Source organism: Pseudaquabacterium rugosum, assembly GCF_038066575.1.
In the GTDB taxonomy this organism is placed as follows: Bacteria; Pseudomonadota; Gammaproteobacteria; order Burkholderiales; family Burkholderiaceae_C; genus Pseudaquabacterium; species Pseudaquabacterium rugosum.
Map to the genome: position 1 here is coordinate 56,736 of NZ_JBBUTF010000016.1, position 55,800 is coordinate 112,535.

The 55,800-nt window shown below is 71.6% G+C and carries 49 protein-coding genes (1 of these 49 cut by a window edge); 32 read left to right on the forward strand and 17 right to left on the reverse strand.

The window, feature by feature from the left end:
* On the reverse strand, positions 1-353 hold the 5' end (the start) of the coding sequence (locus AACH11_RS17205) for a lipoprotein N-acyltransferase Lnb domain-containing protein (protein WP_341375487.1). It extends 1,441 nt beyond the left edge of the window; 353 of the gene's 1,794 nt are visible here — the first part of the coding sequence; its start codon is at positions 351-353; its stop codon lies beyond the left edge, outside the window.
* A gap of 119 nt (positions 354-472) precedes the next feature.
* A complete protein-coding gene (locus AACH11_RS17210) occupies positions 473-841 on the reverse strand; it encodes a hypothetical protein (protein WP_341375488.1) in 369 nt (122 codons plus the stop codon).
* A 294-nt stretch (positions 842-1,135) separates the two neighbouring features.
* On the opposite strand from AACH11_RS17210, the gene AACH11_RS17215 reads away from it, so the two are divergent.
* Positions 1,136-2,779: an MFS transporter gene (locus AACH11_RS17215; RefSeq protein ID WP_341375489.1), complete on the forward strand. Its 1,644-nt coding sequence runs from the start codon at positions 1,136-1,138 to the stop codon at positions 2,777-2,779.
* 33 nt (positions 2,780-2,812) lie between these two features.
* Here AACH11_RS17215 and AACH11_RS17220 read toward each other — a convergent pair whose 3' ends face one another.
* Both AACH11_RS17220 and AACH11_RS17225 read right to left on the reverse strand, forming a co-directional pair.
* Positions 2,813-8,605 (reverse strand): hypothetical protein, encoded by a 5,793-nt coding sequence (locus AACH11_RS17220; protein WP_341375490.1) that lies wholly within the window; start codon positions 8,603-8,605, stop codon positions 2,813-2,815.
* 137 nt (positions 8,606-8,742) lie between these two features.
* The gene (locus AACH11_RS17225; RefSeq protein ID WP_341375491.1) at positions 8,743-9,738 is read right to left on the reverse strand and encodes a DUF3047 domain-containing protein; all 996 of its coding nucleotides are present in this window, start codon (positions 9,736-9,738) and stop codon (positions 8,743-8,745) included.
* 284 nt (positions 9,739-10,022) lie between these two features.
* Between AACH11_RS17225 and AACH11_RS17230 the strand changes: the two genes are divergently transcribed.
* The 8 genes from AACH11_RS17230 to AACH11_RS17265 all read left to right on the forward strand — a co-directional run bounded on the left by AACH11_RS17230 (position 10,023) and on the right by AACH11_RS17265 (position 19,017).
* The gene (locus AACH11_RS17230; protein ID WP_341375492.1) at positions 10,023-11,018 is read left to right on the forward strand and encodes a transporter substrate-binding domain-containing protein; all 996 of its coding nucleotides are present in this window, start codon (positions 10,023-10,025) and stop codon (positions 11,016-11,018) included.
* 99 nt (positions 11,019-11,117) lie between these two features.
* Positions 11,118-12,209, forward strand: coding sequence for an asparaginase (locus tag AACH11_RS17235; RefSeq protein WP_341375493.1), 1,092 nt, complete (start codon positions 11,118-11,120; stop codon positions 12,207-12,209).
* Between the two features lie 112 nt (positions 12,210-12,321).
* On the forward strand, positions 12,322-13,227 hold the full coding sequence (locus AACH11_RS17240; RefSeq protein ID WP_341375494.1) for an amino acid ABC transporter substrate-binding protein: 906 nt from the start codon (positions 12,322-12,324) through the stop codon (positions 13,225-13,227).
* An 81-nt stretch (positions 13,228-13,308) separates the two neighbouring features.
* Positions 13,309-14,073 carry an amino acid ABC transporter permease gene (locus AACH11_RS17245; RefSeq protein ID WP_341375495.1) on the forward strand — a complete coding sequence of 255 codons (765 nt, stop codon included), beginning with the start codon at positions 13,309-13,311 and terminating at the stop codon, positions 14,071-14,073.
* The gene (locus AACH11_RS17250; RefSeq protein ID WP_341375496.1) at positions 14,073-14,738 is read left to right on the forward strand and encodes an amino acid ABC transporter permease; all 666 of its coding nucleotides are present in this window, start codon (positions 14,073-14,075) and stop codon (positions 14,736-14,738) included. Before AACH11_RS17245 ends, AACH11_RS17250 begins: the two co-directional genes overlap by 1 nt.
* A 13-nt stretch (positions 14,739-14,751) precedes the next feature.
* Entirely contained in the window at positions 14,752-15,486 is a 735-nt protein-coding gene (locus AACH11_RS17255; RefSeq protein ID WP_341375497.1) for an amino acid ABC transporter ATP-binding protein, read from the forward strand.
* A gap of 74 nt (positions 15,487-15,560) precedes the next feature.
* On the forward strand, positions 15,561-17,630 hold the full coding sequence (locus AACH11_RS17260) for a sensor histidine kinase (protein WP_341375498.1): 2,070 nt from the start codon (positions 15,561-15,563) through the stop codon (positions 17,628-17,630).
* A complete protein-coding gene (locus AACH11_RS17265) occupies positions 17,620-19,017 on the forward strand; it encodes a sigma-54-dependent transcriptional regulator (protein ID WP_341375499.1) in 1,398 nt (465 codons plus the stop codon). The genes AACH11_RS17260 and AACH11_RS17265 overlap by 11 nt, the downstream gene beginning before the upstream one ends.
* Before the next feature lie 116 nt (positions 19,018-19,133).
* Here the strand turns inward: AACH11_RS17265 and AACH11_RS17270 are convergent, their stop codons facing one another.
* Positions 19,134-19,754 (reverse strand): septal ring lytic transglycosylase RlpA family protein, encoded by a 621-nt coding sequence (locus AACH11_RS17270; protein WP_341375500.1) that lies wholly within the window; start codon positions 19,752-19,754, stop codon positions 19,134-19,136.
* Between the two features lie 145 nt (positions 19,755-19,899).
* Here AACH11_RS17270 and AACH11_RS17275 point away from each other — a divergent pair, with 145 nt between their 5' ends.
* Complete coding sequence (locus AACH11_RS17275) at positions 19,900-20,949, forward strand: adenosine deaminase (protein WP_341375501.1); 1,050 nt, start codon at positions 19,900-19,902, stop codon at positions 20,947-20,949.
* A 63-nt stretch (positions 20,950-21,012) separates the two neighbouring features.
* Here AACH11_RS17275 and rocF read toward each other — a convergent pair whose 3' ends face one another.
* Both rocF and AACH11_RS17285 read right to left on the reverse strand, forming a co-directional pair.
* A complete protein-coding gene (gene rocF / locus AACH11_RS17280) occupies positions 21,013-21,930 on the reverse strand; it encodes an arginase (RefSeq protein ID WP_341375502.1) in 918 nt (305 codons plus the stop codon).
* Positions 21,931-21,966: 36 nt separating this feature from the next.
* Positions 21,967-22,920, reverse strand: a complete 954-nt coding sequence (locus tag AACH11_RS17285; RefSeq protein WP_341375503.1) for an LOG family protein — start codon at positions 22,918-22,920, stop codon at positions 21,967-21,969.
* Positions 22,921-22,966: 46 nt separating this feature from the next.
* Between AACH11_RS17285 and AACH11_RS17290 the strand changes: the two genes are divergently transcribed.
* The 3 genes from AACH11_RS17290 (at position 22,967) to AACH11_RS17300 (ending at position 26,181) form a co-directional block, all read left to right on the forward strand.
* Positions 22,967-23,698: an HAD family hydrolase gene (locus AACH11_RS17290; protein ID WP_341375504.1), complete on the forward strand. Its 732-nt coding sequence runs from the start codon at positions 22,967-22,969 to the stop codon at positions 23,696-23,698.
* A gap of 188 nt (positions 23,699-23,886) precedes the next feature.
* Positions 23,887-25,362 carry a S41 family peptidase gene (locus tag AACH11_RS17295; RefSeq protein ID WP_341375505.1) on the forward strand — a complete coding sequence of 492 codons (1,476 nt, stop codon included), beginning with the start codon at positions 23,887-23,889 and terminating at the stop codon, positions 25,360-25,362.
* Positions 25,363-25,425: 63 nt separating this feature from the next.
* Positions 25,426-26,181, forward strand: a complete 756-nt coding sequence (locus tag AACH11_RS17300; RefSeq protein WP_341375506.1) for a HesA/MoeB/ThiF family protein — start codon at positions 25,426-25,428, stop codon at positions 26,179-26,181.
* A 52-nt stretch (positions 26,182-26,233) separates the two neighbouring features.
* Here AACH11_RS17300 and AACH11_RS17305 read toward each other — a convergent pair whose 3' ends face one another.
* Entirely contained in the window at positions 26,234-26,497 is a 264-nt protein-coding gene (locus AACH11_RS17305; protein ID WP_341375507.1) for a hypothetical protein, read from the reverse strand.
* Positions 26,498-26,661: 164 nt separating this feature from the next.
* Here AACH11_RS17305 and AACH11_RS17310 point away from each other — a divergent pair, with 164 nt between their 5' ends.
* The gene (locus AACH11_RS17310) at positions 26,662-27,912 is read left to right on the forward strand and encodes a GGDEF domain-containing protein (protein ID WP_341375508.1); all 1,251 of its coding nucleotides are present in this window, start codon (positions 26,662-26,664) and stop codon (positions 27,910-27,912) included.
* 55 nt (positions 27,913-27,967) lie between these two features.
* On the opposite strand, the gene AACH11_RS17315 is transcribed toward AACH11_RS17310, so the two are convergent.
* Positions 27,968-29,173 (reverse strand): tryptophan--tRNA ligase, encoded by a 1,206-nt coding sequence (locus AACH11_RS17315; RefSeq protein ID WP_341375509.1) that lies wholly within the window; start codon positions 29,171-29,173, stop codon positions 27,968-27,970.
* A 184-nt stretch (positions 29,174-29,357) separates the two neighbouring features.
* Here AACH11_RS17315 and purN point away from each other — a divergent pair, with 184 nt between their 5' ends.
* From purN to AACH11_RS17330, 3 genes are all read left to right on the forward strand, one after another.
* Positions 29,358-29,993, forward strand: a complete 636-nt coding sequence (purN, locus tag AACH11_RS17320) for a phosphoribosylglycinamide formyltransferase (RefSeq protein WP_341375510.1) — start codon at positions 29,358-29,360, stop codon at positions 29,991-29,993.
* Positions 29,994-30,042: 49 nt separating this feature from the next.
* Positions 30,043-31,302, forward strand: coding sequence for an RsmB/NOP family class I SAM-dependent RNA methyltransferase (locus AACH11_RS17325; RefSeq protein WP_341375511.1), 1,260 nt, complete (start codon positions 30,043-30,045; stop codon positions 31,300-31,302).
* 168 nt (positions 31,303-31,470) lie between these two features.
* The gene (locus AACH11_RS17330; protein WP_341375512.1) at positions 31,471-32,697 is read left to right on the forward strand and encodes a DesA family fatty acid desaturase; all 1,227 of its coding nucleotides are present in this window, start codon (positions 31,471-31,473) and stop codon (positions 32,695-32,697) included.
* 351 nt (positions 32,698-33,048) lie between these two features.
* Here AACH11_RS17330 and rpmG read toward each other — a convergent pair whose 3' ends face one another.
* From rpmG to trxB, 3 genes are all read right to left on the reverse strand, one after another.
* Entirely contained in the window at positions 33,049-33,219 is a 171-nt protein-coding gene (rpmG, locus tag AACH11_RS17335; RefSeq protein WP_341375513.1) for a 50S ribosomal protein L33, read from the reverse strand.
* Positions 33,220-33,263: 44 nt separating this feature from the next.
* A complete protein-coding gene (gene rpmB / locus AACH11_RS17340; protein WP_341375514.1) occupies positions 33,264-33,497 on the reverse strand; it encodes a 50S ribosomal protein L28 in 234 nt (77 codons plus the stop codon).
* 323 nt (positions 33,498-33,820) lie between these two features.
* Positions 33,821-34,777, reverse strand: a complete 957-nt coding sequence (gene trxB, locus AACH11_RS17345) for a thioredoxin-disulfide reductase (protein ID WP_341375515.1) — start codon at positions 34,775-34,777, stop codon at positions 33,821-33,823.
* A gap of 282 nt (positions 34,778-35,059) precedes the next feature.
* Here trxB and AACH11_RS17350 point away from each other — a divergent pair, with 282 nt between their 5' ends.
* The 4 genes from AACH11_RS17350 (at position 35,060) to AACH11_RS17365 (ending at position 40,184) form a co-directional block, all read left to right on the forward strand.
* Positions 35,060-35,731, forward strand: coding sequence for a Crp/Fnr family transcriptional regulator (locus AACH11_RS17350; protein ID WP_341375516.1), 672 nt, complete (start codon positions 35,060-35,062; stop codon positions 35,729-35,731).
* 93 nt (positions 35,732-35,824) lie between these two features.
* The gene (locus tag AACH11_RS17355) at positions 35,825-38,422 is read left to right on the forward strand and encodes a DNA translocase FtsK (protein ID WP_341375517.1); all 2,598 of its coding nucleotides are present in this window, start codon (positions 35,825-35,827) and stop codon (positions 38,420-38,422) included.
* A gap of 104 nt (positions 38,423-38,526) precedes the next feature.
* A complete protein-coding gene (lolA, locus tag AACH11_RS17360; protein WP_341375575.1) occupies positions 38,527-39,162 on the forward strand; it encodes an outer membrane lipoprotein periplasmic chaperone LolA in 636 nt (211 codons plus the stop codon).
* On the forward strand, positions 39,159-40,184 hold the full coding sequence (locus tag AACH11_RS17365; protein WP_341375518.1) for an ATP-grasp domain-containing protein: 1,026 nt from the start codon (positions 39,159-39,161) through the stop codon (positions 40,182-40,184). The genes lolA and AACH11_RS17365 overlap by 4 nt, the downstream gene beginning before the upstream one ends.
* A 24-nt stretch (positions 40,185-40,208) precedes the next feature.
* Here AACH11_RS17365 and AACH11_RS17370 read toward each other — a convergent pair whose 3' ends face one another.
* The gene (locus AACH11_RS17370; RefSeq protein ID WP_341375519.1) at positions 40,209-40,739 is read right to left on the reverse strand and encodes a chemotaxis protein CheW; all 531 of its coding nucleotides are present in this window, start codon (positions 40,737-40,739) and stop codon (positions 40,209-40,211) included.
* A 178-nt stretch (positions 40,740-40,917) separates the two neighbouring features.
* On the opposite strand from AACH11_RS17370, the gene AACH11_RS17375 reads away from it, so the two are divergent.
* The 11 genes from AACH11_RS17375 (at position 40,918) to ypfJ (ending at position 52,335) form a co-directional block, all read left to right on the forward strand.
* Positions 40,918-42,489: a replication-associated recombination protein A gene (locus AACH11_RS17375; RefSeq protein WP_341375520.1), complete on the forward strand. Its 1,572-nt coding sequence runs from the start codon at positions 40,918-40,920 to the stop codon at positions 42,487-42,489.
* Positions 42,490-42,925: 436 nt separating this feature from the next.
* Entirely contained in the window at positions 42,926-43,849 is a 924-nt protein-coding gene (locus tag AACH11_RS17380) for a branched-chain amino acid ABC transporter permease (protein ID WP_341375521.1), read from the forward strand.
* A 37-nt stretch (positions 43,850-43,886) separates the two neighbouring features.
* A complete protein-coding gene (locus AACH11_RS17385) occupies positions 43,887-44,969 on the forward strand; it encodes a branched-chain amino acid ABC transporter permease (protein WP_341375522.1) in 1,083 nt (360 codons plus the stop codon).
* A gap of 37 nt (positions 44,970-45,006) precedes the next feature.
* The gene (locus tag AACH11_RS17390; protein ID WP_341375523.1) at positions 45,007-45,786 is read left to right on the forward strand and encodes an ABC transporter ATP-binding protein; all 780 of its coding nucleotides are present in this window, start codon (positions 45,007-45,009) and stop codon (positions 45,784-45,786) included.
* A 19-nt stretch (positions 45,787-45,805) separates the two neighbouring features.
* A complete protein-coding gene (locus AACH11_RS17395; protein WP_341375524.1) occupies positions 45,806-46,528 on the forward strand; it encodes an ABC transporter ATP-binding protein in 723 nt (240 codons plus the stop codon).
* A 285-nt stretch (positions 46,529-46,813) separates the two neighbouring features.
* Positions 46,814-48,556, forward strand: coding sequence for a cation:proton antiporter domain-containing protein (locus AACH11_RS17400; protein WP_341375525.1), 1,743 nt, complete (start codon positions 46,814-46,816; stop codon positions 48,554-48,556).
* Positions 48,557-48,696: 140 nt separating this feature from the next.
* Complete coding sequence (locus AACH11_RS17405; protein WP_341375526.1) at positions 48,697-49,272, forward strand: DJ-1/PfpI family protein; 576 nt, start codon at positions 48,697-48,699, stop codon at positions 49,270-49,272.
* 114 nt (positions 49,273-49,386) lie between these two features.
* Positions 49,387-49,818, forward strand: a complete 432-nt coding sequence (locus AACH11_RS17410) for a ribbon-helix-helix domain-containing protein (RefSeq protein ID WP_341375527.1) — start codon at positions 49,387-49,389, stop codon at positions 49,816-49,818.
* A complete protein-coding gene (locus tag AACH11_RS17415; RefSeq protein ID WP_341375528.1) occupies positions 49,767-50,624 on the forward strand; it encodes a 23S rRNA (adenine(2030)-N(6))-methyltransferase RlmJ in 858 nt (285 codons plus the stop codon). The genes AACH11_RS17410 and AACH11_RS17415 overlap by 52 nt, the downstream gene beginning before the upstream one ends.
* Before the next feature lie 103 nt (positions 50,625-50,727).
* Complete coding sequence (gene dcd, locus AACH11_RS17420) at positions 50,728-51,297, forward strand: dCTP deaminase (protein ID WP_341375529.1); 570 nt, start codon at positions 50,728-50,730, stop codon at positions 51,295-51,297.
* Positions 51,298-51,414: 117 nt separating this feature from the next.
* Positions 51,415-52,335 (forward strand): KPN_02809 family neutral zinc metallopeptidase, encoded by a 921-nt coding sequence (gene ypfJ / locus AACH11_RS17425; protein ID WP_341375530.1) that lies wholly within the window; start codon positions 51,415-51,417, stop codon positions 52,333-52,335.
* A gap of 55 nt (positions 52,336-52,390) precedes the next feature.
* Here the strand turns inward: ypfJ and AACH11_RS17430 are convergent, their stop codons facing one another.
* The 4 genes from AACH11_RS17430 to AACH11_RS17445 form a co-directional block, all read right to left on the reverse strand.
* The gene (locus tag AACH11_RS17430; RefSeq protein ID WP_341375531.1) at positions 52,391-52,663 is read right to left on the reverse strand and encodes a hypothetical protein; all 273 of its coding nucleotides are present in this window, start codon (positions 52,661-52,663) and stop codon (positions 52,391-52,393) included.
* Positions 52,664-52,864: 201 nt separating this feature from the next.
* Entirely contained in the window at positions 52,865-54,025 is a 1,161-nt protein-coding gene (locus tag AACH11_RS17435; protein ID WP_341375532.1) for an alpha-hydroxy acid oxidase, read from the reverse strand.
* A 49-nt stretch (positions 54,026-54,074) separates the two neighbouring features.
* Positions 54,075-55,148, reverse strand: coding sequence for a LysR family transcriptional regulator (locus AACH11_RS17440; protein WP_341375533.1), 1,074 nt, complete (start codon positions 55,146-55,148; stop codon positions 54,075-54,077).
* 37 nt (positions 55,149-55,185) lie between these two features.
* Positions 55,186-55,731, reverse strand: coding sequence for a hemerythrin domain-containing protein (locus tag AACH11_RS17445; RefSeq protein WP_341375534.1), 546 nt, complete (start codon positions 55,729-55,731; stop codon positions 55,186-55,188).
* Positions 55,732-55,800 lie beyond the last annotated feature (69 nt).

The window sequence follows — 55,800 nt, forward strand, 5'->3', positions numbered from 1 at the left end:
GGCTGCGCCGGGTTCTCGGAGGCGAAGACCAGGCTGATGCGGCTGGCCGGCGCGCGGCCGCTGAAGTCCTGCCAGTCGGCGCAGCGTGACAGCGGCAGCTCGCCGACCACGCCCTGGGCCCGCAGCCACAGGTAGCGGGCCGGCATCCGGCAGACCTCCGCCTCGGCGTCCGGACCGCTCAGGGCCGCCCGTGTGGCCTGCCACTCCGCCTCGGCCGAGAAGTCCGGTGCGCTGCGCAGAAAGGCCGGATCGTCGATCTGTGGCTGCCCGTCGTGCAGGTGCAGCAGGGCCTGCCAGACCGGATGGGCGGCCATCGACGTGAGGTCGGCCGAGGTGCCGGCATGGGCGGCCACCCCGGTGCCGCCCGACAGGGCGGTCAGCAGAGCCAGTAGCAGCGCGACGGGCGGACGCCAAAAAAAAGCGGCCCGAAGGCCGCTGGTCCGCACCCCGTCGCGACGGGGTACGCGCCGCATCACGGGTTGCTGCAGGGGATGGAGACGTTGTCCGCGTACTTCCACATCTTGTCGGTGGAGTAGTCGGTGGTCGAGCCGAGCCCGCCGCCGATCAGGATGTTGCCGAAGAACTTGACGTCGACGTCACTGTTGACCGTGGTCTGCTTGGCGCAGCCCGGCGCGTCGACGTTGAACACCTTCGGACTGCGGGTGCGCAGCACCTGCACGGCGCCCGGCGTCTCGAAGGGCTTGCCGTCGACCGTGCCGGAGACCTTCTGGCCGTTGGACGAGGTGACGTTGACGGTCTGGTTGGCCTCGTTGAAGACGGTGGCGCAGCCCGACAGCAGGGCGCTGGCCGCGACGGCCGCGGCGATGAGACTCTTGTTCATTCTGGATATCGTTGTGGCATTCGCGTGATGGCTGGACGCACCTGGATGGATGGCGTTCGGCTACCTCCCCTGGTCACGCAGGCCCAGGACGCCCTGTGACCGGGCGCGGGCGGCATTCTAGGTGCGCGTGAAGAAATGTTGCCGTGCCGCCAGCCCCTTGATCGTGGCGTCAGGCACATCGCGGATCCGGCCGGCCCTGGCCCTGCGCGGCCGATCCGGCGCTGCGTCCGTCTCGGCTCCATGCACCGTCCGTCTGCATCGCTGCGGCGGCGCCTGCGCGATGATCCGTCGGCCATGAGCCACGACGCCCTGCCGCCTGCCGACGCCCACGCCACCGCCCGCCGCCGTCTGCCCGGGGCGCTCGCGCCGCTGGACGGGCCGGTCTTCCGCAACCTGTGGATCACCTGGGCGGCGGCCAACCTGACGATGTGGATGCACGACGTCGCGGCGGCCTGGCTGATGACGGAGCTGACGACCAGCCCGGTGATGGTGGCGCTGGTGCAGACGGCCTCGACCCTGCCGGTCTTCCTGCTGGGCCTGCCCAGCGGCGCGCTGGCCGACATCCTGGACCGGCGGCGCTACTACGCGGCCACCCAGTTGTGGGTCTCGCTGGTGGCGCTGGTGCTGGCGCTGACGGCGCTCGTCGGCGGGCTGAACGCGCCGCTGCTGCTGGCGCTGACCTTCGCCAACGGCATCGGCCTGGCGCTGCGCTGGCCGGTGTTCTCGGCCATCGTGCCCTCGGTCGTGCCGCGGTCGGACCTGCCGGCGGCGCTGGCGCTCAACGGCATCTCGATGAACCTGGCGCGGGTGCTGGGGCCGACGATCGCCGGTGCGCTGCTGGCGGCCGCCGGCGCCACCGCGGTGTTCGCGTTGAACGCGGTGCTGGCGGTGATGTCGGCGGTGCTGATCCTGCGCTGGAAGGCCCAGGCCCAGCCGTCCGCGCTGCCGGGCGAGCGCTTTCTCGGCGCGATGCGGGTCGGCATCCAGCACGTGACGCAGAGCCCGCGCATGCGCGTGGTGCTGGTGCGCATCTTCGCCTTCTTCCTGCAGTCCTCGGCGCTGATGGCGCTGCTGCCGCTGGTCGCGCTGCGGCTGCCGGGTGCGGGGGCCGGCACCTTCACGCTGATGCTGTCGTCGATCGGCGCCGGGGCCATCGGTGCGGCGCTGGCCTTTCCGGCGCTGCGCGCCCGCTTCGGCCGCGACACCTTCGTGCGCGTGGCCACGGTGGTCCATGCGGCGGCCTCGGTGGCGGTGGTGCTGTCGCCCACGCCGTGGTTGAGCGTGCCGCTGCTGATGGTGCTGGGTGCGGCCTGGATCTCGACGGCCAACACGCTGTCGGTGGCCGCGCAGATGGCGCTGCCGGACTGGGTGCGCGCGCGCGGCATGTCGGCCTACCAGATGGCGCTGATGGGCGGCTCGGCGGCCGGCTCGCTGCTGTGGGGCCAGGTGGCGGCCTTCAGCAGCATCGATGCGGCGGTGATCGTGGCCTCGGTGCTCGGCCCGCTGTTCCTGCTGGCCACCCGGCACTGGACGGTGGACGGCGGCGAGGAGGTCGACCACACGCCGGTCGAGGTGCCGGCCACCATCGCCGAGCCGGCGCAGGCGGTCGATGGCGACGAGGGGCCGGTGATGGTCTCGGTCGAGTACTGGATCGACCCGGCCCGGGCCGAGGACTTCGCCCGCGTGATGCAGGCCACGCGCCAGGCGCGGCTGCGCCAGGGCGTGCTGAGCTGGAGCCTGTTCCGCGATGCGGCGGTGCCCGGCCGTTATGTCGAGGTCTTCGTCGACGAGAACTGGATCGAGCACCAGCGCCGCCTCGCGCGCTTCAGTGCCGCCGATGCCGGGCTGCGCGAGCAGCGTCTGGCCTTCCACGTGCGCCCGGAGCTGCCGCGGGTGCAGCGCCATGTGGCCGAGGGGCGGGGCGGGCTGCCGCGCTGAGTGCGCCGGCCCGCCCGGGCCTGAGCCGTCTGCTCAGACCAGCCGCCAGGCCTGCTGGGCCAGCAGTTCGGTGTCCAGGTCGGTGCTGCCGCGCACCGGGGCGATCAGGGCGGTGGTGGGCGCCGCGTCCGTCGGGGTGCCGTCGGGCGTGCCGCTCGCCTGTGCGGTGCTGGCCGAGGCCGTGTCGCCGTCGGCCCCGGCCGCCGGTCCGGCCAGCGCCGCCAGCGCGGCTTGTGCGGCCTGTGCGCTCTGTGCGCTCTGTGCAGTCTGCGCGGTCTGCGCCAGCGCGCCGGCGCCGTCGGTCAGCAGCTCCGACACCGTCGGCAGCGCGGCGTTGTTCTCGGCCGCCGTCGCCTTGCTGAACCACACGTCGGCCATCTGCCGGCTCTGGCCGTCGGCCGTGGTGTAGCTGGAGACCAGGCCCAGCCAGTTGCCGGCGTGGGTGGTGCTGCCGGCGGCGGCCGCGAGATCCAGCGAGACGATGCCCAGCTCGGCCAGGCCGTGCAACTCGCCGGCATCGGTCTGGCCGTCGCCGTCGGCATCGGCCCAGACCTGCAGCTGGCTGAAGACGGCGTCGCTGGCGTCCAGCTTCAGGTCACCGTTGTCGTCCACGTCGGCCAGCGCCTGGTAGCCGTTGGTGGCCCGGCGGCCGTCGGCCAGCCGGGTGCCGGAGCCGAACAGCTCGCTGCCGTCGTCGACGATGCCGTCGCCGTCGCGGTCGAGCACCAGCAGGCCGCTGCCCTGGCCGATCCAGCCGTGCTGCGTCTGGCTGCCGGTGGCGTTGAGGTCGAAGGCCGTGCCGTCGGCGGCGGCCACGGTCTGGATGCCGCTGCCCGTCAGGTCCAGCACGATGGGCGTGGCCATCAGCAGCGCGTCGAGCTGCTTGTCGGTCAGCGCGGCCAGGTCCTCGTCGCTCAGCGCGGCCTGCTGGGTCGTGGTGAAGGCCGACAGCGCGGTGGTCGACAGCGCGCTGACCTGCTCGGGGTCGAGTGCGGCGATCTGGGCCGCGCTCAGGCTGCGGATCTGCGTCGTCGTCAGGGCGGCGAAGGTCTCGGGATCGAGGGCGGCGATCTGCGCGGTGCCCAGGGTGGCCAGCTGCGAGGCGCTGAGCCCGCTGACCACCAGCTGGTAGGGCGTCAGCGCGCCGAGGGCCTGGGTGCTCAGGCCGGCCAGCTGCACGCTGTCGAGCAGGCCGAAGGCATCGGCGCCGATGGCCACCAGCTGCATCGCGCTGAAGGCCGCCAGCTGCTGCGAGCTCAGCGCCATCACCTCGCCATAACTGAGCGATTGCAGGGCATCCTCGCCCAGGCCGGCGATGGCCGCGGTGCCGAGGGCGGCGAAGGTCTCGGGCCGCATCGCGGCGACCTGGTCGGCATCGAGCGCGGCCACCTGCAGGCGGTTGAGCGCGGCGGCCTGCTGCGGGCTCAGCGCATAGACCGCGTCCTCGTTGAGGGCGGCCACCTGCACCTGCGACAGCACGGCGATCTGTGCGGTGCTCAGCGCGGCCACCGCCGCGTGGTCGAGCGCGGCCACGGCGTAGGCGCTCAGTCCGGCCAGGGCCTGGGCGCTGAGCGCGGCGACCTGATGCGGCTCCAGCGCGGCGGCCTGGGTGGCGCTCAGACCGGCGGTCTGCGGCCGGGTCAGCTGGGCCAGCACCGGCTCGCTCAGGCCGGCCACCGTCTCGGCCGACAGCGCGCCGAGCTGGGCCGAGCCGAAGGCGGCAATCTGCGTGCTGCCCAGGGCGTTGAGCTGGTCCTCGTCGAGCACGGCCATCTGGCTGCGGCTCAGGCGGGCGATCTGGGCACTGCTGAACTCGGCGAAGTCGGCCGCGCCGAGCGCGTGCAGGGCGGTGGTCGTCAGACCGGTGACGGCCGCGGCCGCCAGCGCCTGGACCTGCGTCGCCGCCAGCGCGGCCAGCTCGCCGACTGCCAGCCCGGCCAGCTGGGCCGAGCCGAGGGCCGACAGCGCGGCGGTGTTCAGCGCCGCGAACTGTGCCGCGTCGAGTGCGGCCAGCTGCACCGCGCTCAGCCCCGGTGCGGCGGCCGCGCCGAGGGCGGCCAGCTGCGCCGTGCTGAACGATTCCAGCAGGTTGCTGCCGAGGGCGGCCAGCTGCTGGCTGCCGAGCGCGCTGATCTGCAGCGTGCCCAGGCTGGCCAGCTGGCCCAGGCTGAGGGCGCCGAGGGCCTGGGTCGACAGCGCGGCGATGTCTTCGGTGCCGAGGACCGCCAGCTGGCCTTCGCCCAGGCTGGCCAGCTGGCCGCTGGTCAGCGCCGCGACCTGGTGTGTGGTCAACGCGGCCAGCGGCGCACTGCCGAGCGCGGCCAGCAGCGTGGTCGACAGCGCCGGCAGCGCCGCGGTGCCCAGCGCCGCCCACTGCCGCGCGCCGAGCCCGGCGAGCTGGCTGCCGTCGAGCGCGGCCAGCTGGGCCGAGCCGAGGGCGGCCACGTCCTCGCTGGCCAGCGCCTGGATCTGGGCGTTGGACAGCCCGCGCAACGCGACCGTGGCCAGCGCCGCCACCTGCTGGGTGTTCAGCGCCTCGATCTGGGCGCTGGCCAGCCAGCCGAGCTGGGTCGAGCCGAGCGCGGCGATCTGGGCCGTGCCGAGCGCGGCCAGATCGGTGGCATCGAGCGAGCGCAGCTGGGCGCTGCTGAGGCCGCGCAGGGCCAGGGTCGACAAGGCCGACAGGTCCTCGGCATCGAGGGCCTGCAGCTGCTGCGTGTTCAGGGCCGCCAGCTGGGCCGAGTTCAGTGCATGCACCTGCACCGTGGTCAGCGCGGCCAGCGAGACGGTCTGCAGCGCGGCCAGCTGCTGCGAGCCCAGCGCGCCGATCTGCGACGAGGACAGCGCCGCCAGATCGGCGGTGGCCAGGCCGTTGAGCTGGGCCGAGCCCAGGCCGGCCAGGCCGCGCGCGCTGAGCGCCACCAGATTGGCCGTGCCCAGGCTGTGCAGGCTGTCCAGGCTCATGGCCGCGACCTGGGTCGAGGTCAGTGCGGCCACCTGCGTGCTGCTGAGCACGCCGGCCTCGTGCTCGACCAGCGCCATCATCTGCCGCGTGGTCAGCGCGGCCATGGCGCTCGGACTGAGGGCCATAAGCGCCGTGCTGTCGAGCGCCAGCAGCTGGGCGGTGTCGAGCGCGCGCAGCTGGGCCGAGTTCAGGCCGATGGTCTGCGCGCTGCCCAGCAGGCCGAGCCGCTCCAGGCTCAGGCCGGCCAGCTGGGCGGTGGTCAGCGCGCCCATCTGGGTCGAGCTGAAGGTGCGCAGCTGTTCGGCATCCAGCCGGGCCAGCTGGGCGCTGCCCAGGCCGACCAGGGCGCTGGCCGACAGCGCGGTGATCTCCTCGTCATCGAGGGCGGCCAGCGCCTGCGTCGACAGCGCGCGCAGCTGGGCCGAGCCCAGCGCCTGCAGCTGCACGGTGGTCAGGGTGTCGATGGCCGTGGCGTCGAGCTGGGCGATCTGCTGGGTGGTCAGCGCCCGCACGGCGGCGGTCGACAGCGCGGCCAGCGCGTCGTCGTGCAGGCCGGCGATCTGGGCGCTGCCCAGTGCGATGACCTGGGCGGTGGTCAGCGCCGCCACCTGCTGGCTGCTGAACTCGGCCAGCACCTCCACCGGCAGCCGCGACAGCTGGTTGGAGGCCAGTGCCGCCACCTGGGCGGTGCTCAGCGCCTGCAGCTGCTCGGGCGTGAAGGCGACCAGCTGGGTGGTGGTCAGCGCCCGCACGGTGGCCGTGGGCAGGGCCGACAGCGCATCGACCGACAGCGTGGCCAGTTGCTGCGCGGTCAGCGCACCGAGCTGGCGCGAGCTCAGCGCCAGCAGCTGCTGGCTGCCGAAGGAGGCCAGGGCGTCGCTGGCCAGGCCGGCCAGCTGCTCGGGGGCCAGCGCGGCGAGCTGGCGGCTGCCGAGCGCGGCCAGATCCTCGCCGTCGAGCGCGGCCAGCTGGGCGCTGCTGAGCGCGCGGATGGCGGCCGTGCTGAGGGCGGCGACGGCACCGGCCGACAGCGCGGCCAGCTGCGCCGTCGACAGCGCCTGCACCTGGCCCGCGCCGAGCGCGCCGAGCTGGCGCTCGCTCAGGTGCTCCAGCGCCTCGGCGCCGAGGGCACCGAGCTGGGCCGTCGACAGCGCGGCGATCTGGCGTGTGCTGAACGGGCCGTTGCCGCTGGCCAGCAGGGTGTCGATCAGCCGGGTGTCGAGCGCGCGCACGGCGGCGGTGCTGAGCGCGGCCATGCCGTTGCTGCCCAGCGCCGCCAGCTGCTCGGCCTCCAGGCTGGCGACCTGGGTGGTGGTCAGGGCGGCGATCTGGCGGGTGGTCAGCGCGGCGATGTCGTCGGCGTCCAGCACGTCGAGCTGGCGTGCGCTCAGGCTGCGCAGCGCCAGCGTGGACAGCGCGGCGAAGTCGGCGGCCTCCAGTGCGTCGAGCTGGGCGGTGGTCAGCGCGGCCAGCTGCACGCTGGACAGGCCGGCGAGCTGGGCCGTGCCCATCTGCAGCAGCGTGCCACCGGCCAGCGCCGCGATCTGCTGCGTGCCCAGGCTGGCGATCTGGGCGGTGGTCAGGGCGCCGATGGCCGCGCGGTCGGCCAGGCCGTCCAGCGCATCGACGCTGAGGGCGCGCAGCGCCTGGGTGGCGATCGCGGCCAGCGCGGCGGTCGACAGCGCGGCCAGCTGCTCGCCGTCGAGCGCGACGACCTGGCGGCTGGTCAGCGCGGCGGCCTGGCGGGCGCTGAGCGCGGCCATGTCCTCGCCGCTGAAGCTGGCGAGCTGGGCGCTGTCGAGCGCCCGCAGCGTGGTGGTGGACAGGCCGCCGACGGCCTCGGCCGACCAGGCCTCGACCTGGGCGCTGGACAGCGCGCTGACCTGGCGCGAACTGAGCGCGGCCGCCTGGGTGCTGGTCAGCTGGCCCCAGGCCTCGGCGCTGAGGGCGGCGAGCTGGGCGCTGCTCATGGCCTGCAGCTGGCGGCTGCTCAGCAGGTGCAGGCTGTCGCCGTCGATGGACTGCAGCTGCTGCGTGCTCAGCCCGGCGACGGCGGCCGTGCTCAGGCCGGCCAGTGCGCCCTGGGCGGCCAGGGCCTGCACCTGGGTGCTGGCCAGCGCGCCCACCTGGCTGCTGACCAGCCCGGCCAGCGCGCTGCTGCCGATGGCGCGCAGCGTGTCCTCGTCCATCTGGCTGATCTGCTGCGTGGCCAGCTGGCCGATCTGGCGCGCGCTCAGGCCCAGATCGCCGTCGGCCGCCAGCGCGGCCAGGTCCTGTTGATCCAGCACCCGCACGGCCGACGAGACCAGGCGGGAGAGGGCGGCGCTGCTCAGGCTGGTCAGCTGGCCGAGGTCGAGCGCATCGACCTGGCTGGCGGCCAGCACGGCGGCCTGGGTCGCGCTCAGGCCGCCGATGGCCTCGTCGCTGAGGCTGGCCAACTGGTCCGCGTCCAGCACGCGCACGGCCGCCGTGCTCAGCGCCGCCAGCTGGGCGCCCGACAGCACGGCCACCTGTTCGGCGTCCAGCACGTCGACCTGGCGGCTGCCCAGCCCGACCAGCTGCCGGGTGGTCAGCGCGCTGATCTGCGGGGTCTCCAGCGCCTGGGCCTGGGCGGTGGTCAGCGCGCCCAGCACGCTGGCCGTCAGCCCGGTGATGGCGCCCGCGTCGATGGCGGCGAAGGCGGTCGGGTGGATGGCCGCGGCCTGCGCGGTCGACAGCAGGGCCAGCTGGCTGGCCGCGAAGGCGCCCATCTGCAGCGCGCTGAAGGCGCCGAAATCGGTGGCGGTCAGCGCCTTGATCTGCGTGGCACTCAACGCCGCGATCTGATCGGTGGTCAGGGCGGCGATATCGGCGGAGGACATGGGCAAGACGGGCCTGGTTTCGAGGACCGGGCCAGTCTAGAAACCGCCAGTGCGGCCGATGTCGGCAGTAAGGGGGCGTCCACCGGCCTGTTCACCGGCTGGACACGTTCGACCGTGCGGATCGCACGGCCGGGGCCTCAATCGTGCCGGTCGGGGGTGGCCGGGTCCTGCGTCTGCAGGTGCACCTCGCCGTACCAGGCCTGGGCCTGGGTGCCCGTGTTGTCGGCGTCGGTCATCAGCGCGACCGAGCGCAGCGCGCCCGGCGCCTCACCGAAGGCCCGCCGGAAGTCGGCGGCCAGATCGCGCCGGTGGTCACGCCAGCGGCCCAGGCCGGCGGCGCCGGATTCGACGACGATCTTGCGGATGCGGTCGCTGTGCGGGCTGACGATCACGCTGTCCACCGGCAGCACCGGATCCCAGACATAGGCCAGCGTGGCATAGGGCGGCTCCTCGCCGCTGAGCGCGCGCGCCAGCTCGAACTTCAGCCGCGTGGCCAGTGGCAGGCGTTCGCTGTCGCCATCGAAGGCGAACAGCAGCCGGGCGGGGGCGTCGGTGCGTCCGCGCTGGTCGACCCGCGCCTCGCCGATCAGCGCCGGGACCCACCAGGAGAAGCTGACGGTGCCCAGCGCCTGCGGGGGGCAGGCCCAGGGCCGCCGCCACAGGCTGGCCGAGCGGTCGGCCTGTGCATGCCAGGCCGCGCGCCCGTCGTGGTCGGCACGGCGGTAGCGGGTGGCCGCCTTGCCGGGCAGGCGCACCGCGCGCCAGCCGTCGGCATCGGCGGGGGCGTCGCTGTCCTGGGGTGGTGCGGGGCGCGTCGCGGGGAGGGTCGGGCCGGTGGCCTGGGGCTCGGCCTCCGGATCGTCGAGCGGTGGCAGCACGAGGGCCTCGGTCTCGGCGTCGGTCCTGGCCGGGGCCGAGGCCGGAGCGGGCAGGGCCGTCGAGGGGCCCCGTGCGGTCGGCCCATCGGGGGGTGCATCGGGGGGTGCATCGGACGGGCGGGCGGCGGCGGCGCCGGTCCACAGCAGGGTCGCGGCGACCAGGGCGGTGATCCGTCGCGCCGTGGGCCGTCCGGTCGGGTCGGGTCGAGGCCCGGGGGCGAGCGGGCGGCAGGGCAGCGGGTACGGCGGGTGCATCGGGCGGATGGCGAAGCGATGGCGGGGGCAGGTGGTGCGGCGGCGGCGGCGGCGCGCAGCATAGGGCGTGGAGCGGCGGGCCGACCTGCGGGTTCCCCGGATGCGGCGTGCGGGGTGCGGGTGGCGGTCCTCCGTCGGATCTCCGTCCGGTGCGGGCCGGCGGCCGGGCCTCGGGCACGGAATCCCGTGTGCCTGCCGCCGCGTCCGCTCGCCCTGTCCCAGGGTGACACAGGGCGGGCCGCGGCCGGTGGGCGCCTGGCATGCCATGTGCTGTGCAGCGGTCCATGCGAGTCGCCGTCCGCCGTCCCCCGCAGGTCCGTCCGACCGGACCGGTGGCCGGCCGTGTCTGCCGGGCCCCGCGGTGGCGCGCCCTGGCCGGCGGGCTGCTGCTGGTGCTGGCCGGCACCGGATCGCCCGCCGTCCGCGCCCAGCCCTGGATGGAGGATGCGTCGACGCTCGAACGCATCCGCCAGACCGGCACCCTCAGCCTCGGCCACCGCGAGTCCTCGGTGCCGTTCTCTTACTACGACGGGCGGCGCCAGGTCGTCGGCTACTCGCACGAGCTGATGATGCGTCTGGTCGAGCCGATCAAGCGCGAGCTGCGCCTGCCGGCACTGACCATCAAGCTGGTGCCGCTGACCGCGCAGAACCGCCTGCCGCTGCTGCTCAACGGCACGGTCGATCTCGAATGCGGCTCGACCACGCACAACCGGGATCGTGAACGGCAGGTCGCCTTCTCGAACTCGATCTTCGTCGTCGGCACGCGGCTGCTGGTGCGCCGCGGCAGCCCGATCCGCGACTTCGCCGACCTGAAGGACCCCAAGGGCCGTCGCGTGCTGGTGACCGCCGGCACCACGTCCGAACGCCTGCTGCGCACCTATGCCGAGCGCGAGCGCCTGCCGGCGCTGCAGGTGCTGGTGGCCAAGGACCACGGCGAGGCCTTCAGCCGCCTGGAGCGTGGCGAGGCCGCGGCCTTCATGATGGACGACGCCCTGCTGTGGGGCCTGCGTGCCCGTGCCCAGCAGCCCGCGGACTGGGAGGTCGTCGGCACGCCGATGTCCACCGAGGTCTATGCCTGCGCGATGCGCCAGGGCGACGCCCGCTTCAAGCGCGTGATCGACGAGGCGCTGGCGCAGCTGATGCGCGACGGCGACGCGCTGCGCATCTACCAGCGCTGGTTCCAGCGGCCGATCCCGCCTCACGGCATGAACCTGAACTGGCCTCCCTCACCTGATCTGCTGGTGCTCTATGGCCAGCCCGATGACCGGCCGCGTGACTGATCCCGTCGCCCACGGCCGACCCGCGGGGCCGCGGCCCGGTGCCCACCCGGCGCCGGTCGCCCGGTCCTGATCCTGTTCCCCTGAACCCTGACGTACACCATGAGACTGCTGTCCTCCCTGTCTTTCGCCGGCGTGCTGAAGTCGCTGGCCGGTGCGCTGGCCGCCCTGGGTCTGGCCGCGGCCGTCCAGGCCCAGGCCGTCAAGCCGCAGGTGATGCTGCTGGCCACCGGCGGCACCATCGCCGGCGCGGGCGCCACGGCCGCCAACAGCGCGTCCTACCAGGCGGCCAAGGTGCCGGTGGACAAGCTGATCGCCGGTGTGCCCGAGCTGGCCGGCGTGGCCCAGGTGCGTGGCGAGCAGGTGTTCCAGATCGCCAGCGAGAGCTTCACCAACGAGCACCTGCTGACGCTGGGTCAGCGCGTGGCCGCGCTGGCCGTTCAAGCCGACGTGCAGGGCATCGTCATCACCCACGGCACCGACACGCTGGAGGAGACCGCGTACTTCCTGCACCTGAGCGTGCACACCGACAAGCCGGTGGTGCTGGTCGGCTCGATGCGTCCGGGCACCGCGCTGTCGGCCGATGGCGCGCTGAACCTGCTGAACGCCGTCACCGTGGCCGCCGATGCATCGGCCCGCGGCAAGGGCGTGCTGGTGGTGATGAACGACGAGATCCACACCGGCCGCGACGTCACCAAGATGGTCAACATCAAGACCGAGGCGTTCAAGAGCCCCTGGGGCCCGCTGGGCATGGTCGTCGAGGGCAAGAGCCACTGGTTCCGCGCGCCGGTCAAGCGCCACACCACCGGCTCGGAGTTCGACATCACGCGCATCCGCACGCTGCCGCGCGTGGACATCGCCTACGGCCACGGCAACGTCGGCGACACCGCCTACAAGGCCTTCGCCGCGGCGGGGGCCAAGGCCGTCATCCATGCGGGCACCGGCAACGGCTCGGTGGCCGCGGGCGTGGTGCCTGCGCTGCGTGAGCTGCGGGCCCAGGGCGTGCAGATCGTGCGTTCGGCGCGGGTGGTCGGCGGTGGCTTCGTGATCCGCAACGCGGAGCAGCCCGACGACCAGTACGACTGGGTCGCCGCCCACGATCTGAACCCTCAGAAGGCGCGTATCCTGACGATGCTGGCCCTGAGCCAGGGCGCCGACAGCAAGACGCTGCAGCGCCAGTTCATGGAGTACTGATCCGCCGTATCCCGTGCGCCTTCCGGCGCGCACGGCCACCGGCCGTCGCGCACCAGGGGCCCAACCCCGTTCCTGCGCGGTCCGTACCGCACCTTCCTCCCTGGAGACCTTGATGAGCCTGAAGACCCCCGTTCTCGCTGCCCTGGCCGTCGCCGCCGCCCTGTCCGCCGGCACCGCCACCGCCGACACGCTGAAGAAGATCAAGGACAGCGGCTCGATCACGCTGGGCGTGCGCGAGTCCTCCGGCGCGCTGGCCTACACGCTGGGCAACGGCAAGTACGTCGGCTTCCACACCGAGATGGCCGAGCGCATTGCGCTCGATCTGCAGAAGCAGCTGGGCCTGAAGGAGCTGAAGATCGTCTACCAGCCGGTGACCTCGCAGAACCGGATCCCGCTGGTGACCAACGGCACCGTCGACCTGGAATGCGGCTCGACCACCAACAACGTCGCGCGCCAGAAGGACGTCGCCTTCGCCGTCACCACCTACGTCGAGGAAGTGCGCATCGCCGTCAAGGCCAACTCGGGCATCACCAGCATCGCCCAGCTCAACGGCAAGAAGGTCGCCACCACCACCGGCACCACCAGCGTGCAGCTGCTGCGCAAGCATGAGCGCGGTGCCGGCGTGAACTTCGAGGAGGTCTACGGCAAGGACCACGCCGACAGCTTCCTGAACCTGGAAAGCGGCCGTGCCGACGCCTTCGTGATGGACGGCCAGATCCTGGCCGGCAACATCGCGCGTTCGAAGAACCCGGCCGACTACAAGATCGTCGGCGAGGTGCTCAACGTCGAGCCGATCGCCTGCATGCTGCGCAAGGACGACGCGGCCTTCAAGAAGGCGGTCGACGACAGCATCGGCGGCCAGATCAAGGCCGGCTCGCTGGCCAAGCTCTACGACAAGTGGTTCATGCAGCCGATCCCGCCGGCCAACGCCAAGGTCGGTCTGCCGGCCTCCGACGCCACCAAGGCGGCCTGGGCCAGCCCGAACGACAAGCCGGCCGAGGACTACGCCAAGAAGTGATCCCCCGGCGCACGTCCGCGTGCGCCTGAGGCCCGGGGTGACGGCGCACGCGCGCCGCACCACCGGACCCTGACCATCAGAATGAGGAGGCCGCCCGTGTCGAGCTGGGACTGGCAGGTGTTCTGCAGGAGCACCATCGAAGGCAGCGACGTCGCCGGCTGCTTCGGCAAGGACGGCGACATCACCTACCTGGACTGGCTGCTGTCGGCCTGGGGCTGGACACTGTCGGTGTCCGTGCTGGCGCTCGCGCTGGCGCTGGTGGTGGGCACGCTGATCGGCATCCTGCGCACGGTGCCGCACAAGGGGCTGGCCTTCTTCGGTGAGGCCTGGACGGAGCTGTTCCGCAACATTCCGCTGCTGGTGCAGATCATGCTGTGGTACCACGTGCTGCCGCAGCTGATCCCGCCGCTGAAGGACGTGCCCGGCTTCGTGCTGGTGGTCTTCGCGCTCGGCTTCTTCACCTCGGCCCGCGTGTCCGAGCAGGTGCGCGCCGGCATCCAGAGCCTGCCGCGCGGCCAGCGCAACGCCGGCCTGGCCATGGGCATGACGCTGCCGCAGACCTACCGTCACGTGCTGCTGCCGATGGCGCTGCGCATCGTGATCCCGCCGCTGACGTCCGAATCGATGGGCATCATCAAGAACTCGGCCGTGGCCTTCGCCGTCTCGGTGGCCGAGCTCACGATGTTCGCGATGCAGTCGACCGAGGAGACCTCGCGCAACTTCGAGATCTACCTCGCCGTCACCGGCCTGTACTTCATCTCGGCGCTGCTGGTCAACCGCGTGGCGCTGCTGATCGAGGCCCGGCTGCGCATCCCCGGCACCATCGGATCGACCGGAGGCCGCTGATGCAGCTCGACTACTCCTTCCTCACCGGCCAGGTGCTGGCCGACTTCGTCCTCAAGGGCTTCCTGTTCTCGATCCAGCTGACGCTGGTGGCCATGCTCGGCGGCATCGCGCTGGGCACGGTGCTGGCGCTGATGCGCCTGTCGTCGAACAAGTGGCTGCAGGCGCCGGCGGCCTTCTACGTCAACACCATGCGGTCGATCCCGCTGGTGATGGTGATCCTGTGGTTCTTCCTGCTGATCCCGCTGGCCACCGGCCGTCCGCTGGGCGCGGAATGGTCGGCCATGATCACCTTCACGCTGTTCGAGGCGGCCTACTATGCCGAGATCATGCGTGCGGGCATCCAGAGCGTGCCGCGGGGTCAGGTGCATGCAGGTTATGCGATGGGCATGACCTACGGCCAGACCATGCGTCTGGTGGTGCTGCCGCAGGCCTTCCGCAACATGCTGCCGGTGCTGCTGACGCAGACCATCATCCTGTTCCAGGACACCTCGCTGGTCTACGCGATCGGCGCCTATGACCTGCTCAAGGGTTTCGAGGTCGCCGGAAAGAACTTCAACCGCCCGATCGAGACCTACCTCGTCGCCGCGGTCGTCTACTTCGCCATCTGCTTCTCGCTGTCGATGCTGGTCAAGCGCCTGCAGTCGCGCATTGCGATCATCCGCTGATCCGGAGCCCCTCATGATCGAGATCAAGAACGTTTCCAAGTGGTACGGCAGCTTCCAGGTGCTGACCGACTGCACGACGACCATCCGCAAGGGCGAGGTGGTCGTGGTCTGCGGCCCGTCGGGCTCGGGCAAGTCCACGCTGATCAAGACCGTCAACGCGCTGGAGCCGATCCAGCAGGGCGACATCGTCGTCGACGGCACCAGCATCACCGCGCCGGGCACCGATCTGCCGAAGCTGCGCTCGCGCGTGGGCATGGTGTTCCAGCACTTCGAGCTGTTTCCGCATCTGTCGGTGACCGAGAACCTGACCATCGCGCAGGTCAAGGTGCTGGGCCGCAGCCTCGATGACGCCAAGGCGCGCGGGCTGAAGATGCTCGAACGCGTCGGCCTGTCCGCGCACAAGGACAAGTTCCCCGGCCAGCTCTCCGGCGGCCAGCAGCAGCGCGTGGCGATCGCGCGCGCGCTGTCGATGGACCCGATCGTGATGCTGTTCGACGAGCCGACCTCGGCGCTCGACCCGGAGATGGTCGGCGAGGTGCTCGACGTGATGGTGCAGCTGGCCAACGAGGGCATGACCATGATGTGCGTGACCCACGAGATGGGCTTCGCGCGCAAGGTCAGCCACCGCGTGATCTTCATGGACGCCGGCAAGATCGTCGAGGACTGCACCCGCGACGACTTCTTCGGCAAGCCCGAGGCCCGCTCGCCGCGTGCCAAGGACTTCCTGTCGAAGATCCTGCAGCACTGAGCCCGGTTCCGGCGGTGGTCGCGCCGCAGGCGCGTGAACGGGCGTGGCCGTCGCGCCGCGTCACAATGCCCGCGATGGCCCTCGAACTCGCGTTCCACGGACCGCCCCGTCCCCGCCAGCGCGCGTTCCGCGTGCTGGCGGGGACGGTCGCGGCCATCGCCGCCGTCATCTTCGGCGGCTGGATCGGCTACACCGTCAGCGCCCACCAGGGGCGGCAGACCTTGCGTGGCGAGTCCGACCATCGGCTCGACCTGTTCGCCGCCGCCATCGAGAGCCGCGTGCGCCGCCTGGAGCACGTGCCGGCCACCGTGCAGTTCAGCAGCGAGGTGCTGGCCCTGCTGCGCCAGCCCGACGATCCGCGCCGCGCGGCCACGGCCGGGGCCTCGCTGGCACGGCTCAATGCCCATCTGGGCTCGCTGGCGATCTTCGTGCTCGACGAGCGCGGCACCGTGCTGGCCTCCAGCCAGCGCCCGGCCCGCAACGGCGCGCCGCTGCTGCGCGACGACAGCACGCCGGGCCAGGAGCTGGCCTACCGGCCGTACTTCCTGGACGCGCTGGCTGGCCGGGTCGGCCGCCACTTCGCGCTCGGCGCCGATGGCGGCGAGCCGGGCTACTTCGTCTCGCATCCGATCCGTGATGGCGCGCGGGTGGTCGGCGTGGCGGCGATCAAGATCAGCCTCGCGCCGGTCGACGACGTGTGGGAGATGCTGGGCACGCCGGCGCTGCTGGTCGATGCCAACCAGGTCGTCATCCTGTCCTCGCAGCCGGACTGGCGCTACACGACGCTCGCGGATCTGCCGCTCGAACAGCGCGTCGATCTGCGCATCAACCGCATGTACGGCGACGTGCAGCTGCGGCGCTTTCCGCTGCCGGTCGACTACAGCGTCGATGAGGAGAGCCAGGCCATCGAGGGCGAACTCGACCTCCAGCCGACCCTGCCGACGCGCGGCGGCTCCGGCATGCTGGTGCTCGGCCGGGCGCTCGACGGCATGGACTGGCGGGTGCTGATGTTCGCCGACCTGCGTCCGGTGCGCGCCCAGGCCCTGCGCGCCAGCCTGATGAGCGCGGTGGCGGTGGCCTTCGTCGAGCTGCTGGCGCTGTACCTGGCCCAGCGCCGGCGCCTGGTGCGCCAGCGCCTGGAGGCCCAGCAGCTGCTGCAGCGGGCCAATGCCGAGCTGGAGCACAAGGTCGCCCGCCGCACCCGCGCGCTGACCGAGACCAATGCCCGCCTGCGGCGCGAGGTGGCCGAGCGCCAGCAGGCCGAGCAGACGCTGCGCGCGGCGCAGAACGAGCTGGTCCATGCCGGCAAGATGGCGGTGCTGGGCCAGCTGGCCACCGGCATCACCCATGAGCTGACCCAGCCGCTGGGCGCCATCCGCACGCTGTCGGGCAATGCCAGCGAGTTCCTGCGCCGCGGCGATCTGCAGGCCGTCGGCGGCAACCTCGGCATCATCGCCCGCCTGGCCGACCAGATGGGCGGCATCATCCATCCGCTCAAGAGCTTCGGCCGCAAGAGCCTGCCGCAGCCGGTGGCCACCGACGTGGCCCAGGCGCTGGCCAATGCGCTGTTCCTCTACGACCAGCGCATCCGCCGCATGGGCGTGCGGCTGGACAACCGGTGTGCGGCCGCGGCGGCCGGCCTGCCGCGCGTCTGGTGCGATCCCAACCGTCTGGAACAGGTGCTGATCAACCTGGTCGGCAATGCGCTCGACGCGATGCAGACCACGGCCGAGGACGCCCGCCGGCTGGTGCTCGACGCGCAGCTGGTGCACGACCTGGGCGAGGCCGAGCCGCGCCTGCTGCTGTCGGTCAGCGACAGCGGCCCCGGCTTCGACGAGGCCACGCGGGCCCATCTGTTCGAGCCCTTCTACACCACCAAGCCGGCCGGTGCCGGCCTCGGTCTGGGTCTGGCGATCTCGCGCGACATCGTGCGCGAGTTCGGCGGCGAGATCACGGCCGTCGTCGCCGAGGGCGGCGGCGCCCGCTTCGAGCTGCGCCTGCCGCTGGCGCCCGAGGGCGCGGCCCTCGCTGCGCCCGCCTTGCCGCCTGCCTTGTCGCCCGCCGCGGGCCTGATCGGGGGCGGCGGTCTGATCGGCGCCGGCCCGCCCGTTCCTGCTGCCCTACAGTCCCACCATGAGCCCTGAACTGACGGTCCTGCTGGTCGAGGACGATCCCCACGTGCAACTGGGTTGCCTGCAGGCCCTGCAGCTGGCCGGCTACCGCACGCAGGCGGTCGACAGCGCCGAGCAGGCGCGCCCGCTGCTGGCGGCCGGCTATGCCGGCATCGTCGTCACCGACATGCGCCTGCCCGGCGCCGACGGCCTGAACCTGATCCGCGAGTGCCATGCGCTCGATCCCGAGCTGCCGGTCATCATGATCACCGGCCATGGCGACGTGAGCCTGGCGGTCGAGGCCATGCGCAGCGGCGCCTACGACTTCATCCCCAAGCCCTTCTCGCCCGAGGTCTTCGTCGAGACCGTCAAGCGCGCGCTCGACAAGCGCCGGCTGACGCTGGAGGTGGCCGCGCTCAAGCGCGCGCTGGCCGACCGCGAGAGCCTGGCCGGGCAGCTGGTGGGCATCTCGCCGCAGATCGTCAAGGTGCGCCAGCTGGTCTCCGAGGTGGCCGACACGCCGGTCGACGTGCTGATCCACGGCGAGACCGGCACCGGCAAGGAGGTCGTCGCCCGCGCGCTGCACGAGCACTCGCGGCGCAAGTCCGGCGCCTATGTGGCGCTGAACTGCGGCGGCCTGCCCGACAACCTGATCGACAGCGAGCTGTTCGGCCACGAGGCCGGCGCCTTCACCGGCGCGCAGAAGCGGCGCATCGGCAAGATCGAGCATGCGAATGCCGGCACGCTGTTCCTCGACGAGCTGGAGTCGATGCCGTTGCCGGTGCAGATCAAGCTGCTGCGCGTGCTGCAGGAGCGCCAGGTCGAGCGCCTGGGCGCCAACAACGGCCTGCCGGTGGACGTGCGCGTGGTCGCCGCGACCAAGGACGATCTGCTGGCGCGGGCCCGCGAGGGCAGCTTCCGGGCCGATCTGTACTACCGGCTCAACGTGATCACGATCGAGCTGCCGCCGCTGCGTGAGCGGCGCGAGGACATCCCGCTGCTGCTCGAACACTTCCTGCTGCTGGCCGCCAGCCGCTACGCGCGGCCGCAGCCCACCGTCAGCAGCGCGCAGCTGCACCGGTTGATGTCGCACGACTGGCCGGGCAACGTCCGCGAGCTGCGCAACGTCGCCGACTGTCTGGTGCTGGGCGTGGCCAAGGAGCCCTTGCTGCCGGCCGCGCCGTTGCCGCCGGCGCCCGACGGCGGCGTGACGGCCCTGGCCGATGCCGGTGGCTACGGCCTGCCGAGCAACGGTGGGGCCTCGCTGGGCGAGCTGGTCGACGGCTACGAGCGCAGCCTGATCGCCGACGAGCTCAAGCGCCAGGAGCACAACATCACCCGCACCGCCAAGGCCCTGCGCATGGCCAAGACCACGCTGGCCGACAAGATCCGCAAGCACGGCCTGCAGGCGGGGGACTGAGGCGGGCGGGCCGCGGGCCATCCGCGGTCCGGGTGCCGTCAGACGGCGCCCGGTGGGGCAGCCTGGTGTCCGGTGTAGGCCCGGGGTGTGCCCGGTCTGCCCGCCGATCTGCGCCTTCAGTCGGCGCTGCGCTCCGCCGCGCCGGTGACCGCCGGGCGGGCGCGCTCGGTGGCGGGCAGCACCTGTGATTCCAGTGCGCCCAGGGCATGGCCGACGCCGGTGACGGTGGCGCTGGCGGCATCGGCCGCCGCCTGGGCGGCCGCACCCGCGACCGCGCCGGCCGTGCCCACCACGCTGACGACCTCCAGCCGGGCCGTGGTCACCCCGCGCTGGACGAAGCCGAGCAGCTCGGCGGCCGCGCGCGAGACATCGGCCACCCGGCGGCCGGCGAACGGGCCGCGGTCATTGACGCGCAGCACCGTGGTGCGCTGGTTCTGCAGATTGGTCACCCGGACCTGGGTGCCGAAGGGCAGATCGGGATGGGCCATCGTCAGCTCGCCGTTGTCCATGCGCTCGCCGTTGGCCGTGCGACGGCCGTGGAAGCGCTGGGCATAGAAGCTGATCGGCCCTTCGGCCGCCGTCGTGGTGGCCACGGCCTTGGGCTTGGCGCGCCGGGTGGCGGGCGCATCCGCCGCCCATGCCGCATGCCCGCCGGCGGCGCCGAGCAGGGCGACCAGCACGGCCATCCGCGACCAGACCCGAAGTCCGGGGCGAGAGGGCAGGGCAGACAGAGGCATCAACGGCATTCCGGCAGGTCAAAGGTCCTCTATCGTAGCCGGTCCGCGTGACCGCGATCCGCGCCAGTGGCCGGCCTTGACCCGGCGGTCCCCGCGACCGGCCGCCGATTGGCAGAATCCGGCCACACGCCCAGGAGCCTTCCCCATGCCCTTCGACTTCGACCGCATCGCCCGCACCGAGCTGATCCCGCTGCTGTCGCGCGCGCCCAAGGCCGAGCTGCACATCCACATCGAGGGCTCGCTCGAGCCGGAGCTGATCTTCGCGCTGGCGCAGCGCAACGGCGTGGCCCTGCCGTATGCCGACGTCGAGGCGCTGCGCGCGGCCTATGCCTTCACCGACCTGCAGAGCTTCCTCGACATCTACTACGCCGGCGCCAGCGTCCTGCTGCAGGAGGACGACTTCCACGACATGGCCTGGGCCTACTTCCTCAAGGCGCAGGCCGACCACGTGGTCCATGCCGAGCTGTTCTTCGACCCGCAGACCCACACCGCGCGCGGCGTCGACACCGGTGTCGTGATCCGTGGCCTGAAGCGCGCCTGCGACCGCGCGCAGGCCGAGCTCGGCATCTCCTCGGCGCTGATCCTGTGCTTCCTGCGCCACCTGTCCGAGGACGAGGCGCTGGCCACGCTGGAGGCCGCGCTGCCCTGGCGCGAGCACTTCATCGGCGTCGGCCTCGACAGCAGCGAGCGCGGTCATCCGCCGGAGAAGTTCGCCCGCGTCTTCGCCCGTGCGGCCGAGCTCGGCCTGCACCGCGTCGCCCATGCCGGCGAGGAGGGGCCGCCGGCCTATGTCGAGAGCGCGCTCGACGTGCTCAAGGTCGAGCGCATCGACCACGGCGTGCGCAGCGTCGAGAGCCCGGCCCTGATCGAGCGCCTGGCCCGCGAGGGCGTGCCGCTGACGGTCTGCCCGCTGTCGAACATCAAGCTGTGCGTGTTCCGCCACATGGCCTACCACAGCATGCCGGCGCTGCTGGCACTGGGCTGCAAGCCGACGGTCAACAGCGACGATCCGGCCTATTTCGGCGGTTATCTGAACGACAACTTCGTCGCGCTGTTCGAGGCGCTGCCGCAGCTGGGTGCGCGCGAGGCCTACGCGCTGCTGCGCAACAGCTTCGAGGCGTCCTTCGTGCCGGCCGAGCGCAAGGGCGCGTGGATGGCCGAGCTCGACGCGGTGTTCGCCCAGGCGGCAGCCTGAAGCTCCTCGGCGCCCGGCCCGACGGCCGTCGCGCCGGGCGCGCGCCGCCAGCCTGCGCGGCCCTCAGGCCCGCATCAGCGTGCTCTTGCCGAACAGGCTCTCGATCAGGTCGACGGCCAGCTCGGCGGTCTGGTTGCGCAGGTCGAGCGCGGGGTTGAGCTCCATCACGTCGAGACTGGCCAGGCGGCCGGTGTCGGCGATCATCTCCATGCACAGCTGGGCCTCGCGGTAGGTCGGCCCGCCGCGCACGGTGGTGCCCACGCCCGGCGCGATGTCGGGGTCCAGGAAGTCGACGTCGAAGCTCACGTGCAGATGGGTGTTCGCGTCGAGCGTGGCCAGCGCCAGCTCCATCGCGTGGCGCATGCCGTGCTCGTCGATGAAGCGCATGTCGAAGACCTCGAGGCCGACCTCGTGGACGAAGCGCTTCTCGCCCGGATCGACCGAGCGGATGCCGATCTGGCGCACCCACTTCGGATCGATCGCCGGCACCGCGCCCGACATCTCGACCAGCGCCTGCGGGCCGTGCCCGCACAGGCAGGCCACCGGCATGCCGTGCAGGTTGCCGCTGGGCGTCAGGGCGCTGGTGTTGAAGTCGGCGTGGGCGTCCAGCCACAGCACGCGCAGCTTGCGGCCGCGCTCGCGGCAATGGCGGGCCACGGCGCTGATCGAGCCCAGGCCCAGGCAGTGGTCGCCGCCCAGCAGGATGGGCAGGCGGTCGGCGCGCAGCTCGGCCAACATCGCGTCGTGCACGGCCTGGTTCCAGGCGGTGACCTCGGCCAGATGGCGGTAGCCGCCTTCGGGCGGCAGCCAGGGGTTGGCCGGCCCGGCGAGGTTGCCGCGGTCGGCCACTTCCAGGCCGTGCGCGGCCAGGGTGGCGGCGATGCCGGCCACGCGCAGCGCCTCGGGGCCCATGCTGGCGCCGCGGGCGCCGGCGCCGATGTCGGTCGGCGCGCCGATCAGGCTGATCTGTCGGATGCTCATGCCGCGATGGTAGGGCCGGCCGTGGCGTGCCCGCCCTCAGACGTCCTCGGCGTGGCGCTTGGGGTCGTCGGGCGGCAGGTCGAAGCCGTAGTGGGCCGACAGCGCGGCCCAGGCCTCCTCGGCGGTCTCGACGAAGCGGAACAGGCCCAGGTCGCCGGGGCTGATCATGCCGGTGTCCACCAGGTGATCGAAGTTCAGCAGCTTCTCCCAGAAGGCCCGGCCGAACAGCAGGATGGGCCGGCGGCGGCTCTTGCCGGTCTGGATGAGGGTCATCGTCTCGAACAGCTCGTCGAGCGTGCCGAAGCCGCCGGGGAAGCACACCAGCGCGATGCTGCGCATCACGAAGTGCATCTTGCGCAACGCGAAGTAGTGGAACTGGAAGCACAGCTCCGGCGTGATGTACGGATTGGGCTCCTGTTCGTGCGGCAGCACGATGTTCAGTCCGATGCTCTTGCCGCCGATCTCGTGTGCGCCGCGGTTGCCGGCCTCCATGATGCCGGGGCCGCCGCCGGTGACGACGTAGATCGGCTCGTCCAGCGTGCGCGAGCGTTCGGTGACCAGCGCGGCGAAGCGGCGCGCCTCCTCGTAGTAACGGCTCATGCCGACGGCGGCCTCGGCGCGGCGCACCGCGTCGGCATCCCCGGTGGCCTGGGCGGCGGCCAGGCGCTGCTGCGCCACGTCGGCCGGCAGGATGCGGGCGCTGCCGAACATCACGATCGTCGCCGTCACGCCCTGCTCGGCCATCACCAGCTCGGGCTTGAGCAGCTCCAGCTGCATGCGCACCGGCCGCAACTCCTCGCGCACGAGGAAGTCGGCGTCCGTGAAGGCCAGGCGGTAGGCGCTTTCCGGTCCGTCGTAGCGGCCATGGCGGGTGCGCTCGACGGCGGCAGCCTCCTGTTCGGCGCTGGGGAAGTTGCGGGCGTGGAGCTCGGCCGGGCGGGCCGGCTCGCCGGCGGGGGGCAGGGCGTTCGGTGCGATGTCGTTCGGCATGGGATCCAGCTTACGCGCAAAGCGGGGCGACTTACCATCGCCGACCATGACATCCCCTGCCGCTGCGTCCACACCGTCGTTCGATCCTGCGTCGCTGCAGGCCATCACGCTCGATCTCGACGACACCCTGTGGCCGGTCTGGCCGGCCATCGACCGTGCCGAGGCCGTGCTGCACGACTGGTTGCGCGTCCACGCCCCGGCCACCGCCGCCCGTCACGACACGGCCGCGCTGCGCCGCCTGCGCGAGGCGGTGGCGCTGGAGCGGCCCGACTGGGTCCGGGCCCACGACCTGGGCGCCATGCGGCTGGAGAGCATCCGCCGCGCGCTGGTCGCCGCCGGTGACGATCCGGCACTGGCCGCGCCGGCCTTCGAGCTCTTCCTCGAGCACCGCCAGCGCGTCGATCTCTACCCCGATGTGCTGCCGGCGCTGCGCCGCCTGGCCGCGCGCTGGCCGCTGGTCGCGCTGTCCAACGGCAATGCCGACATCCAGCGCGTGCCGGGCATCGGTGAGCTCTTCGTCGGCGCGGTCAGTGCTTTCCGGCTGGGCTGCGGCAAGCCCGAGGCGGCCGCCTTCGAGGCCGCCTGCGCCGTCGTCGGTGCCGCTCCGGCCCGCACGCTGCATGTCGGCGACGATGCCGCGCTGGACGTCGATGGCGCCCTCGACGCCGGCCTGCAGGCGGCCTGGGTGGAGCGGGTCGACGGCCTGCGGCCGCCGCGTGGGCAGCCGCAGCATCGGGTGGCCGACCTGTTGACGCTGGCGCAGCGGCTGGGGGTCTGAGCCCGTTCGCGGACCGATCCGGACCTCGGTCGCCGCTCCCGGCGCGGCGGCGGATGCCACCGCGCGACCGGACACCCGCAGGTGCGTCACAGGCTTCACGCCGGCGGCCCGCAGACGCCCCGCGTGGCGGTCTTATACTGACGCATCACAGGCGACACGCGGCCGTCATGGGCTGCAGGCAGGGCGAGATGAAGGGCAAATTGAAGGTGGCAGGCCTGTTGGCCGTCGGTGCCGTGGCCGGTGCCTTGACCACCTTGCAGTTGCAGGCCAATGCGCGCAACCAGCTCGCGCCGCTGCCGCTCGAAGAGCTGCAGCAGCTCGCGGCCGTCTTCGGCATGGTCAAGAGCGACTACGTCGACCCGGTCGACGAGAAGAAGCTGATCTCCGACGCCATCGGCGGCATGGTCGCGGGGCTGGATCCGCATTCGGTCTACTTCGACAAGAAGACCTTCAAGGAATTCCGCGAGGGCACGACCGGCAAGTTCGTCGGGGTCGGCATCGAGATCGGCATGGAAGACGGCCTGGTCAAGGTCGTCTCGCCGATCGAGGGGTCGCCGGCCTTCCGCGCCGGCTTGAAGCCCGGTGATCTGGTGACCCGCATCGATGACGTGCCGGTCAAGGGTCTGACCATGGACCAGGCCGTCAAGCGCATGCGTGGCGAGCCCGGCACCAAGGTCGTGCTGACCCTCTTCCGCAAGGACGAGAACCGCAGCTTCCCCGTCACCATCGTGCGCGAGGAGATCCGCGTGCAGAGCGTGCGCGCCAAGATGGCCGAGCCCGGATTCGGCTGGGTGCGCGTCACGCAGTTCCAGGACCGCACGGTCGAGGACTTCGTGCGCAAGGTCGAGGAGCTCTACAAGGCCGATCCGAAGCTCAAGGGCCTGGTGCTGGACCTGCGCAATGACCCGGGCGGCCTGCTCGAGGGCGCGGTCGCGCTGTCGGCGGCTTTCCTGCCGGCCGAGGCGGTGGTGGTGTCCACCAACGGCCAGGTCGCTGAATCCAAGGCCACGTTCAAGGCGTCGCCCGACTACTACGTGCGCCGTGGCGGGCCCGATCCGCTGCGCCGTCTGCCGGCCGCGCTGAAGAACGTGCCGCTGGTGGTGCTGGTCAACGAGGGCTCGGCCTCGGCGAGCGAGATCGTCGCCGGTGCGCTGCAGGATCACAAGCGCGCGACCATCATGGGCGCGCAGACCTTCGGCAAGGGCTCCGTGCAGACGGTGCGCCCGCTGTCGGCCGACACCGCGCTGAAGATCACGACCGCGCGCTACTACACGCCGAGCGGCCGCAGCATCCAGGCCAAGGGCATCGTGCCCGACCTGTGGATCGACGAGACCGCCGAAGGCAATGTCTTCGCCGCCTTGCGCACCCGCGAGGCCGATCTCGAGAAGCATCTCGCCAACGGCCCCGAGGCCAAGGACGAGGCGCGCGAGAAGGCCCGCGAGGAAGCCCGCAAGAAGCTCGAGGAGCTGACCGCCAAGGCCGGCAAGGAAGGCCCGAAGCCGCTGCCCGACTTCGGCTCGGCCGAGGACTGGCCGCTGATCCAGGCCCTGAACCAGCTCAAGGGCAAGCCGGTGGCCGTCAGCAAGACGCTGTCGGAGCGCAAGGCCGCTGTCGACGACGATGCGGCCGGTACGCCACCGGCGGCGCCGGGCGCACGCCGTTGAGTCCGCGACGCCGGCGCGCGGGCCCGTCGTGCCGCGCTGCGGCCTTCACCTGAAGGCCGCCGCATGAACGACGATCAGCTGCTGCGCTACTCGCGCCACATCCTGCTCGACGACATCGGCATCGAGGGCCAACAGCGCCTGCTCGACGGCCATGCGCTGGTCGTCGGTGCGGGCGGGCTGGGTTCGCCGGTGGCCCTCTACCTGGGCACGGCCGGGGTCGGCCGCATCACGGTGGCGGACCATGACCACGTGGACGTGACCAACCTGCAGCGCCAGATCGCGCACAGCCTGGCCCGGATCGGCCGGCCCAAGGCCGAGTCGGTGCGTGAGAGCATCGCCGCCATCAATCCGGACGTGCAGGTCGATGCGGTCGTGCTGCGGGCCGATGCGCCATGGCTGGACCGTGCGGTGGCCGAGGCCGACGTGGTGCTGGATTGCAGCGACAACTTCCGCACCCGTCATGCCGTCAATGCCGCCTGCGTGCGCCATCGCAAGCCGCTGGTCTCGGGCGCCGCGATCGGCTTCGACGGCCAGATCGCGGTCTACGATGTCCGGACGCCGGGCCAGCCCTGCTATGCCTGTCTGTTCCCCGCCGACAGCACGGTCGAGGAGGTGCGGTGCGCGACCATGGGCGTGTTCGCCCCTCTGGTCGGCATCATCGGCAGCGTGCAGGCGGCCGAGGCGCTGAAGCTGCTGGCCGGCATCGGCAGTTCACTGGCCGGGCGGCTGCAGTTGCTCGATGCCCGGCGCATGGAGTGGACCGAGCTCAAGCTCGCGGCCCAGCCCACGTGTGCGGTCTGCGCGCCGATCGCGGGCTGAGTGCAGGCCGGCTCTTGCCGGCGAGGTCCGCGCAGGCTGCTATGCTGACGGTTCAGCGGCGCGTGTCGCGGTCGATCGCGCGCAGGGCGGCGGCTTCCAGGTCAGCGGCGAATCCCGGCTCGGTGCGCTCGATGCGGCGGGCCCACTCCAGCACTTCCTCCGCCGTCTTCGGCTCGGTACGTGCCGAGGCCAGCAGCCATTGGTCGGCACGCTGCACGGCCTGGATCAGGAGGTGGGCGAGCTGGGCGAACCACTCGGCACCGCGCGGGATCACCAGGCGGGCCGGGCGGCCGAAAGTCATGGATGCGGAACTCATGGGGAATCTCCTGTTCTGCACGGCGGATCGCGTCGTGTTGCGGTGCAGTATAGGGTTTCCACGTATATCCGAGTGGAGAATACGGCTGTGTTCCAGGCCAGATCCACGTGCATTCCCGCACGCGGCGCCGGTCTCCTGCGCCCTGGGCGGAGTCTGAGGTCACGGTGAACCTGCATGTGCCCACATTGATGGTGGCCCTGATGCTGGGCTTCGCGCTGCTGACGCTGCAGGTCAGCCTGGCGCACCGTCGCACGCGCTCGCGTCATGAGCTGGCGCTGTGGTCGCGTGGCTGTTTCTGCCTGATGCTGGATTTCGTGCTGCTGGCCGCCGATCGTGGACAGGGCGGGCTGCTGACCAGCCTGGGGCAGGCGGCGCAGTGGGCGGGTCTGGCCTTCTACGCCCAGGCGCTGCATTGGTTGCTGCTCGGCCACGCCGGGCCGCGCTGGCTGGTGCACAGCCAGCCCTGGGCCTGGGCGGTGCTGCTGGCGCTGCAACTGGTCGGCGTGTCGCTGGCCGGTCGCGTGGCGGCCAGTTCCTTGTACTGCGCGGCGCTGCTGGCCAGCGGCGTCGTGGTGATCCGCCTGCGCGGCTGGAATGCCGAGCGTTCGTTGCGCCTGGTGGCCGTCTCGCTCGCGGGCCTGGTGCTGGTGCTGCTGTGGCGTGGTGCCCGGCTGCTCTGGACCGAGGACACCATCGTCAGCCTCAGTGAGGCCGGTCCGATCCAGGAATTGGCGATGCTGGCGACCTATGTCGGCATGTTGGGCGCGGGCTTCGGCTTCGTGATGACGGTGTTCGAGCGCACGGCGGCCCAGCTCGAGCTGATGGCCACCCAGGATGGCCTGACCGGCTGTCTGAACCGAGCCACCACCGATGAGCTGCTGGCCCAGGCCCTGCGCCAGGCGCGGCGTGCCGCCCAGCCGGTGGCCTTCGTGCTGATGGATCTCGACCACTTCAAGCGCATCAACGACAGCCACGGCCACCAGACCGGTGACGAGGTGCTGCGTCGCTTCGCCGTCGCGGTGCGCCAGCGCCTGCGGGCCTCGGACGTGTTCGGCCGGCTCGGTGGCGAGGAATTCGGTCTGGTTCTGCCGGCCACCGATCCGGCCGGCGCACGCATCCTGGTCGACGATGTGCGCGAGGCGGTGGCCGCGCTCCAGCTTCAGGGGCGCGACGGATCGCCGATCCGGCTGACGGTGTCGGCCGGCATCGCCGTGGCCCTGCCGGGCCAGGAGATGAGTGCCGAGCGGCTCTATGGCCGTGCCGACCAGTCGCTGTACGAGGCCAAGCGCTGCGGCCGCAACCGCACCGAGCTCTACGGTGCCTCGCGCGAGGCCGAGCCGGCCGCGGCGGACGCCGGTGCGGGCGCGGCGCCGGTGCTGCGCGCGGCCGACGCCAGCGAGCGCCGGGTCGGCTGACCGGCCCCGCCCCGCGGATGTCCGGTCGGGGTCCGGCCCCGACCGCCGGCAGGCCTCAGTAGTTCAGGCCCATCGCGTTGCGCACGTCCTTCATCGTCTGGCGGGCGACCGTGCGTGCACGCTCGGTGCCGGCCTCGACGATCCAGTGCAGTTGCTTGGGGTTGGCCAGATAGGCCTCGGCCCGCTCGCGCCAGGGCTGCTGCTCCTTGATCACGGCCTCGATCACCGGCTGCTTGCAGTCCAGGCAGCCGATGCCCGCGGTCTTGCAGCCCTGCTGCACCCACTCGCGCGTCGGCCCATCGGTGTAGACCTGATGGAACTGCCAGACCGGGCAGCGCTCGGGATCGCCCGGATCGGTGCGGCGCGCGCGCTGCGGATCGGTCTTCATGCCGCGGATCTTCTGCGTGACGACCTCGGGGCTGTCGCGCATCGCGATCGTGTTGCCGCGGCTCTTGCTCATCTTGTCGCCGTCCAGGCCGGGCAGCTTGCTGGTCTCGGTCAGCAGCACGTCCGGCTCGGTCAGCACGCTCTTGCCGCTGCCCTTGAGGTGGCCCAGCAGCAGCTCGGTCTCGTCGGCATCCAGCACGGCGGCGGCCTGCTGCTTGCGCACCAGCGCCTCGCCCTTGGCCAGCGCCTCGGCCTTGCCGTCCTGGCCGTAGGCCTTGCGCTGCTTGTCCAGGTAGCGCTGGTCGTCCTTGGACAGCTTGGCCAGCGCCGCGGCCACGCGCTGCTCGTGGTCCGGTGCGCGGCCGTACAGGTGGTTGAAGCGGCGCGCGACCTCGCGCGTGATCTCCACGTGCGGTGCCTGGTCCTCGCCGACCGGCACATGGGCGGCCTTGTAGATCAGGATGTCGGCGGCCTGCAGCAGCGGGTAGCCGAGGAAGCCGTAGGTCGCCAGATCCTTGTCCTTGAGCTTCTCGATCTGGTCCTTGTAGGTCGGCATACGCTCCAGCCAGCCCAGCGGCGTGCCCATGGCCAGCAGCGTGAACAGCTCGGCATGCTCGGGCAGGCGGCTCTGGATGAAGATCGTCGCGCGGTCCGGGTCCAGGCCGGCGGCGATCCAGTCGGTGACCATCTCGTAGACCGATTTCTCGATGATCGAGCGGTCCTCGTAGTGGGTGGTCAGCGCGTGCCAGTCGGCGACGAAGAAGAAGCAGTCGTGGTCGTCCTGCAGGCGCACCCAGTTCTTCAGGGCGCCGTGGTAGTGGCCGAGGTGCAGGGCGCCGGTCGGGCGCATGCCGGAAAGGACGCGGGATCGCATGGTGGCGGCAATGGCTGATGCGTGAAAGTGGCGATTCTCGCCCAAGCAGCCGGCCTGCGGATGCCGTCCGGACGGGCCCGTGCCGGCGGTGTCCGCCCGGGGTGCCGCGGGCATCGGGTCGCCGGCCGGCCGCGCGTCGGCCGCGCGTCGGCCTCGCGCCGGTGCGTAGAATCCCGCCCCTTCCATGAAGCGCATCGTCATCCTGATTTCCGGGCGCGGCAGCAACATGCAGTCCATCGTCGAGGCCTGTGCGGCCGAGGGGTGGGCGGCCGATGTCGTCGCCGTGCTGTCCAACAAGCCCGACGCGGCCGGCCTGGCCTGGGCCGCCGAACGTGGCATCGCCACCGGTGTGGTCGATCACCGGGCCCATGCTGAACGCGCCGACTTCGATGCCGCGCTCGCGGCGGCCGTCGACGCCCATGCGCCCGATCTGGTCCTGCTGGCCGGCTTCATGCGGGTGCTGACCGACGGCTTCGTCCAGCGCTATGCCGGTCGCCTGATCAACATCCATCCGTCGCTGCTGCCGGCCTTTCCGGGCCTGCACACCCACCGCCGGGCGCTGGAGGCGGGCTGTCATCTGGCCGGCGCCAGCGTGCACTTCGTGACGCCCACGCTCGACCATGGTCCGCTGATCGCCCAGGCGGCCGTGCCGGTGATGCCCGAGGACACGCCCGAGCGGCTGGCCGCACGCGTGCTGGTGGCCGAGCATCGCCTGTATCCGATGGCCGTGCGCTGGGCCGTCGACGATGCGCTGACGCTGACCGATGACGGCCACGTGACGCAGCGCGAGAACGCCCCGCAGTGGCTGTGGGGCGGCTGACGCCGGCGGTGTTGACGGCCGTGTCCGGCGGCGCGGGGATAATCGGGGCATGCATCCTTCTGCCCTGCTGGACCTGACCACCGAGCTGGTCCGCACCGTGCTGAAGCTGGACGCCCCGGCTGACAGCATCGTTTCCCAATTCTTCCGTCGCCAGCGCGTCCTCGGTCCGCGCGAGCGCCATGTGCTGGCTGAGACCGCTTATGCGGTGCTGCGCCGGCGTACCCGTTACCAGCATCTGGCCCAGAGCGGCCACGGTGCGCTCGAACGGCGGCTCGCCCTGCTGGCCTGGGCCGGCGACAGCAAACCGTTGCGCGCCGCGCTCGGCCCGAACGAGATCGCCTGGCTCGAGCAGATCAAGGCCATCGACGTCAACGGCCTCGCCGACAAGCAGCGCCACAACCTGCCCGACTGGCTGGCCGCCTCCCTGCGCCAGACCCTGGGTGACGAGGGCTTCTGGGCCCTGGTGGCCGCACTCGACGCGCCGGCGTCGCTCGATCTGCGCGTCAACACGCTCAAGGCCCGGCGCGAGGACATCCTGGCCGAGCTGCAGGCCCTCGGCATCGATGCCCGGCCGACGCCGTATTCCCCCTGGGGTCTGCGCATCGCGGGCAAGCCGGCGCTGCAGAAGCTCGCGCTGTTCAACCGCGGCGATGTCGAGGTGCAGGACGAGGGCAGTCAGCTGCTGGCCGCCCTCGTCGACGCCAAGCGCGGCGAGATGGTGGTCGATTTCTGTGCGGGCGCGGGCGGCAAGACGCTGGCGCTGGGCGCGGCCATGCGCTCGACCGGCCGGCTGTATGCGTTCGATGTCTCCGGCCACCGGCTCGACGCGCTCAAGCCGCGGCTGGCGCGCAGCGGGCTGTCCAACGTGCATCCGGCGCAGCTGTCGCACGAGCGCGACGAGCGGGTCAAGCGCCTGGCCGGCAAGATCGACCGCGTGCTGGTCGATGCGCCGTGCTCGGGCATGGGCACCCTGCGCCGCAACCCCGACCTGAAGTGGCGTCAGGGCCCGAAGGACATCGCCGAGCTGCAGACGCTGCAGGGCTCGATCCTGGCCAGCGCCTCGCGCATGGTCAAGTCGGGGGGGCGGCTGGTCTACGCGACCTGCAGCCTGATGCCCGACGAGAACGAGAAGGTGGCCGATGCCTTCGCCGCCGCGCATCCCGATTTCGAGCCCTTGCCGGTGGTCGAGTGCCTGGAGAAGGCCCATGTGGCCGATGCCGGGGCCCTGGTCGAAGGCGCTTACCTGCGTGCGTGGCCGCATCGCCACGGGACCGACGGGTTCTTCGCGGCGGCCTGGCAGCGGCGCTGATCACCTCTTCCCTTGATCTGGGTCTGTCAGGGTCCATGACCTGACGCAATTCAAGGTCTTGTGGAAGGCGGTCATGCCTACAATTGAGAGTTCCGTCCGCCTCGGACGGGAGGCCAGCGCCCGCCCCGGGCGCAGCAGCGCCGCTGGCGCGGGTGGCAAGATTCACCGATGAACATGATGACGACTCTGACCGACGCGCTGGTGAACTGGCTTGCGCACGGCCTGTGGGCCGAGGCAACCTGGTGGCAGGTCACGCTCTACACCCTGATCGTGACGCACCTGACGATCTGTGGCGTGACCATCTTCCTGCACCGTTCGCAGGCCCACCGGGCCCTCGAACTCGGCCCGGTGCCTTCGCACTTCCTGCGTTTCTGGCTGTGGCTGACCACGGGCATGGTGACCAAGGAGTTCGTCGCCGTCCACCGCAAGCACCACGCCAAGTGCGAGACCGAAGAGGACCCGCACAGCCCGCAGACCCGTGGCCTGAAGGCCCTGCTGCTGACCGGTGTCGAGCTCTACCGTGCCGAGGCGCACAACGCCGAGACGCTGAAGAAGTACGGCCACGGCACGCCCGATGACTGGATCGAGCGCAACCTCTACACCCGCTACAGCTGGCAGGGCGTGGGTCTGATGCTGATCATCAACCTCGCGCTGTTCGGCGGTCTGGGGCTGACGATCTGGGCGATCCAGATGGTGTGGATCCCGGTCTGGGCGACCGGCGTGATCAACGGCATCGGTCACTACTGGGGCTACCGCAACTTCGAGGCGGCCGACGCATCGACCAATGTCGTGCCCTGGGGCATCCTGATCGGTGGCGAGGAGCTGCACAACAACCACCACACCTTCGCCACGTCGGCCAAGTTCTCGGTCAAGCCCTACGAGTTCGACATCGGCTGGCTCTACATCCGTGGTCTGGAGAAGCTGGGCTGGGCCAAGGTCCGCAAGACCATTCCCCGTCTGGGTGAAGGCGACGTCAAGCCGGTGGCCGACAGCAAGACGCTGGAGGCGATCATCGCCAACCGCTACGAGGTGATGGCCCGCTACGCGAAGGAGCTGCGTGCGGCCTGCGCGACCGAACTGCGCAACCAGCAGTCCAAGGGCGGTGCCGCGGCCCGCATCGGTGAGCTGCAGCAGGCCATGCGCTGGCTGCACCGCGACGAGGAGAAGATCCCCCAGGACGTGCGCCCGCAGCTGGCGGCCGCGGTCGAGAACAGCCCCCAGCTGGCCAAGCTGGTGGCCATGCGCGAGGAGCTCCGCCTGCTGTGGACCCGCACGAATGTGTCGGCCGAGCAGCTGGTGCTGGACCTGCAGGCCTGGTGCAAGAAGGCGGAGGCCAGCGGGATCGATGCGCTGGCCCAGTTCTCGCAACGTCTGCGCGCGGCCCGGGTGGTCTGATCGCGCAGTGGATGGGGGTGGCGCGCCGTGTGTGGCGTTGGCCTCCCGTCCGATCATCAAGAGCGCCCTGAGGGGCGCTTTTTTCATGGTGCGGACGGGATGGAGGTGGGGTGTCCCGGTGCCTGCGGGCCAGGATCCTTGCCTCTCGGCATCCGCGGACGTCACGCCATGGCGTTCCACGATGGGAGGCCTTGCGCCCCAGTGTGGCCCCAGTGTGATTCGTGCTGGGCCGATGCATGCGCCCGAGGTGTCGAGCGTGTCTTCGCACGACAGCGGCGCCCGAAAAAGAAAAAGCCCGCCGGAGGGCGGGCTTTCGAAGGCGATGCGAGGGCGCCGCGAGGGCGCCGGGCATCACTTCAGCTTCACTTCCTTGAACAGGACGTGCTTGCGGGCCTTCGGATCGAACTTCATGAATTCCAGCTTTTCGGGCGTGGTCTTCTTGTTCTTGGCCGTGGTGTAGAAGAAACCGGTGCCGGCCGTGGACTCCAGCTTGATCTTCTCGCGTCCGCCTTTGGCTGCCATGATGGGCTCCTGTGGGATTCGTCAGTGGAAGGGGAGGGCGGAGATCAGATCTCGCCGCGGGCGCGCAGATCGGCCAGGACCTGGTCGATGCCGACCTTGTCGATCAGGCGCAGAGCGGCGTTGCTGATGCGCAGGCGCACCCAGCGGTTCTCGCTCTCGACCCAGAAACGACGGTACTGCAGATTCGGCAGCCAGCGACGCTTGGTCTTGTTGTTGGCGTGGGAGACATGGTGTCCCACCATCGGGCCCTTGCCCGTGACTTGACAGACGCGTGCCATGACGCTTCTCCAGGAACTTTGACTGTTGCAGGCACGGCAAGCAGAGCACGAGCACCGCGGTCCTCGCGGACCGGGCCACCCTTGGTACTTGCCCATTGGGGGTGCCGACGGGACAGCGCACGAAGCCGATGGACCTTTTCAGGTCCGCTCCGCCCGCCACACCCCGCGAAGCAGCCGGTCACCTCCATCTCCGGCTCCTGCTTTCGGCAGGGGAAATGAGGTGCGGCCGCTTTCGGCAAAGACGCTGATTATAGCCAGAAACCGGGTGCCGCGCAGCGGCCCGGTCGCACGAGGATGCCGCGCCCCTGCGCGGCGTCGCTCACTCAGCCCTGCTGCTCGAGGAAGCGCTGGGCGTCGAGTGCGGCCATGCAGCCGGTGCCGGCCGAGGTGATGGCCTGGCGATAGACGTGGTCCTGCACATCGCCGGCGGCGAACACGCCGGGCACGCTGGTCATCGTCGAGAAGCCCTCGTGGCCGCCGCGGGTGATCAGGTAGCCGTCCTTCATCTGCAGCTGGCCGTCGAAGATGCCGGTGTTGGGCTGGTGACCGATGGCGATGAAGCATCCCTTGACCGGCACGTCCTTCGTCGCCCCGGTGTTGACGTCCTTCAGCCGCACGCCGGTCACGCCACTGGCGTCGCCCAGCACCTCGTCGAGCGTGTTGTACAGGTGCAGCTCCATCTTGCCCTCGGCCACCTTGGACATGACCTTGTCGATCATGATGGCCTCGGCGCGGAACTTGTCGCGGCGATGCACCAGATGCACCTTGCTGGCGATGTTCGACAGGTACAGGGCTTCCTCGACCGCGGTGTTGCCGCCGCCGACCACCGCCACCACGTCACCGCGGTAGAAGAAGCCGTCGCAGGTGGCGCAGGCGCTGATGCCGCGACCCATGAAGGCTTCCTCGCTCGGCAGGCCCAGGTACTTGGCCGATGCGCCGGTGGCGATGATCAGCGTGTCGCAGGTGTACTCGCCGCTGTCGCCCTTCAGGCGGAACGGGCGCTGGCCCAGCTGCACCTCGTTGATGTGGTCGAACACCATCTGGGTGTTGAAGCGCTCGGCGTGCTTCTGGAAACGCTCCATCAGCTCCGGGCCCTGCACGCCCATCACGTCGGCCGGCCAGTTGTCGACCTCGGTGGTGGTCATCAGCTGACCACCTTGCGCCATGCCGGTGACCAGCAGCGGCTTGAGATTGGCACGTGCGGCGTAGATGGCGGCGGTGTAGCCGGCCGGGCCGGAGCCCAGGATCAGCACCTGGGCATGGATGGGGGAGGAGCTCATGGGTCGGGCGGGGCGCGGCCGCATGGCCGTCGCTGATGGAGGATGTTTGGTGCCAGGAATTGTCACACGTCGTTGTCGACCCCGCCCCGGCCCGGGTTGCCCGGCACAATGTCACGTGAACCCTGGTCGCGGTGGCGACCAGGGGTGGCGTGCCACCTCTGTCGGCCTGCTCTAACCCTGTGCGGTGACGGGCTGGAAAAGGGCGTCAAAGGGGCCACACCTCGCTACTTGTTCACGTCGCCGCTTCACGGACACTGCAGCGCGAGAGGAAAGGATCACACCATGTCCATGCTGACCAATCTAGACCTGATCCGGCGCGTGCCCCTGTTTTCCATGCTCACCAACGAGCAGGCGCAGGCCATCGCCGACAGCGTCGTCAAGCGGCGATTCCGGCGTGGGGAGCTGGTCGTCGAGCAGGGGCGCAAGAGCAATGCGCTGTTCATCCTGCTGAACGGCCGCGCCCGCGTGCTGACGGCCGACACGCGGGGTCGCGAGGTGATCCTCGCCGTGCTCGAGTCGGGCGACTATGTCGGCGAGATGAGCCTGATCGACAACGATGCCCACTCGGCGACCGTGCGTTGCGAGGTGCAGACCGACATGCTGATCCTCGGCCGCGCCGACTTCCAGCGCTGCCTGCCCGAGCACTCCTCGCTGAGCTACGCCATCCTGCGCGGCCTGGTGCGCCGGCTGCGCCATGCCGATCGCCAGATCGAGTCGCTGGCGCTGCTGGACGTCTACGGCCGCGTCGCCCGCACGCTGCTGGAGATGGCCGAGGACGTCAACGGCGTCAAGCTGATCCGCAACAAGGTCTCGCGCCAGGACATGGCCAAGGTCGTCGGCGCCTCGCGCGAGATGGTCAGCCGGGTCATGAAGGACCTGGAGGAGCGCGGCGTCATCGAGACCCAGGACAACGGCGCCGTCATCATCAAGGAACGCGCGACCGAGGAGGCCTGAGCGGTCCGCGCCCACCGGCGCAGCGCCATGTGAGTGCCCACTGCGGCGCCGGTCCGGCGGGGCGGGCCGTGGTGATCGGACACAATCCCCGCCATGAGTTACACGCTGGGAATCCTGCGCGGTGAATCCGCCGCGCCGAGCGCGCCGCGACCGCCGCGGCCGATGCCGCGTTGGCGGCTGCAGCTGTGGCTGCTCGGCGGCGGCCTGGCCTGGTTGTTCGCGGTCATGGCCCTGGTGACCCACGATCCGGCCGACCCGGCCTTCTCCACCAGCGGTCTGCCGGGGGTACCGCTGCACAACGCGGCCGGTCTGCTCGGGGCCTGGGTGTCGGATCTGCTGCTGTTCGGCGGCGGGCTGTCGATCTGGTGGCTGGTGATCGTCGCGGCCCGTGACTGGCTGGCGATGCTGGTGCTGTGGCTGCGCCGCGATGCGGCCGAGGCCGCGGGCGGGGATCCGCTGGCCTTGCAGCAGGCGGTCGGTCTGGACGCGCGCTGGAGCTACTGGGCGGGCACCGCGCTGTTGCTGTGCGCGAGCTGTGCACTCGAATGGAGCCGCCTCTACCGGCTGGATCCGCTGCTGCCCGGCGGGCAGTCCGGCGGTGTGCTGGGCGCGTTGATCGGCGCGCCGTCGGTGCGCTGGCTGGGCTTCGAGGGCTCGGGTGTGCTGTGGATCGCCGTCGGGGTCTGGGCGGCTGCGCTCGCGATGCGCTTTTCCTGGGCCCGTGCGGCCGACGCGATCGGTGAGCGCATCGAGGGGCTGTTCCAGGCCGGCGCTGCCGCACAGGAGGCTCGGCAGGACCGCCGCATCGCCCGCGCGATGGCGGCCGAGCGGGCCCATGACGCGGCCTTGGCCGCCCGTGCCGGCCACGAGCCCGGTTTCGACGAGCCCCGGGCCGATGACGCCGGCCGCGCTGCCGCGCCGAGCGCAGGCGAGCCGCCGCGGCTGAGCGAGGCGCTGGACCTCGATCTCGCGCCACCGGCGATGCGCCCCGCGCCCGACGCCGTGCCCGATGCCGATGGCGTGCTGCCCCTGGATGCCCCGCCGCCGTGGGAGGCCGCTGCGGCCGCGGTGCCGATGCCGGTGCCGGCGGCCCTGCCGCCGCGGGCCGCGCCGCGCATCATCCAGCCGCCACCGCCCGAGGCGCTGCCCAGCGAGCGCCTGGTCAAGGAGCGTCAGCAGCCGCTGTTCACCGAACTGGCCGATACCCGGCTGCCCAAGGTCGATCTGCTGGATGCGCCGCCGCAGCGTCAGGACACGGTCACGCCCGAATCGCTGGAGATGACCAGCCGCCTGATCGAGAAGAAGCTCAAGGACTTCGGCGTCGAGGTGCACGTGGTGGCCGCCTCGCCGGGCCCGGTGATCACGCGTTACGAGATCGAGCCGGCCACCGGCGTCAAGGGCTCGCAGGTGGTCAACCTGGCCAAGGATCTGGCACGCGCGCTGTCGCTGGTGTCGATCCGCGTGGTCGAGACCATTCCGGGCAAGAACACGATGGCGCTGGAGCTGCCCAATGCCCGGCGCCAGACCATCCGTCTGGCCGAGATCCTGGGCTCGCAGGTCTACCATGCGGCCGGCTCGCTGCTGACCATGGGCCTGGGCAAGGACATCATCGGCGCCTCGGTGGTGGCCGATCTGGCCAAGATGCCGCACTGCCTGGTGGCCGGCACCACCGGCTCGGGCAAGTCGGTGGGCATCAACGCGATGATCCTGAGCCTGCTCTACAAGGCCGAGGCGCGCGATGTCCGCCTGATCCTGATCGACCCGAAGATGCTGGAAATGAGCGTCTACGAGGGCATTCCGCACCTGCTGTGCCCGGTGGTCACCGACATGAAGCAGGCCTCCAACGCGCTGAACTGGTGCGTGGGCGAGATGGAGCGGCGCTACAAGCTCATGTCCAAGATGGGCGTGCGCAACCTGGCCGGCTACAACAAGAAGATCGATGACGCGGCCGCACGGGAGGAGAAGATCCCCAACCCGTTCAGCCTGACGCCCGAGGAGCCGGAGCCGCTGGACCGCCTGCCGCACATCGTGGTGGTCATCGACGAGCTGGCCGACCTGATGATGGTGGTCGGCAAGAAGATCGAGGAACTGATCGCCCGCCTGGCGCAGAAGGCGCGCGCGGCCGGCATCCACCTGATCCTGGCCACGCAGCGGCCCTCGGTCGACGTGATCACCGGCCTGATCAAGGCCAACATTCCGACGCGCATCAGTTTCCAGGTCAGCAGCAAGATCGACAGCCGCACCATCCTCGACCAGATGGGTGCCGAGGCGCTGCTGGGCATGGGCGACATGCTCTACATGCCCTCGGGCACCGGGCTGCCGGTGCGCGTGCACGGCGCCTTCGTCTCCGACGACGAGGTCCACCGGGTGGTCGAGTTCATCAAGAGCCAGGGCGAGCCGAACTACATCGAGGGCATCCTCGAAGGCGGGGTGCTCGACGGTGAGGCCGAGTCCGGCGGCGGTGGCGGGGGAACCGGCGGTGGCGATGACGAGTCCGATCCGCTGTACGACCAGGCCGTGGCCGTGGTGCTGCAGCACCGCAAGGCCTCGATCAGCCTGGTCCAGCGCCATCTGCGCATCGGCTACAACCGTTCGGCGCGGCTGCTGGAGCAGATGGAGAAGTCCGGTCTGGTCTCGGCCCTGTCGTCCAACGGCAACCGGGACCTGCTGATCCCCAAGCGCGAGGAATGAGGTGTGTGGCGGCGCCCCGCGGGCGGCCGTCCGTACCCGTGAGAGAAAGTCGGAGCATGAGCGTGCATGAGCGTCGTCGGGCCCTGGGCCGTCTGCTGTCCGGGATGGTGGCCCCGCGGGCCGGGCGTTGGTTGTCCGCCGGTGGGCTGGGGGCGCTGGCCCTGGCGACGGGTCCGGTGCAGGCGGCCGATGCGCTGGCCACCCTGCGCCAGTTCAACCAGGAGGTGCGCAGCGCGCGCGCCCGCTTCACCCAGACCGTGACCTCGCCTGACGGCGCGCGGCGCAAGACCAGCAGCGGGCGCTTCGAGTTCATGCGGCCCGACCGCTTCCGCTTCGTCTACGAGAAGCCGTTCGAGCAGCTGATCGTGGCCGACGGCCGCAAGGTCTGGCTGCACGATCCGGACCTCAACCAGGTCACGGTGCGGTCGATGGACCAGGCGCTCGGTGCGACGCCGGCCGCGCTGCTGGCCGGCAACCAGATCGAGCGCGACTTCGAGCTCAAGGCGCTGCCGGCACGCGACGGCCTGGACTGGGTGCAGGCCCTGCCCAGGGGCAAGGACGGCCAGCTGCGCCAGCTGGCGGTGGGCTTCCGCGGCACGGCGCTGGCCGCGCTCGAGATCGTCGATGCCTTCGGTCAGCGCTCGCTGCTGCAGTTCAGCGAGCTGCAGACCCATGTCGCCTTCGCCGACGACGCCTTCCGCTTCACGCCGCCCAAGGGCGCCGACCTGGTGTCGCCGTGAGCGGGGCGGGCGTCCGCACGCTGCTGGTCCATGAGTTCCTGACCGCGGGCGGTCTGGTGTCCGCGGCGGGCCCGGAAACGGGCGGCGGCCCGGCGGTTTCCGGTGAGGACCCGGCCGGCCACGCCGCGCTGCTGGCGCAGGGCCGCGCGATGCGCGACGCGATGCTGGCCGATCTGCAGGCGTTGCCGGCGGTGCGGGCCGGCCGGCTGCGGCTGCGGGTGGCCGACTGTGCGGATGCCCCGTGGGCCGCCGGCGCCCACCAGGAGGTCTGGCGGGCCGAGCCGGGCGAGACGCCGCTGGACTTCGCGCGCCGGCTGCTGCAGGGCGTCGACCTGGCCTGGATGGTCGCGCCCGAGAGCGATGGCCTGCTGGCCGCCTGTCTGAACCTGGCCGGCGAGCGGCGCTGGATCGGCTGTGACGCGCAGGCCATCGCGGTGGCCTCCAGCAAGATGCGCACGCTGCAGGCGCTGGCCGACCACGGTGTGCTGACGCCCTTGGCGCTGCGGCTGGCCGATGCCGCCTCGCGCTGGGTGGTCAAGCCCGATGACGGCGCGGGTTGCGTGGCCACCGAGGTGTTCGACGACGCGGCGGCGGCCGAGGCCCGGGCCCAGGCCCGGCGCGCGACCGGCGAGGGGGTGACGCTGCAGCCCTGGGTCGAGGGCGAGGCGATGAGCGTCTCGCTGCTGTGCACCTCCGGTCAGGCGCAACTGCTGAGCCTGAACCGCCAGCAGGTGACGGTCGATGTCGACGGTGGCGTGCGCTATGCCGGGGTCGAGGTCGGTGCGCTGGCCGCGGCCGATCCGCGGCGCCGCGCGCTGCAGCGCCTGGCCGACCGCGTGCGGGCGGCACTGCCGGGGCTGCGCGGCTTCGTCGGCGTCGATCTGGTCTGGCACGGCGGTCTCGGGCCGGTGGCCATCGAGATCAATCCGCGCGTCAGCTGTGCCTATGCCGGGCAGTCGGCGCGGCTCGGCATCAACCTGGCCGGCGCGGTGCTGGCGGCCTGCGGCCATCCGGCGGACTGAGCGGCCCGCCGGTCGGCGGCGGCGTCACTGCAGCGTGTCCATCAGCCCCATCTCGGCGCTGGCCATCATGCCCTCGATGTCGAGCAGGATCAGCATGCGTTCGGTGTCGCCGGAACTCACCGTGCCCAGGCCGGTGATGTAGGCCGAGTCGATGGTGCCGTTGAACTCCGGCGCCGGCTTGATCTGGTCGGTGCGCAGGTCCAGCACGTCGCTGACCGAGTCGACGACGATGCCCACCGTGCGGTGGCCGATGTTCAGGATGATGACGACGGTGAAGGCGTCGTACTTGATCTCGTCGAGCGCGAAGCGCATGCGCATGTCGACGATGGGCACGATCACCCCGCGCAGATTGACCACGCCCTTCATGAAGGAGGGCGCATTGGCGATGCGCGTGGGCTGCTCGTAGCCGCGGATCTCCTGCACCTTCAGGATGTCGATGCCGTATTCCTCGGCACCGAGCTTGAACGACAGCACCTCGCGTGGGGTGCCGGTGACGACGCCGGCCGCGGCGGCCTGCGAGACGGCTTGGGATTCAAGGGCGGAGTGGGCACTCATTGTCAGGGTCCTGTGACGAGGATCGGCCGTCCTGCTCCCGGTGGCGGTGCGGGCCGGACAGCGGGTCCGCACCGGCCGGGGTGGCGGCTCAGGGGGGTCTTCGGCCGCACGGGCGCGGACTGAAGTGCGCCCGTGCGGCGATGCCGGACGTCCGGGCCGGCCCTGAGACAATCCCGCCATGTCTGATCGTTCCTCAGGGGCCGCGCGTGGGCGCGGCACGCGCGCCCCGCGTCCGGGCGCCGACACGGCGCTCCAGGATGGGCTCTTCGGTTTCGACGCGGAGGCGCCGACCGATGCCGTCCCCGAGGCGGGGCCGTCGGCCGGCGACGATCCGGTCGGGGCGGCGGCCGGCGCGCCCGCCGGTGCCGGAGCGCCGCTGGCCGAGCGCCTGCGCCCGCGCACGATCGACGAGGTGATCGGTCAGCGCCACCTGCTGGGCCCGGGCAAGCCGCTGCGCGTGGCCTGCGACAGCGGCCGCCTGCACTCGATGATCCTGTGGGGGCCGCCCGGGGTGGGCAAGACCACGCTGGCGCGCCTGGTGGCCGCCGCCGCGCGCACGCCGGGCAGCGCGCCCGATGCGCCGGGTGCGCGCTTCGTCGTCCTCAGCGCGGTGCTGGCCGGGGTCAAGGACATCCGCGAGGCGGTCGAGCAGGCCCAGCTGGCGCGCCGTGCCGGCCGCGCCACCGTCGTCTTCGTCGACGAGGTCCACCGTTTCAACAAGGCGCAGCAGGACGCCTTTCTGCCCCACGTCGAGTCGGGCCTGTTCACCTTCATCGGGGCCACCACCGAGAACCCGTCCTTCGAGGTCAACTCCGCGCTGCTGTCGCGTGCCACCGTCCATGTGCTGCGCTCGCTCGCCGACGAGGATCTGGCGCAGCTGGTCGAGCGCGCCCGCGTGCTGCTGCAGGCCCCCGGCCTGACGCCCGCCGCCCAGGCCCGGCTGATCGGCCATGCCGACGGCGACGCGCGGCGCCTGCTCAATGCCTGTGAGGTGGTGTTCACGCTGTGCGCGCCCGCGTCGCCGGCCGCCCCCGGCGCGGTCGTGGGCGAGGCCCCGCCCACGCCCCTGATCGACGAGCCCCAGCTGGAGGCCACCCTCGGCGAGCTGCTGCGCCGTTACGACAAGGGCGGCGACCAGTTCTATGACGCGATCAGCGCGCTGCACAAGAGCGTGCGCGGCAGCGATCCGGACGCCGCGCTGTACTGGCTGGCGCGCATGATCGATGGCGGGGTCGACCCGCGCTACGTCGCCCGCCGGGTCGTGCGCATGGCCGCCGAGGACATCGGCCTGGCCGATCCGCGCGGTCTGCAACTGGCGCTGGAGGCCGCCGCCACCTGGGAGCGTCTGGGCTCGCCCGAGGGCGATCTGGCGCTGGCCCAGGCGGTGGTCTACCTGGCCGTCGCGCCCAAGAGCAATGCCGTCTATGCCGGCTGGAAGCAGGCGCTGGCCCTGGTGCGGGCCGACGGCAGCCGGCCGGTGCCTGCGCACCTGCGCAACGCGCCGACGCGGCTGATGAAGGACCTCGGCCACGGTGCCGGCTACCGCTATGCGCACGACGAGCCCGACGGCTTCGCCGCCGGCGCGAGCTATCTGCCCGAGGGCCTGGAAGGCCAGCGCTTCTACGAGCCGGTGCCGCGCGGGCTGGAGCTCAAGATCGGCCAGCGGCTGGCCGACCTGCGCCAGCGCAATGCCGAGGCCGGCGCGGCCGGGCACGGCGACGGTGATGGTGACGGCGGCGATCCGCCGTGAGGCCGGATTGAGACCGGACTGAGCCCGGTCTGACGGAATCCCGTCCCCGTGTGGCCGTGGCGGTGCGGGGGCGTCGGCTTTCCGTCCCGCGGGGCCGGGTCGCCGCCACGCGGTGCGACCCTGGACGGCCGATCGGCCCGCGCCCCGGTCGGTGCCGCACGGCCCTGCCGATCGACCGCTGGGGCGGCCATCCGCGGCTCGCCGCCTCCGTCCGCCCCCCGCTTTCCCTGGGACGACAGGGGATGGACAAGGGCCCGTGCGGCGCCATCGCGACCGTCTGCCGGTGGTCGCGCCGCCGCGCGGCGGACCGGCGCACCGGTCCGGCGCCCCGCCACCGGACGCCGCCCGCCCGGGCTGGCCGACTTCTTGCTGTCATGGACGATCCAAGAACACAGCGCCCCCGGTCCTGGCGGGCGAGCACGGAGTCCGCAAGACCATGGAAATCTTCCTCCAGCAGATCATCAACGGTCTGGTGCTGGGCAGCATGTATGCGCTCGTGGCACTGGGCTACACGATGGTGTACGGCATCATCAGCCTGATCAACTTCGCGCACGGCGAGGTGCTGATGGTGGGCGCGCTCACCGCCTGGACCGTCGTCACCTGGCTCGGCGACTCCGGTCTGCCGGGCTGGCTGCTGCTGCTGCTGGCGGCCGTGGCCGCGATGGTGGTGTGCGCGACCCTGAACTTCACGATCGAGAAGATCGCCTACCGGCCGCTGCGCACCGCGCCGCGCCTGGCCCCGCTGATCACCGCCATGGGCATGAGCCTGCTGCTGCAGACCCTGGCCATGATCCTCTGGAAGCCGAACTACAAGCCGTTCCCGATCCTGCTGCCGAGCCAGCCCTTCGACATCGGTGGCGCGGTGATCAACACCACGCAGATCCTGATCCTGGTGGTCACCGCGGTCACGCTGGCCGGCCTGATGTTCCTGGTCAACAAGACCAAGCTGGGCCGCGCGATGCGCGCCACGGCCGAGAACCCGCGCGTGGCCGCCCTGATGGGCGTGCAGCCGGACAAGGTGATCTCCGCCACCTTCATCATCGGCGCCGCGCTGGCCGCGCTGGCCGGCGTGATGTGGGCCGCCAACTACGGCTCGGTGCAGCACACGATGGGCTTCCTGCCCGGCCTCAAGGCCTTCACCGCGGCGGTCTTCGGCGGCATCGGCAACCTGGCCGGTGCGATGGTCGGTGGCGTGCTGCTGGGCCTGATCGAGGCCCTCGGCTCGGGCTACATCGGTGACCTGACCGGCGGTCTGCTGGGCAGCCACTACCAGGACATCTTCGCCTTCATCGTGCTGATCCTCGTGCTGACCCTGCGCCCGAAGGGCCTGCTGGGCGAGCGCGTGGCCGACCGCGCCTGATCGCCACCGGACGACGACACACACGAGAACTCCCACCATGAAGAACAAGCTTGGCGTCTTCCTGCTGGCCGCCATCGGCCTGCTGATCCTGCCGCTGATCGCGCAGCAGGCCGGCAATGCCTGGGTGCGCATCATCGACATCGCGCTGCTGTACGTGCTGCTGGCGCTCGGTCTGAACATCGTGGTCGGCTACGCCGGCCTGCTGGATCTGGGCTATGTCGCGTTCTACGCGGTCGGCGCCTACATGTTCGGCCTGCTCGCCAGCCCGCACCTGAGCGAGAACTTCGAGGCCTTCCGCGCGATGTTCCCGACCGGGCTGCACACGCCGATCTGGCTGGTGATCCCGCTGGGGGCGGCATTGGCGGGCATCGCCGGTGTCACGCTCGGCGCCCCGACGCTGCGCCTGCGCGGTGACTACCTGGCCATCGTCACGCTGGGCTTCGGCGAGATCATCCGCGTGTTCATGAACAACCTGGACGCGCCGGTCAACATCACCAACGGCCCCAAGGGCCTCGCGCAGATCGACTCGCTGAAGATCTTCGGCCTGGATCTGGGCAAGCCGCTGCAGATCGGTGGCTTCGAGCTGCCGTCGGTGACGCTGTACTACTACCTGTTCCTGACGCTGGTCATCATCAGCGTGGTGCTGTGCTACCGCCTGGAGGACAGCCGCATCGGCCGCGCCTGGATGGCCATCCGCGAGGACGAGATCGCCGCCAAGGCGATGGGCATCAACACCGTCAACATGAAGCTGCTGGCCTTCGGCATGGGCGCGACCTTCGGTGGCGTCTCGGGCGTCATGTTCTCGACCTTCCAGGGCTTCATCTCGCCGGAGAGCTTCTCGCTGCAGGAGTCGGTGATGATCGTCGCGATGGTGGTGCTGGGCGGCATCGGCCACATCCCGGGCGTGATCGTCGGCGCGGTGGCGCTGTCGGCGCTGCCTGAGGTGCTGCGTTATGTCGCCGGCCCGCTGCAGGCGATGACCGATGGCCGTCTGGACGCCGCCATCCTGCGCCAGCTGCTGATCGCACTCGCCATGATCGTCATCATGCTGCTGCGTCCGCGCGGCCTGTGGCCCTCGCCCGAGCACGGCAAGGCCGCGGCCCAGCCGGCCGGCCGCTGACCCTTCGTCCACCCCGAACACGAGAGATCGCGCACCCATGAACGCGAACCCCCAAGCCGTGCTGAAGGTGGCCGGCGTGTCCAAGCGCTTCGGCGGCCTGCAGGCCCTGTCCGAGGTCGGCATGACCATCGGTGCCGGCCAGGTCTACGGCCTGATCGGCCCCAACGGCGCCGGCAAGACCACCTTCTTCAACGTCATCACCGGCCTGTACACGCCGGACGCCGGCAGCTTCGAGCTCGGCGGCCAGCCCTACCGGCCGGAGGCCGTGCACCAGGTCGCCCGCGCCGGCATCGCCCGCACCTTCCAGAACATCCGCCTGTTCGCCGAGATGACGGCGCTGGAGAACGTGATGGTCGGGCGCCACGTGCGCACCCGCTCCGGCCTGATCGGTGCGCTGCTGCGCACGCCGTCGTTCAAGGCCGAGGAGGCCGCGATCCGCGAGCGTGCCCAGCAGCTGCTGGATTACGTGGGCATCGGCAAGTACGCCGAGTTCAAGGCGCGCACGCTGAGCTACGGCGACCAGCGCCGTCTGGAGATCGCCCGTGCCCTGGCCACCGATCCGAAGCTGATCGCGCTCGACGAGCCGGCCGCCGGCATGAACGCCACCGAGAAGGTGGTGCTGCGCGAGCTGATCGACCGCATCCGCAACGACGGCCGCACCATCCTGCTGATCGAGCACGACGTGAAGCTGGTGATGGGCCTGTGCGACCGCGTGACCGTGCTGGACTACGGCAAGCAGATCGCCGAGGGCACGCCGGCCGAGGTGCAGCGCAACGAGAAGGTGATCGAGGCCTATCTGGGCGCGGGCGCGCACTGACCACCGCGAGGACGAAGAGATGACGAATTCCAAGAACGTGCTGCTGGAGGTCCAGGGCCTGAAGGTCGCCTACGGTGGCATCCAGGCCGTCAAGGGCGCCAACTTCGAGGTGCGCGAGGGCGAACTGGTCAGCCTGATCGGTGCCAACGGTGCCGGCAAGACCACCACGCTGAAGGCCGTCACCGGCCTGCAGCCGGTGGGCGACGGCGACATCCGCTACCTGGGCCGCAGCATCAAGGGCCAGGGCGCCTGGGATCTGGTGCGCCAGGGCCTGGTGATGGTGCCCGAGGGCCGCGGCACCTTCACCCGCATGACCATCGTCGAGAACCTGCAGATGGGCGCCTTCATCCGCGACGACGACGAGATCGAGGCCGACATCGACAAGGTGTTCGCCATCTTCCCGCGGCTGAAGGAGCGCGCCGAGCAGCTGGCCGGCACGATGTCCGGCGGCGAGCAGCAGATGCTGGCCATGGGCCGTGCGCTGATGGCCCGGCCCAAGGTGCTGCTGCTCGACGAGCCGTCGATGGGCCTGTCGCCGATCATGGTCGACAAGATCTTCGAGGTGGTGGCCGACATCCACTCGCGCGGCACCACGATCCTGCTGGTCGAGCAGAACGCCAGCCGTGCGCTGGCGCTGGCCAACCGCGGCTACGTGATGGACTCCGGCGAGATCACGATGACCGGTCTGGGCCGCGATCTGCTGGCCGATCCGAAGGTGCAGGCGGCCTACCTCGGCGCCTGAGGCTCCGGCGGTGGGGCCACCGGCCCCTTGCCCCCGACGGCACCCACCACGGGTGCCGTTTTTTTTCGTCCCGCCTCGGCGCGGGACGGAACTTGTGCGCGCCCCGGCCTTCCCTCAGGGAGGCCGCTCCCCGTCGCCTGCCCCCCGCCCGCCGCCTGGCCGGGCGGCGCGCGCGCTGCGGGTGGGGCCTGACACCGCCGGGCCCCGTTCCACAGGGCTCCTCCTTCGCGCCGCGCCCGCGGCCGGTCCCGCCAGGGCCGGCGCCGGTGCCCACAGGACCCGACGATGCCGCACGACATCAGCCTGATCGCCACCCTCGCCGCCGGCTTCGGCCTGGCCTTCGCCCTCGGTCTGGTCGCCGTGCAGCTGCGCCTGCCGCCGCTGGTCGGCTATCTGCTGGCCGGCGTGCTGATCGGCCCGCACACGCCGGGCTTCGTCGCCGATGTCGGCCTGGCCGGCCAGCTGGCCGAGGTCGGCGTGATGCTGCTGATGTTCGGCGTCGGCCTGCATTTCTCGCTGCAGGACCTGATGGCGGTGCGCCGCATCGCGGTGCCCGGCGCGCTGGTGCAGATCCTGGTCGCGCTCGCCATGGGCGCCGGCCTGGCGCTGGCCTGGGGCTGGTCGACCGCGGCCGCGCTGGTCTTCGGCCTCAGCCTGTCGGTGGCCAGCACGGTGGTGCTGCTGCGCGCGCTGGAAGCCCGGGGGCAGCTGGCCACCGGCCAGGGCCGCATCGCGGTCGGCTGGCTGGTGGTCGAGGATCTGGTGATGGTGCTGGTGCTGGTGCTGCTGCCGGCGCTGGCCGGGCTGCTGCAGCCGGCTGCGGACGCGTCCACGGCGGCGGGCGCCGCCGGCCTGTGGTCGGCCCTCGGCCTGACGCTGGCCAAGGTCGGGGCCTTCATCGTGCTGATGCTGGTCGTCGGCCGGCGGCTGCTGCCGCGGGCGCTGTGGTGGGTCGCGCGCACCGGCTCGGCCGAGCTGTTCCGGCTGGCGGTGGTGGCGGTGGCGGTCGGCGTGGCCGTCGGCGCGGCGGCGCTGTTCGATGTCTCGTTCGCGCTCGGCGCCTTCTTCGCCGGGATGATGTTGCGCGAGAGCGAGTTCAGCCACCGTGCGGCCGATGAATCGCTGCCGCTGCGCGATGCCTTCGCCGTGCTGTTCTTCGTCTCGGTGGGCATGCTGTTCGATCCGGCGGTGCTGCTGCAGTCGCCGTTCAAGGTGCTGGCGGTGGTGGCCGTCATCGTGCTGGGCAAGACACTGGCGGCGATCGCGCTGGTGCTGCTGCTGCGCCATCCGCTGAACACCGCGCTGACGGTGGGCGTCAGCCTGGCGCAGATCGGCGAGTTCTCCTTCATCCTGGCCGGCCTGGGCGTCGCCCTCGGTCTGCTGCCGGAGGAGGGGCGCAGCCTGGTGCTGGCCGGCGCGCTGCTGTCGATCGCGCTCAACAGCGCGCTGTTCGCGGCCATCGAGCCGCTGCAGCGCTGGATCCTGGCGCGCTCGGGCTGGGCGCGCCGGCTCGATGCGCGCGAGGACCCGCTGGCCGCGCTGCCGGCGTCGACCGGCCACGATCTGTTGCAGGGTCAGGTGGTGGTGGCCGGCCGCGGCGCCCTGGCCGAGGCCGTCGCCGACGGCCTGCACGCGGCCGCGGTCGCGCTGGTGGTGATCGACCCGCAGCGCCAGCGGGTCGAGGCCCTGCGCGCGGCCGGCGTGGCCGCCGTCTGCGGCGAGCCGACCGATCCGCTGGCCCTGGTGCAGGCCCACATCCACCGCGCCGGCTGCCTGGTGCTGGCGCTCGATGACGCGATGGCCGTCGGTGCGATCACCGAGCAGGTGCGGCTGCTGCGGCCCGAGCTGCCCATCATCGTCGGCGGCACCCAGGGCCTGGCCGACTGCCCGGCGCCCGATCCGGCGCTGCACTGGCTGGCCGCCGAGGCCGTGCTGGCCGAGGCGCTGGTGCGGCAGGCCCAGCAGCTGCGGGTGGCGCCGCCGGCGGCGGCCCCGACCTGGCCGCAGGCGCCGGCCCAGCCGGCCTGAGCGGCGGGGCGTGGTGTGGCGCGGCGCCCCGGCCGTCCGCCGCTGCAGCAGCCCGTTGTTACCCGCCCGCACAGGGGCTGGCCGACGATCCGTGCCACCGGGCCGGCAGGGCCCGGCAGCCTGACCCCGAGGAGCGATCGATGAGCCGGATCCTGATGCTGTGCGGTGATTTCATGGAGGACTACGAGGCGATGGTGCCGTTCCAGGCGCTGCAGGCGCTCGGCCACACGGTGCTGGCGGTGGCGCCCGACAAGCGCGCCGGCGACTGGGTGGCCACCGCCATCCACGACTTCGAGGGCCACCAGACCTACACCGAGAAGCCCGGCCACCGCTTCATCCTCAACGCCGCCTTCGAGCAGATCGACCCGGCGACCTGCGACGCGCTGCTGGTGCCCGGCGGCCGGGCGCCCGAGTACCTGCGGATGAACAGCCGCGTGGTCGACGTCGTGCGCCACTTCCTGCTCAACGACAAGCCGGTGGCCGCGATCTGCCACGGCGCGCAGCTGCTGGTGGCCACCGGCCTGCTCAAGGGCCGGCGCGTCAGCGCCTATCCGGCCTGCCAGACCGAGGTCGAACTGGCCGGCGCCGAGTACATGGGCGTGGCCATCGACGCCGCCGTCACCGATGGTCGGCTGGTGACGGCGCCGGCCTGGCCGGCCCATCCGGCCTGGATCGCGCAGTTCCTGGAGGTGCTGGGCACGCGCGTCCAGACCTGAGCCCCGGGCCGCGCCGGCCGACCGCGGGTCCCTGCGCTTGCCCGCCGGCCCCGCCCGCACCGATGATGCCGGCCTGCCGTCTTCCGTGCGCGAGCTCCGTCGCGCCTGCCGTCCATGTGCCGCCTGTTCATCGAAGCCGATCCCGACGACTACGCCTGCCGGACCCGTTCGGTGCGCCTGCACGGCGTGGTCACCAGCATCCGCCTGGAGAACCTGCACTGGCGGGTGCTGCAGGAGATCGCCGCGCGCGACGGGCTGAGCCTGGCCCAGCTGCTCGAACGCCTGTGGGACGAGCTGACCGCCGCCCGCGGCGAGATCGGCAACTTCGCGTCCTTCCTGCGCGTGAGCGCGCTGCGCTACGCCTGCCTGATGGCCGACGGCCTGGTGCCGCGGGCCGTCGATCGGCCGATCCGCACGCTCGATGTCGACCAGGTGCTGGCCGACGAGGCGCGCCTGGCCCGATCGCGCGCCGGCGCGGCTATGCTCGCGCCCCTATGCTCGCCTACCGTCACGCCTTCCATGCCGGCAACCATGCCGATGTCCTGAAACACGCCGTCCAGGTCGCGCTGCTGCGCCACCTGAACGCCAAGGACAAGGGCTGGCGCCTGGTCGACACCCACGCCGGTGCCGGCCTCTACCAGCTGAACGCGCCGCAGGCGCAGAAGCGGCTCGAATTCGTCGACGGCATCGGCCGCCTGTGGGGCAGCGGTGGCCTGCCGCCGCTGCTGTCGGACTACATCGCCCAGGTGCGCGCCTGCAATGGCGGCGCCGGCGACCTCACCCGCTATCCCGGCTCGCCGCTGATCTCGCAGCAGCTCGCCCGCGAGCAGGACCAGCTGCGCCTGTTCGAGCTGCATCCGACCGACGCGCCGCTGCTGAGCCAGCTGTTCGACGGCGACCGCCGCGTCGAGATCAAGAAGGCCGACGGCTTCGCCGCGCTGAAGGCCCAGCTGCCGCCGCCGACCCGGCGCGGCCTGGTCTTCATGGACCCGTCCTACGAGATCAAGACCGACTACCAGGCCGTCAAGGTCGCCTGCGAGGAGGTGATGCGCCGTTTCGGCGAGGGCATGATCGCCGTCTGGTATCCGCAGCTGGTGCTGCGCGAATCGCAGCAGCTGCCGGTGCGGCTGAAGGTGCTGGCCCGCGAGCACGCGCGCAAGGGCTGGCTGCACGTGCGGCTGACGGTGGGCGAGCCCGGGCCCGACGGCTTCGGCATGTTCGGCTCGGGGATGTTCATCTTCAACCCGCCGCACACCCTCGGCGCCGCGCTGCGCGAGTCGCTGCCGGTGCTGGTCGAGCGCCTGGGCCAGGGCCGCGGCGCCGCGCAGCTGCTGGAGATGGACCTGAAGTGAGGGCGGCTGCGCTGGCGCATGTCAGCCTGGGGATCGGGCCCCGGCCGCCGGCACCCCGCCGCCTAGAATCAGGGTCTTCCGACGACCGCCCCAGGGCACGCGCATGAGCATCAAGAGCGACAAGTGGATCCGGCGCATGGCCGAGCAGCACGGCATGATCGAGCCGTTCGAGCCGGGCCAGGTGCGCCAGTCGCCCGATGGCCACAAGATCGTCAGCTACGGCACCTCCAGCTACGGCTACGACATCCGCTGCGCGCCGGAATTCAAGGTCTTCACCAACGTCTACAGCTCGGTGGTGGACCCGAAGAACTTCGACGAGAAGAGCTTCGTCGACATCAACGCCGACGTCTGCATCATCCCGCCCAACAGCTTCGCGCTGGCGCGCACGGTCGAGTACTTCCGCATTCCGCGCAACGTGCTGACCGTCTGCCTGGGCAAGAGCACCTACGCCCGCTGCGGCATCATCGTCAACGTCACGCCCTTCGAGCCCGAGTGGGAAGGCTACGTGACGCTGGAGTTCAGCAACACCACGCCGCTGCCGGCCAAGATCTACGCCGGCGAGGGCTGCGCCCAGGTGCTGTTCTTCGAGAGCGACGAGGTCTGCGAGACCTCGTACAAGGACCGCGGTGGCAAGTACCAGGGCCAGACGGGCGTCACGCTGCCCAAGACCTGATCGGGCGCGCTGACCGCGGGCCGTCGTCGCCGCGGCCGCCGAGGCGGCCCGCGGCGGCACAATCCCGGCTCGTCCGGTGTTCCTGCCGGGCGTCTGTCAGATCCGGGGAGTACACCGATGAAGTGGGAAGGCCAGCGCCAGAGCGACCAGATCGAGGACCGTCGCGGGGCAGGCGGAGGTCTGGGCGGTGGTGGTGGTAGTGGCAGCGGCGTGCGTCTGGGCGGCGGCCGCATCGGCCTGGGCACGGTGGCGGTCGCGCTGCTGGCTGGCTGGATCTTCGGCATCAATCCCTTGACGGTGCTGGGTGTGCTCAGTGGCGGCACCGATCCTGCGGCCATCGTGCAGCCGGCCGAGCGTGGCGCGACCCGCGGCGGCGTGGCGGCGGACAGCGACCCGCGCGCGGCCTTCGTCGCCACCGTGCTGGCCGACACCGAGGATGTCTGGACGGCCCAGTTCAAGGCCGCCGGCCGCGTCTACGAGAAACCGGTGCTGGTGCTGTTCCGCGGCGCCACCCAGACCGCCTGCGGCCGCGGCGAGGCCGCCGCCGGCCCGTTCTACTGCCCGGGTGACCGCAAGGTCTACATCGACCTCGGCTTCTTCGACACGCTGCAGCGCCAGCTCGGCGCACCGGGCGACTTCGCCCAGGCCTATGTCGTCGCGCACGAGGTCGCCCACCACGTGCAGAACCTGCTGGGCATCACCGATCAGGTCGACCAGCAGCGCGGTCGCGTCTCGGAGGTGCAGATGAATGCGCTGTCGGTGCGCGTCGAGCTGCAGGCCGATTGCCTGGCCGGCGTCTGGGCGCACCACTCGCAGCAGGGCAAGGGCTGGCTGGAGCAGGGCGACCTGGAGGAGGCCTTGAACGCCGCCAGCCAGATCGGTGATGACACGCTGCAGCGCAAGGGCCAGGGCACGGTGGTGCCCGAGAGCTTCACCCATGGCAGCAGCGCGCAGCGCGTGAGCTGGTTCCGCCGCGGCCACGACAGCGGCCAGACCAGCCAGTGCAACACCTTCGCGGCGGTGCGCGAGACGCGCTGACGCACGCTGCCCCAGTCCGCCCGCGTCCGGGCGGGTGCCGGGCGGACGCCGGGCCTCAGCCGCGGCCCAGGCTGGTCAGCCAGTCGCAGCGCAGCAGGCCGCGCCGGTGCAGGCGCCGACGCAGCCGCACATAGCCGCGCGGCGTCATGAACAGCAGCATGCAGGCCGTGAAGCCACCGCCCGAGGACAGCAGCACCGAGGGCAGGGTGCCGATCCAGCCGACCAGCCAGCACATCAGCACCAGGTCCCAGATCCGGATCTCGACCGAGGCGCCCTTGTGGTGCAGCAGGTGCCAGCGCTTGATGGCACTGAGTTGTTGCAGGGTCATGGTCGGGCTTCCGGGCGGCAGGCGGGGTGAGGGGGCGGCGCGTGGCCGTGTCCCGTCACTGTAGGCGATGCACGGGTAAACCCGAATCCCGAAAAAGCGGGGGGCGGCCCGTGTGGCTCCGGCCATCGCGCGGCCGGAACGGGTCTGCCGGGACCGGCCCGCCACGCCGCCCGGGCCGGAGCCGCCGTCAGCCCTCAACCCTCAACCAGCGGTCTGCGGGAAGGTGCCGGGCACCAGGATGTGGCGGCCGACGTCGGTCAGCCGGGTGTGGCCGCAGAAGGCCATCGTCACGTCCAGTTCCTTGTGGATGCACTGCAGCGCCTTGGTGACGCCGGCCTCGCCCATCGCGCCCAGGCCGTAGACCATCGCGCGGCCGATCATCGTGCCGCGGGCGCCCAGCGCCCAGGCCTTGAGCACGTCCTGGCCGGAGCGGATGCCGCCGTCCATCCAGACCTCGGTCTTGTCGCCCACCGCGGCGACGATGGCCGGCAGCGCGTCGATGCTGGCCGGTGCGCCGTCGAGCTGGCGCCCGCCGTGGTTGCTGACGACGATGGCGTCGGCGCCGGCCTGCACCGCCAGCTCGGCGTCCACCACCTCCATGATCCCCTTGAGGATCAGCTTGCCGCCCCACTGTTCCTTGACCCAGGCGATGTCGGCCCAGCTCAGGCGCGGGTCGAACTGCTCGTTGGTCCAGGCCGCCAGCGACTTCATGTCGCTGACCTCCTTCACGTGGCCGACCAGGTTGCGGAAGGTGTGGCGCTTCGTGCCCAGCATGCCCAGGCACCAGCGCGGCTTGGTGGCCAGGTTGACGAGGTTGCCCAGCGTCGGCCGTGGCGGGGCGCTCAGACCGTTCTTCAGGTCCTTGTGGCGCTGGCCGATGACCTGCAGGTCCAGCGTCAGCACCAGTGCGCTGCACTTCGCGGCCTTGGCGCGGGCGATCATGCGGGCCATCGCGTCGCGGTCACGCATCATGTAGAGCTGGAACCAGAACGGCGCCGAGGTGTGTTCGGCGATGTCCTCGATCGAGCAGATGCTCATCGTCGACAGCGTGAAGGGGATGCCGGCCTTCTCGGCGGCGCGTGCGGCGTGGATCTCGCCGTCGGCATGCTGCATGCCGGTCAGGCCGACCGGGGCGATGGCCACCGGCATCTTCGCGGCCTGGCCGACCATCGTCACCGCGGTGCTGCGGTTCTCCATGTTGACCGCCACGCGCTGGCGCAGCTTGATGCGGCGGAAGGCCGATTCGTTGTCGCGGTAGGTGCCCTCGGTCCACGAGCCGCTGTCGGCGTAGTCGTAGAACATGCGCGGCACGCGCTTCTCGTAGAGCTGCCGCAGGTCTTCGATGCAGGTGATGACGGTCATGGTGGCGGCGATGCTAGCGAGGCCGCCGGCCACCGGTGCGGAAACTTCTTCAGGCGCGGGCGGAAGAACCGGCTTCCGGGGTGGTGCGGTGCGCGGGTGCCGGGCTGGATCCGGCCGTCCGCGCAGGCGTCGGCGGGGGCGCGCCCGTGGCGGTCGGCGTCAGCGGGGAGGGCCGCGGCTCGTCCGCGTGCTGCAGCGCCTGCAGCCACTGCGTGGCGTCGGCCTGCAGCGTCGCGCACAGCCGGCGCAGCCAGTGGGCGAACTCGGCGGCCGGGCCGTCGGCCGCGTGCGGACGCAGCCGGTAGGGGTAGGGCGAGGCCACGGCCAGCGGGAACAGCGGGCGCAGCGTGCCGCTGTCCAGCCAGTGGCGCGCCAGGCTGGGCCGTGCCAGCGCCACGCCCTGGCCGGAGACGGCGGCCTCCAGCGTCAGGCCGAGGTCGACCAGGCGCGGGCCGGCGGCCGGCTCCGGCCAGTCCAGGCCGGCGGCGCGCAGCCAGGGCGTCCAGGGCTCCAGCGGCGTGCGCAGCAGCGGGGCCTGCGCCAGATCGGCCGGCGTGCGCAGCGCCGGCAGGCGCGCCAGCAGGGCCGGCGCGGCCACCGGCAGCACGACATCGGCCAGCAGCACCGCTCCGGCCGGCTGGGTGCCGGGCAGGTCGTCGGCGGCGGCGGCATGGACCTCGATGTCGCTGTCGGCCGGCTGGGTCGACAGGAAGGGGATCGACAGCAGCACCTCCAGCTCGATGTGCGGGTGCGTGTCGGTGAAGCTCTGCAGGTGCGGCACCACGATCTGGCGCGCGAAGGTCGGCGGCAGCGTCACGCGCAGGCGCTGCAGGCTGGGCGGCGGGCGCTGGTGCAGCGGCACGGCGGCCAGCAGGTCGAGGGCGGCGCGCACCTGCTGCAGGTACTCGCGGCCGGCGGCCGTCGGCGCCAGCGGCTTGGCCGTGCGCTGCAGCAGCGCGGTGCCCAGCAGCTCCTCCAGCGTCGCCAGTCGCTTGCTGACGGCGCTGGCGGTGATGTGCAGCTCGTCGGCGGCGCGTTCGATGCTGCCCAGCCGCACCGCGGCCTCGAAGGCCCGCAGGCCGTCGATCGACGGCAGGCGCAGCGGGGCGGTGGGGGGCGGCATGGCGGGACTGTACCCGCGTGCCGGCCGCGCCGCGGCCTCAGGCGGTGGCCGGGGCGCTCTCGGCTGCCGGCGTGTCGGCCGGGGCGTCCTCGGCCGTGTGGCAGCTGCTGCCGCCGCAGCCGCTGATGCGCTGCGCGTCCTCGGCGATCGGGCTGCGCAGCGTGCCGGTGGCCGCGTCGTAGCCCAGGCTTTCCATGTGGCCGGCGAGCGCGGCGTCCATCTGGCGGGCGTGCTGCGGGAACCAGATCGCCAGCTCGGCCACGGCCAGCTTCAGCGGCTCGAAGTCGGGCTGCTCGGCCAGGCCGGCGCGGCGCGCGCATTCCTTCATCACGTCGAGCACGGCCTTGTGCTGGAAGCTGTGGCAGTTCTCGGGCTCGAAGCCGGTGGCCGCCATCCAGCGGTCTTCCTGACCGAAGTGCTCGACCGTGTGGTCGACCAGGCGCTGCCAGCGCGCCAGCAGCTCGGCCGGCTCGGCCTGCAGCGCGGCCTCGCAGTCGGCCAGCAGGTCGACGAACTCCTGATGGGTGTGGTCCATCTCGGCGTGTTGCAGGGCGAGGTCGTCGGACCAGGTCAGGGTGGGCATGGGTGGGTTCGGGCAGGACAGTCGCAGGGCGCTCCAGCATAGGCGGGCCGGAGCGGTGCGGGATTGTGG

Excerpts from the sequence above, each read along its gene's own strand:
- lolA (WP_341375575.1), top strand. The coding sequence starts at position 38,527 with ATGGTGGCCCCGCGGGCCGGGCGTTGGTTGTCCGCCGGTGGGCTGGGG.
- AACH11_RS17405 (WP_341375526.1), top strand. The coding sequence starts at position 48,697 with ATGAGCCGGATCCTGATGCTGTGCGGTGATTTCATGGAGGACTACGAG.
- AACH11_RS17385 (WP_341375522.1), top strand. The coding sequence starts at position 43,887 with ATGAAGAACAAGCTTGGCGTCTTCCTGCTGGCCGCCATCGGCCTGCTG.
- AACH11_RS17275 (WP_341375501.1), top strand. The coding sequence starts at position 19,900 with ATGCCCTTCGACTTCGACCGCATCGCCCGCACCGAGCTGATCCCGCTG.
- AACH11_RS17255 (WP_341375497.1), top strand. The coding sequence starts at position 14,752 with ATGATCGAGATCAAGAACGTTTCCAAGTGGTACGGCAGCTTCCAGGTG.
- AACH11_RS17285 (WP_341375503.1), bottom strand. The coding sequence starts at position 22,920 with ATGCCGAACGACATCGCACCGAACGCCCTGCCCCCCGCCGGCGAGCCG.
- AACH11_RS17390 (WP_341375523.1), top strand. The coding sequence starts at position 45,007 with ATGAACGCGAACCCCCAAGCCGTGCTGAAGGTGGCCGGCGTGTCCAAG.
- AACH11_RS17260 (WP_341375498.1), top strand. The coding sequence starts at position 15,561 with ATGGCCCTCGAACTCGCGTTCCACGGACCGCCCCGTCCCCGCCAGCGC.
- AACH11_RS17305 (WP_341375507.1), bottom strand. The coding sequence starts at position 26,497 with ATGAGTTCCGCATCCATGACTTTCGGCCGCCCGGCCCGCCTGGTGATC.
- AACH11_RS17250 (WP_341375496.1), top strand. The coding sequence starts at position 14,073 with ATGCAGCTCGACTACTCCTTCCTCACCGGCCAGGTGCTGGCCGACTTC.
- AACH11_RS17440 (WP_341375533.1), bottom strand. The coding sequence starts at position 55,148 with ATGCCGCCCCCCACCGCCCCGCTGCGCCTGCCGTCGATCGACGGCCTG.
- trxB (WP_341375515.1), bottom strand. The coding sequence starts at position 34,777 with ATGAGCTCCTCCCCCATCCATGCCCAGGTGCTGATCCTGGGCTCCGGC.
- AACH11_RS17215 (WP_341375489.1), top strand. The coding sequence starts at position 1,136 with ATGAGCCACGACGCCCTGCCGCCTGCCGACGCCCACGCCACCGCCCGC.
- AACH11_RS17315 (WP_341375509.1), bottom strand. The coding sequence starts at position 29,173 with ATGCGATCCCGCGTCCTTTCCGGCATGCGCCCGACCGGCGCCCTGCAC.
- AACH11_RS17265 (WP_341375499.1), top strand. The coding sequence starts at position 17,620 with ATGAGCCCTGAACTGACGGTCCTGCTGGTCGAGGACGATCCCCACGTG.
- AACH11_RS17400 (WP_341375525.1), top strand. The coding sequence starts at position 46,814 with ATGCCGCACGACATCAGCCTGATCGCCACCCTCGCCGCCGGCTTCGGC.
- AACH11_RS17430 (WP_341375531.1), bottom strand. The coding sequence starts at position 52,663 with ATGACCCTGCAACAACTCAGTGCCATCAAGCGCTGGCACCTGCTGCAC.
- AACH11_RS17220 (WP_341375490.1), bottom strand. The coding sequence starts at position 8,605 with ATGTCCTCCGCCGATATCGCCGCCCTGACCACCGATCAGATCGCGGCG.
- AACH11_RS17355 (WP_341375517.1), top strand. The coding sequence starts at position 35,825 with ATGAGTTACACGCTGGGAATCCTGCGCGGTGAATCCGCCGCGCCGAGC.
- AACH11_RS17350 (WP_341375516.1), top strand. The coding sequence starts at position 35,060 with ATGTCCATGCTGACCAATCTAGACCTGATCCGGCGCGTGCCCCTGTTT.
- AACH11_RS17410 (WP_341375527.1), top strand. The coding sequence starts at position 49,387 with ATGTGCCGCCTGTTCATCGAAGCCGATCCCGACGACTACGCCTGCCGG.
- rocF (WP_341375502.1), bottom strand. The coding sequence starts at position 21,930 with ATGAGCATCCGACAGATCAGCCTGATCGGCGCGCCGACCGACATCGGC.
- dcd (WP_341375529.1), top strand. The coding sequence starts at position 50,728 with ATGAGCATCAAGAGCGACAAGTGGATCCGGCGCATGGCCGAGCAGCAC.
- AACH11_RS17395 (WP_341375524.1), top strand. The coding sequence starts at position 45,806 with ATGACGAATTCCAAGAACGTGCTGCTGGAGGTCCAGGGCCTGAAGGTC.
- AACH11_RS17435 (WP_341375532.1), bottom strand. The coding sequence starts at position 54,025 with ATGACCGTCATCACCTGCATCGAAGACCTGCGGCAGCTCTACGAGAAG.
- AACH11_RS17445 (WP_341375534.1), bottom strand. The coding sequence starts at position 55,731 with ATGCCCACCCTGACCTGGTCCGACGACCTCGCCCTGCAACACGCCGAG.
- rpmB (WP_341375514.1), bottom strand. The coding sequence starts at position 33,497 with ATGGCACGCGTCTGTCAAGTCACGGGCAAGGGCCCGATGGTGGGACAC.
- AACH11_RS17210 (WP_341375488.1), bottom strand. The coding sequence starts at position 841 with ATGAACAAGAGTCTCATCGCCGCGGCCGTCGCGGCCAGCGCCCTGCTG.
- purN (WP_341375510.1), top strand. The coding sequence starts at position 29,358 with ATGAAGCGCATCGTCATCCTGATTTCCGGGCGCGGCAGCAACATGCAG.
- AACH11_RS17245 (WP_341375495.1), top strand. The coding sequence starts at position 13,309 with ATGAGGAGGCCGCCCGTGTCGAGCTGGGACTGGCAGGTGTTCTGCAGG.
- AACH11_RS17240 (WP_341375494.1), top strand. The coding sequence starts at position 12,322 with ATGAGCCTGAAGACCCCCGTTCTCGCTGCCCTGGCCGTCGCCGCCGCC.
- rpmG (WP_341375513.1), bottom strand. The coding sequence starts at position 33,219 with ATGGCAGCCAAAGGCGGACGCGAGAAGATCAAGCTGGAGTCCACGGCC.
- AACH11_RS17375 (WP_341375520.1), top strand. The coding sequence starts at position 40,918 with ATGTCTGATCGTTCCTCAGGGGCCGCGCGTGGGCGCGGCACGCGCGCC.
- AACH11_RS17325 (WP_341375511.1), top strand. The coding sequence starts at position 30,043 with ATGCATCCTTCTGCCCTGCTGGACCTGACCACCGAGCTGGTCCGCACC.
- AACH11_RS17380 (WP_341375521.1), top strand. The coding sequence starts at position 42,926 with ATGGAAATCTTCCTCCAGCAGATCATCAACGGTCTGGTGCTGGGCAGC.
- AACH11_RS17290 (WP_341375504.1), top strand. The coding sequence starts at position 22,967 with ATGACATCCCCTGCCGCTGCGTCCACACCGTCGTTCGATCCTGCGTCG.
- AACH11_RS17295 (WP_341375505.1), top strand. The coding sequence starts at position 23,887 with ATGAAGGGCAAATTGAAGGTGGCAGGCCTGTTGGCCGTCGGTGCCGTG.
- ypfJ (WP_341375530.1), top strand. The coding sequence starts at position 51,415 with ATGAAGTGGGAAGGCCAGCGCCAGAGCGACCAGATCGAGGACCGTCGC.
- AACH11_RS17235 (WP_341375493.1), top strand. The coding sequence starts at position 11,118 with ATGAGACTGCTGTCCTCCCTGTCTTTCGCCGGCGTGCTGAAGTCGCTG.
- AACH11_RS17300 (WP_341375506.1), top strand. The coding sequence starts at position 25,426 with ATGAACGACGATCAGCTGCTGCGCTACTCGCGCCACATCCTGCTCGAC.
- AACH11_RS17270 (WP_341375500.1), bottom strand. The coding sequence starts at position 19,754 with ATGCCTCTGTCTGCCCTGCCCTCTCGCCCCGGACTTCGGGTCTGGTCG.
- AACH11_RS17225 (WP_341375491.1), bottom strand. The coding sequence starts at position 9,738 with ATGCACCCGCCGTACCCGCTGCCCTGCCGCCCGCTCGCCCCCGGGCCT.
- AACH11_RS17330 (WP_341375512.1), top strand. The coding sequence starts at position 31,471 with ATGAACATGATGACGACTCTGACCGACGCGCTGGTGAACTGGCTTGCG.
- AACH11_RS17230 (WP_341375492.1), top strand. The coding sequence starts at position 10,023 with ATGCGAGTCGCCGTCCGCCGTCCCCCGCAGGTCCGTCCGACCGGACCG.
- AACH11_RS17370 (WP_341375519.1), bottom strand. The coding sequence starts at position 40,739 with ATGAGTGCCCACTCCGCCCTTGAATCCCAAGCCGTCTCGCAGGCCGCC.
- AACH11_RS17415 (WP_341375528.1), top strand. The coding sequence starts at position 49,767 with ATGCTCGCCTACCGTCACGCCTTCCATGCCGGCAACCATGCCGATGTC.